We start from the raw sequence: 57,154 nt of genomic DNA on the forward strand, positions 1-57,154 counted from the left end.
CGTGATGCAGGATGCCGACGATCGCGTGGGCGAGGGCGATCGCCAGCAGGGCGTGGCCGAAGAACTCGTGCATCTCGCCGACGGTCCCGGCGAAGGGCTGCTTCGTCGTCCAGGGCGAGGCGATCTCGAAGAGGCCGAAGAAGGGCACCGAGCGGCCGTTGGCGAAGCTCGTCACGGTGCCGCCGATCGGCACCAGGATCATCAGCAGATAGAGGATGCCGTGGCCGGCCTTGGCGGCGAGGCCGGCGAGCGGCTCCCACGGGGTCTTCTCGGTCTCCGGCGCGGCGTGGGTCAGGCGCCACAGGATGCGCACGAGGACGAGCGCGAAGACCAGCACGCCGATCGACTTGTGCGCCATCATCAACTTCGTGGCGATCTCGCGCGGCTGATCCTCGCGCAGCACGGCGAGGACCCAGGCGGCCGGGATGAGCAGCGCCATGGTCCAGTGAATGGCCTTGAGGCCGCCATCCCAGTTGCGGGGCGCGGCGGAGGCGGGAAGCGCGGACATGGAAATTCTCCGATGAAAAGAACGGGGAGGAACCCGCGAAGGTCTGCCACGTCCGCGGGATGCCGTCAGCTTAAACTCCGTTCATGAAACGAATGCGGCCCGCGTCGAGGGCGCGGGCCGCAGGAATTCGGTGTCGGCGGTCGTCTCAGATCAGGCCTACGCAGAGGCCGGAGACGAACAGGAACGCTGCCGCGAACATGATCAAGTCGAAGGGACGGGTCCGGTTCATGGGCTCCTCCTGACGATTCCGATCGGGGATATCGCTCCATCAACCGTTCTGCGACGGCTTTGTTCCAATCTACCCCCTGCACCGACCACGCGGAAGGCGAATTCGTTGCTGCGATGCGGTGGCGGAGGGAAGGATTTTCCACGCGATCGCGAAATCGGGCGCCGTCACCAGGGCAGGACGCCGCCGTCCCAGACGTGGAAGACCGGTGCGCGCGACAGGCTCATGCGATCGACGATGCGGGTGATGCCGGTGGCGCTCATCTCGGCCGAGATGTCGGCATCCGAGCCGCCCATGTCGGTCTTGACCCAGCCGGGGTGGCAGACGGCGACGACGATGCCGTCGCCGGCGAGGTCGGTGGCGAGGCACTGCATCACCTTGTTCACCGCGGCCTTGGACGAGCGATAGGCGACCGAATCCGACTTCTGCTGTGACATCGAGCCCATGCCGGAGGAGATGGTCAGCACCTTGGCGTGTTCGACGAGGCGCAGGTTGGGCAACAGCGCCTGGGTCACGGCGAGCGGCGCCATCGTGTTGACCCGCAGCGTGTCGAGCCAGCCGTCGAAGTCCATGTCGAGGGTCGACTGGCGGGCGGGGCCGAGCACGCCGGCATTGTTGATCAGCACGTCGATCGGCCGACCGGCGAGCCTTGCGGCGAGGGCTGCGATCGAGGCGGGATCGGTCACCTCGAGGCGATGGACCTCGATGCGGCCGGGATGGCTCTCGATCACCGCGGCGAGTTCGTGCAGGCGCTCGGGGTCGCGCACGGTGGCGATGACGTCGTCGCCACGCTCGGCATAGGCCGTCACGAGGGCGAGGCCGATGCCGCGCGCCGCGCCGGTGATCAGGACCGTGGCCATGGGCACATCCTCCGTTCGGGGTGTCGGCCCGAGAATGCGTCGAATTTCACCGGCGCGAAAGAGCCGGGTGCGCCGGGCCGGTCAACGGGCCGTCGTGGTCGGGCGGGCGAGCGTCCGGCGCATGAAGATCTCGCTCTGGCCGTCGGCCACGAGGTCGGCGAGCGGCGCCACCTCGACGAAGCCGAGCGCGGCGTAGGCGGCACGCGCGCGCACGTTCCATTCGGTGACACAGAGCCAGAGCTCGCGTTCGCCGTCCTTCGCCGCCTCCGCCGCCATCCAGTCGATCACGGCGCGGGCGATGCCGAGGCCCTGCGCCTGCGGGAACACCGCGATGGTCTCGAGATAGGGGCCGCGCATGAAGGGATGGCGGATCGAGAGATAGCCGACGGCTGCTCCCTCGCGTTCCAGCACGAAGCGATGGCCGCCCGGCGTCGTCTTCGCCATCCGCGCCGCCCAGGCCTCGGGCGCGACGCCGATGCGTTTCCACGGGTCGAGTGCCGCGACGCGAACGGCGAGTGCCGGGATCGCCTCTTGCGTGAGCGGCACGAGGTCGACGGCACCGAGGGCATGGCGGCGGGGGGCGAAGGGCGTTTCGGTCACGGCGTCGCCCCGCGGATCGGGGCCGGGTTCACGGGCGCGGGCGTCGTCGCCGAGGCGGCGGCGGACGGTGTCGCGGCGGGCTTGGCCGGCGGGTGGAAGGGCAGGTGGTCGTAGCGGTCGGTGTCGCCGGGGCGGTTGTCGTAGCAGGTCGGGGTGACGACCGGCCGGCCCGAGGCGAGCAACTCGCCGACGGTGGCGAAGCGCAGGCCCTTGGCCTCGAGCGCGTCGATCAGCTTCGGCAGCGCCTCGGCGGTGTGAAAGCCGCGGCCGTTGGCATGCGCCAGCACGATCGAGCCGGGGCGGACGGTCGGCAGCGTGTTGGCGAGGATCGCTGCGGCACCCGTGCCGGGCGAGGGGTCGCCGGTCGAGACGTCCCACTGGATCGCCGCCATGCCGGCGCCGTTGACGGCGGACATCGCCCGGTCGTTGCAGGCGCCGAAGGGGTAGCGCATGAGCTTCGAGCGCGGCAGGCCGGCGACCTCGGCGAAGGTCGCCTCCGGCGCCAGCACCTCGCGGGCGAGGCGCTCGTCGTCGACGGTGCGCAGGTTGGCGTGGGTCCAGGTGTGGTTGGCGATCTCGAACAGCGGATCGCGGGCGAGTTCGCGGAAGCGCTCGGGGTGGGTCGCCGCCCAGTGGCCGCCGACGAAGAGCGTGGCGCGGACGCCGCGGCGGCGCAGCGTGTCGACGATGGCGCCGTCGTAGCCGGCGACCTCGTTCGCCGTCTCGCAGAGGTCGAAGGTCAGCGCCACGCGGCGGTCGCCGGCAGGCAGCTCGACGCGGCGGATCGACCCGGCGAGCGCGGGCGGCAGCGGCGTCGCGGCGGAGAGATGCGTCGTGTCGGGCACCGCGACCTGGGCCTCGGGCACGCGTTTGCGGATCGCCTTCTCGGCCGGGTTCCAGGGCTTGGGCGCGGCTGCGGTCACTGCGGCGGCAGGGGCGGGCGGGGGCGTCTCCTCGGCCACGGCGGCGAGGCCGGAGACGAGGAGGGCGGCGAGGGCGAGGGACGGACGGGCGATCACGGACGGGCTCACGGAGCAGGAGGTACGGCGACGGCCGCGCGACGGGAAGGGGCGATTCGGGACGCAGGGAAACCGCCGCGACATTAACGAAACCTTTCCGGATCGGCGCGTATTGTCGCGATCATGAAGCGTATCTTGTATCCTGCGTTCGTCTTCGTGCTCGCCGCCGGCGTCGGCGGCTGTTCGCTGTTCGGCTCCTGGGGTGGGCCGCGGCGTGCCGCTTGGCGCAGCCAGGCGGAGAGCCAATGTCTCTCGTCCGGCGCGGTCGTGCCGTCCGAAACCGTGCGCCCGATGGACGAGATCGACGGGCCCGGCGCCTGTGGCGCCGATCGTCCCTTCAAGGTCTCCACCATCGGCAAGGGTCCGAACAAGGTGGGCCTCAACGAAGCGACGGCGATGAACTGTCCGATGGTGGCCGCCGCCGACAACTGGTTCGAGCGCGTGGTCCAACCCGCGGCGGAAGCCTTCTTCGGCCAGCCGGTGGTCGGCGTCGAGCACATGGGCACCTATTCCTGCCGTCGCATCGCCGGCAGCCGCTACATGTCCGAGCACGCCTACATGAACGCGCTCGACGTCTCCGGCTTCAAGCTGGCGGACGGGCGCACCGTGCGGGTGAAGAGCGGCTGGCGTTCGGCCGACGCGTCGGAGGCGAACTTCCTGCGTCAGGTCGGTGGTTCGTCCTGCGACGACTTCACCACCGTCCTCGGCCCGTCCTCGGGCGCGGCGCATCAGGACCACCTCCACCTCGATCTCGCTCGCCATTCGCAGGGCCGGCACGTCTGCCGCGGCGGTGACGAGCCGGTGCCGGAGGGCGGCCGCCTGCTGTCGTTCTTCAAGGACGACTCGATCTTCCCCGAGGACAAGATCCGCACCGGATCGGTCCCCGGCGGCATCGGCGACGGCGAGGACGAGCCGATGGGCGATCCCGAATATCCGCAGGGCGACTGAGAGACCGTCTTCCCGTCGTCGTTCGATCGCGGCAGGATCGCCTTCCGCGGCGCACGGCCGCGCGACGAGACCATCCGAGGAGACGAGCATGAGGCGGTTCACCACCGGGCGCGAGGCGGCGCTGGCGCTGAGGCCCGACGAGCCGGTCTACTGCTTCCGGCCGCGCGTGCTGACGCGGGACGTGAAGACCTTCCTCGAGGCCTTTCCCGGCAAGACCGCCTATGCGGTGAAGACGAACGGCGAGCCCTTCGTGGTCGAGACCGTGGCGCAGGCCGGCGTCTCGTCCTTCGACGTCGCCTCCCGTCACGAGTTCGAGACGGTGAAGGCGGTCGCGCCGCGGGCCGAGCAGCTCTACATGCATCCGGTCAAGGCGGTGTCGGACATCCGCCGCGCCTTCGAGAGTTTCGGCATCCGCACCACGGTGGTCGACCATCCCGACGAGTTCGAGAAGATCCGTCTCGTCGTCCAGGCGCTCGATCTCGATCCCGCCTCGATCGGCCTCTTCGTCCGGCTCGCCACCAAGGGGCACGCCGCCTACGAGCTCTCCAAGAAGTTCGGCGCGGCGCCGGGCGAGGCGGTGGAACTGCTGCAACGGGTCGACCGCGCCGGTTTCCGCGCCGGGATCTGTTTCCACGTCGGCTCGCAGGTCGAGGACATCGCCACCTACGACGCCGCCCTCGGCCTCGCCGCTCAGGTGCGGCGGCAGGCCGGCGTGACGCTGCACGGGCTCGACATCGGCGGCGGCTTCCCGGCTCCCTACGGCCGCGATCCGCGCGGGCCCGACAAGTCGGTGCCGGACCCGGCGGCGCTGGTCGCCGACATCGGCCGCGACGTCGCCCGCCACGGCTTCGACGACGTCGAGCTGGTGGCGGAACCCGGCCGCGTCATGGTCGCGCGGTCGTTGTCGGTGATCGTCCGGGTGCTCCTGCGCGACGGCAAGCGCATCCACATCAACGACGGCATCTGGGGCTCGCTCTCCGACAGCTGGACCGGCAAGATCACGCTGCCCGCGCGTCTCATCCCCGACCCGGCGCGCCGTCGCCGCTCGGGCGATCCGAAGCGGCTCGACGACTTCCGCATCTGCGGCGTCACCTGCGATTCCGTCGACATCCTGTCGCGCCCGTTCTGGCTGCCCTCGACCGTCGACACCGGCGACTTCATCGAGATCGGCCACATCGGCGCCTATTCGCTGTCGCTCAGGACGCGGTTCAACGGCTTCTATCCCGACACGTTCGTCGAGGTGGAGCACGCCTTCGAGGACGATCCCGACGGGCTCGAGGGCTTCGCCACGGTCGAGACCTGGGGCGAACAGCCGCGCGAGGTGGTGGCCGGCGAGGGGGCCTGAGGCCCACACGAGGCCGAATTCTCCCGATACGAGAACGCGCTTGCCGCGCGTCGTCGCGGCGCATCGGTGCGTCGCGCGGCCTGCGGGTTCAGCCGGCGGCCGACTTCGGCTAAGTTGCCGGCGACGAAGAGGAGCGTTCCCGTGACGACGAAGGAAAGAGGCGAGATCGCCGAAGTGATCGACGACGCGGTCGAGACGGCGAATGCCGCCGGCTCGCGGCTGTGGTCGACGATCGGCCGGATCGCCGATTTCGTCGGCGATCTGACCGGCGTCGGCCCCTTCCTCGAGACCGTGTCGCGGCGCTTCTCCGATTGGCTCGCCGGCAGCGGCGAGGTCGCCTTCACCGTGGCGCTGATCTCGCTCTCGGCCAAGATGGCGGCGGCCGACGGTGTCGTCACCGCCGACGAGATCGACACCTTCCGCTGGGTGATCGAGGTGCCGGAGGGCGAGGAGAAGAACGTCGAGCGCCTGTTCGACCTCGCCCGGCGCGACGTCGCCGGTTACGAGGCGCATGCGGCGCGGATCGCCACGGTGTCGGGCAACGACCCGGTCTTCCTCGCCGACGTGCTGACCGGGCTCTTCCACATCGCGGCGGCGGATTCCTACGTCCACGAGGCCGAGATGGCCTTCCTCGAACGGGTCGGCGAGATCTTCGGTCTCGACGAGGTGGCCTTCGAGCGCATCGCGAGCGGCTTCGTGCGGCGGCGCGGGCCGGACCCCTATCGGGTGCTCGGGGTCTCGTCGGACGCGAGCGATCAGGAACTCAAGAAGGCGTGGCGGCAGGCGGTGGCGGAGTGCCATCCCGATCGCCACTTCGCCCACGGCCTGCCGCGCGAGGCGATGGCGATCCTCAACGACCGGCTGGCGGCGATCAACGGCGCCTGGGAACGCATCCGCGTCGAGCGGGGGCTGACATGAGCGACGGTGGCATGACCGACGGCGGCATGACCGATCCCGCCGCGCCCTTCGCGCCCGATTGCCGGCTTGCCGCCGCGGTCCGTCCCTCGCCCAACCACGGCGAGCGGCGCGGACGCTGGGCGGAGAGCGGGCCGGATCTCCTCCTGCTGCACTATACCGGCATGCCGGCGGGGCGCGGTCTGACGACGGCGGAACGGGCAATGCGCTGGCTCGAGAACCCGGCCGCCCAGGTCTCGGCCCATTACGTCGTCGCCGAGGACGGAGCGATCACCCAGATGGTGCCGGAGGCGCGGCGCGCCTGGCATGCGGGGACATCGTCCTGGGCCGGCGAGGACGACGTCAACTCCGCCTCGATCGGCATCGAGATCGCCCATCCCGGCCACTGGTGGGATCTCGCCGCCGCGCCGGATCGCGATCCGGCCGCCGATCCCGAGATCCATCCGGGCTACGCCGCCTTCGCCCCCCGCCAGATCGCGGCGGTGATCGCGCTTTCCCGCGACATCGTCGACCGCCACGGCATTCCGGCCGGCCGCGTGCTCGCCCATTCCGACGTGGCGCCGGGGCGCAAGCGCGATCCGGGCGAGAAGTTCCCGTGGGACGCGCTCGCCGCCGCCGGCATCGGCATCGACGTGACGGGCACTCCCGAGGGGACGGTCGGGCGCGTCCTCTCTCTGGGCGAGCGCTCGCCGCCGGTCGCAGCTCTCCAGACGATGCTCGCCTCCGTCGGCTACGGCATCGCCGTCACCGGCTGTTTCGACACGGCGACGGTCGACGTCGTCGAGGCCTTCCAGCGTCACTGGCGGCGCGAGAAGGTCGACGGCATGGCCGATCCGACCACGCTCTTCCGGCTGCGCTACGTGATCGAGGCGCTCGGCCGGGACCGTATCGCATGAGAGGGCCGGCCCGGCACCCGACCCGCGCGGATGTCCTCGCGCGCGGGCGACGGCGTGCGGCGGTCGTCGCCTTCGGCCTCGTCGTGGTCGCGCATCTGCCGGCCGCGGCCGACGAGGCGGGCGTCGAGGAGCGCATCGACGGGGCCTTCTCGAACTTCGACGGCGGACGTCCGGTGCCGCCGACGCCACCCCTGCCGCCGGCGGTGCCGCCGCGACCGGCGAGCGAGCCCGAGGTCGCGCCGCCGCCGCCGCCGATCGAACCGGTCCGGCCGGTGGTGCCTCTGCCCGAACTGCGCGAGACGCTGCCGCCGCTCGCCGTGCCGCTGCCTGCGACGCCGCCGGGCGGCTTCGTGCCCCTGCCGCCGCGGTCGGATGGCTTCGTGCCCGTGCCGCCGGCGGGTGGCTTCGTTCTTCCTCCGGCGGGCGGTTTCGTGGCTCCGCAGGCACCGGGTGGCTTCGTGCCGCCGCCTCCGCAGGGCGTCGTCGTGCCTTCGCCGCCGACGCCGGCGCCTGTCGTCGCCAAGCCGGTCAAGGTGCCGTGGCCGCGTCCGCGGCCCGCGCCGCCGATCGCCCCCCTGTCGCCGGCCGAGGCCGCCCGCCCGGCGGTCGTCGCGCCGGACGAGGTGCCGCCCGGCGTCGACGTCGAAGGCGAGATGCCCGAACCCACGCCGGCGGGCGAGGCCGCGCCGGGGCCGCGCGAGGGGAAGCCCCAGGCGAGCCTCTCCGGCGAACCGCGCAAGGTGCCGAAGGAGGCGCTGCCCTACATGGCGATCCTCCGGCGCGAGGCGGCGGCGAACAGGGTGCCGCTGTGGCTCGCGGTCGGCGTCGGCTGGGTCGAGAGCAAGTACAACCCGAAGCTCCGCGGCGCGCACGGGGTCGTCGGCATCATGCAGGTGATGCCCTCGACGGCGCGCCACATGGGCTTTGCCGGCCCGAACGAGAAGCTGCTCGAGCCCGAGGCCAACATCGTCTGGGGCCTCAAGGAACTCGGCATGGCCCTTGCCTCGGCCAAGGGCGACCCCTGCCTCGCCATCGCCAAGTATCAGGGCGGCATCACGCGGACGACGGTGCCGAAATATTCCCGCGAATACTGCGCCCGGGCGAAGGCGGCGACGGGGATGGAGTGAGCGGGTGGGCGCTTCGCCCTTGACCCCACTCCCTTAATCGACCATTGCTGCCGCGCCAGTCGGCCGGGCGGCCGCTCCGGACGCCTTCCTTCTCCTCGCGGGTCGAGGGGAGCGACGGCGTCCGGGGAGGAAAGTCCGGGCTCCACGGAAAGACGGTGCCGGTCAACAACCGGCGAGGGCGACCTCAGGGAAAGTGCCACAGAAAACAAACCGCCCGGATCGCGATCCGGGCAAGGGTGAAAAGGTGGGGTAAGAGCCCACCGCGGACCCGGCAACGGGGACGGCACGGCAAACCCCACCGGGAGCAAGACCGAATAGGGGCGACGTGGCATCCGAAAGGATGCCGGTCTTTTCCGGACCAGTCGCCCGGGTTGGTCGCGAGAGGCGTTCGGCGACGGACGTCCCAGAGGAATGGCCGCCACGCAGGGCGCAAGCCCGGCCATACAGAACCCGGCTTACAGGCCGACTGGCACCTTCACCCCTTCGTCGCCGCGTCAGGCGAGGCGATCGAGGCGCGGCTCGCGCAGCGACCGCAGCACGGCGTCCCAGTAGCGGGTGTCGAAGTCGTTCGCGCGCAGGCTCGCCAGCCGGTGCTTCACCAGCGCGCGGATCAGCCGCAGCGGCCGGAAGAAGGGCACCCCGTGCTTGGCGTAGACGTAACGCTTGGCGCGGTTCTCCTGGTAGACCTTGAACATGAAGCCGGCGATCCAGTCGCCCGACGACGACTTGCCCATCAGGTGGTCGACGACCGCGTCGTGGACGTAGAGGATCTTCGCCCCCGACTCGAGGATGCGGGCGGAGAGGTCGTCGTCCTCGTAGAAGAGGAAGATCGTCTCGTCGAAGCCGCCGAACTCCCGGAAGTCGCTGCGGCGCATGGCGAGGGCCGCGCCGTAGGCGAAGAAGATCTCGCGGTCTTCGGTCGGGACGGGGAAGCGGAAGAGATAGGGCCGGCGGATCAGCCGGGTGCGGCGGCGGAAGAACTGCCGGCCGTCGGGCTCGTGGAAGCGCGGGTTGAAGGCCTTGCAGTCGGGCCGCGCGGCGATCGCCGCCTCGAGGAGGTCGAGCGCCCCGTCGCGCAGGCGCGCGTCCGGGTTCAGGAACATCAGATTGTCCATCGTCGCCACGGCGGCGCCGATGTTGCAGGCGCGGCCGAAGCCGAGGTTCTCGGCGTTGCGGACGACCCTGGCGCCGGCGGCCTCGGCGATCGCCGCGCCGTCGTCGGCACTGGCGTTGTCGACGACGATGACCTCGTGGCCGGCCGGCACCGAGGCGATCGCATCGGCCAGCACGTGGCCGGAGTTGTAGGCGACGAAGATGACGGAGAACATGTCGGTCGGGGTGTCCGGTCGCGGGCTCCGGGTCGGGCGGTGCCCGCCGGATCGCCCGCGGTTGTCGCCGATCGCCCGGCCCGATGCAAGGCGGGGCAAGGGCGTATGTCGCCTCACACGGTCTCCCAGCCGTCGCGCTCGGCGGCGCGGTAGATCGCGTCGATCATCCGCTGGTTGGCGCGGGAGGATTCCAACGTGAAGACCGGCGCGTGGCCGCCGGTCGCGGCGTCGGCGAAGGCCTCGACCTCGCGGCGGTACTGGCGCGAATCCTGGAAGCGGAAGATCCGCGAGGCGGCGTGGTCGCGGGTCGAGAGTTCCAGCTCTTCGGCGCCCCAGCGGTCGGCGTTGAAGGGCGAACGCACCTCGATCATGCCGTCGTCGCCGTGGAAGACCATCGACTGGCGCGCCGCCATCTGGGTGGCGACGTAGAAGCTCAGCTCGAAGTCGCCGAAGTCGGCCACGACCGACGACCACACGTCGGTGCCGAAGTCGGGGTCGCGGGAAAGCCGCGCGCGGATGCGCCTGGGCTCGCAGCCGGTGGCGAAGCGGGTCGTCACCGTCGGGTAGACGCCGATGTCGGGCAGCGCGCCGCCGCCGAGGTCGGGGCGGTTGCGCATGTTGTCGGGGTCGCGGTTGAAATAGGCGAAGGCGCCCTGCACCTGGCGCAGACGGCCGATGGCCCCTCCGGCGATCAGGTCGCGCACCTTCGCCCAGACCGGCGAATAGGTGACCATGAAGGCTTCCGAGATCAGCACGCCGTGGGTGTCGCGCGCGGCGATCAGCGCGTCGATCTCGGCGGCGCCGAGCGCGATCGGCTTCTCGCACAGCACGTGCTTGCCCGCAGCCGCGGCCTTCAGCGTCCATTCGACGTGCTGCGACGTCGGCAGCGGAATGTAGACGCCGTCGATCTCGGAGGATGCGAGCATCGCCTCGTAGGAGCCGAAGACCAGGGGGGCACCGAAGCGGGCGGCCATGGCGCGGGCGCGGGTCTCGTCGCGGCTGGCGATGCCGGCGAGCACGCCGTTCTCGGCATCGAGGATGGCGGGCACGACCAGCTCTCGGCCGATCAGGGCGGTCGACAGAATTCCCCAACGAAACATGGTGATGCCTCCTTCGTGGGCGGGATGAGATCATCGCCCGGGGGCTGCGACAACCCACGATCTCGGCATGTCGGAAACGGCGGATCGTCAACGATTTCTTCATCGTAAACGCCCGATTAACCGGCGCGGTGTCCAATGGTGGGAAGTGTCGGAACGGGTCGGCGTTCCGATGATGGCGCAACCGGACCGCGAGAGCGGTCGGGCCTGGATGATCGTCCGATGTCGCTCGCTCTTCGCCTTCGCGCCCTTTCGCCGGTTCGCCCCGACGGAAGCGTCGCCGGGCCGGCGGGCGGGTGCGGACGGGGAAACGAGACGTCGGAGGGCGCGGAGGTCGCGCCCGGTCGAACGGAGGTCGTGCGATGAGCGAGGCGAGCGGGGCGGACGTTGCCCGGCCGCATCTGCCGGTGATGCTCGCGGAGGTCATGGCGCGTCTGGCGCCGGCCGCCGGCGAGACCCATGTCGACGGGACCTTCGGGGCCGGCGGCTACACCCTCGCGATCCTCGAGACCGGTGCCTCGGTCGTCGCCATCGACCGCGACCCGACGGCGATCGAGGCCGGGCAGGCGCTGGTCGCCGCCTCGGGCGGACGGCTCCGGCTGGTGCCCGGCGTCTTCGGCGAACTCGACGAACACGTCGCCGCGCTCGGGCTCGAGGCGGTCGACGGCGTGGTGCTCGACATCGGCGTGTCGTCGATGCAGCTCGACCGCGCCGAACGCGGGTTCTCCTTCCGTTTCGACGGGCCGCTCGACATGCGCATGGCCTGCGACGGGCTCACGGCCGCCGACATCGTCAACGGCGCCGACCAGGCCACGCTGCACCGCATCTTCTGGGCCTACGGCGAGGAGAAGCGTGCGGCACAGGTGGCGCGGGCGATCCTCGAGGCGCGCAAGACCGCGCCCTTCGAGACGACGAGACAGCTGGTCAAGGTGGTGGAGAGCGTCATCCGCTCGAAGCCCGGCGACATCCATCCGGCGACCCGCGTCTTCCAGGCGCTGCGCATCGCCGTCAACGACGAGCTCGGCGAACTGGTCCGCGCGCTCGCCGCCGCCGAACGGGCGCTTCGCCCCGGCGGGCGGCTGGTCGTGGTGACCTTCCATTCGCTCGAGGACCGCATCGTCAAGCGCTTCTTCGCCGACCGCAGCCGCCTGGAGGCGGGCGGATCGCGCCATGCGCCGCGCGACCGGGTCGAGCCGGCCACCTTCACGCTCCCCGCCCGCGGTGCCGACGAGGCCGGCGCGGCGGAGATCGCACTCAATCCGCGCGCCCGGTCGGCCAAGCTCCGGGCGGGCGTGCGTACCGGCGCGGATCCGCGCCCGATCGACGCGGCGGCGCTGGGTCTGCCCGAGGTCGTTCTTTCCGGGAAGGGGGGTCGGCGATGACCCGCATGATCAACTTCGTCCTCATCGCGCTCATGCTGCTCGGCGCGGGCGTCGTCTACGACTTCAAGTACGAGGCGGAACGCGCGGCGGCGAAGGTCGCCAAGATCAACCGCAAGATCGACGCCGAGCGCGACGCCATCGCCACGCTGAAGGCCGAGTGGAGCCTGCTCAACCAGCCCAGGCGCCTGCAGGAGCTGGCCGAGCGCCATCGCGGCTTCCTCGAGCTCGATCCGCTCGACCCGACCCAGATCGGCGCGATCGACGACATCCCGTTCAAGCCGGCGGTGCCGGCGACGCCCACGACGCCGGACAAGCCGGCGACGAGCGGCATCGCCTCGGCCTCGGGCGTCGTGTCGGTGCCGACGCCGGCCGTCGCCGCGCCGATGCCGCGGCCGATCACCAAGGCCTCGGTCAAGCTCGCCCAGCCGGAGAAGGCGGTCGAACACACCGGGTCGATCGGCAAGTTCCTCGATCGCCTGCCGCAGACGGCGGGCAAGCCGCCGGTGCCGACCACGACGGGGTCGATCGCCAAGCCCGGTCCCGGTGCTCAGCCGATGATGCTCGCCCCGCCGCCGCTCGCCGCCCGGCCGGTGCAGAAGCCCCTCGAACCGACCAAGGTGCCCCGGTGAGCGACGACATCCGCCTTCCCGAGAGCGACATCGTCGATCATGCCGCCGCGCTCGGCGTCGAACCGTCGACGGACGAAACCGCGCCGACCGCCAGGCCCGACGCGACGGCCGATCCGGCGGCGAGCGAGAACCCGGCGCTGCGCCAGACGAAGGCCTCGCGCAAGCGCATCGTGCTCGCCGGTCTCGGCTTCGCCGCGGTCTACGTGGCGGTGGGGCTCCGGCTCTTCTCGCTCGGCTCGGCGGCGGAGGAGCACACCGAGGCACTGGCGTCGGGCCGCAACCAGGTCTCGACGGCGCGCCCCGACATTCTCGACCGCAACGGCGAGGTGTTGGCGACCGACGTGAAGTCGTCGTCGCTCTATGCCGAGCCCAAGCGCATTCTCGACGTCGACGAGGCGATGGAGGCGCTCGGCTCGGTCATCCCGGACATGCGCAACGACGAGGCGGTGCGCCGCAAGCTCGCCTCCAAGGCCGGCTTCGTCTGGCTGCGCCGCGAGCTGACCTCGGAGCAGAAGCGGAAGATCTTTCGCCTCGGCCTGCCGGGCATCGGCTTCATGGACGAGAACCGCCGCTTCTATCCGGGCGGGGCGCTCGCCGGTCACGTCGTCGGCACGGTCGACGTCGACAACCGCGGCATCCTCGGCATGGAGCGGGCGATCGACCGCGACATGGGCCTCGACGCGCTGCATGCGGCGGGCTTCGCCGGCGAGCGCGAGTTGAAGCCGAAGCGCCTGTCGCTCGACATCCGCGTCCAGCACGTGGTGCGCGACGAGATGGTGTCGGCGATCCAGCGCTTCCATGCGGTCGCCGGCGTCGGCATCGTGCTCGATGCCCGCACCATGGAAGTGCTCGCCATGGTGTCGCTGCCCGACTTCGACCCCAACAAGCGCGAGGAGGCCTTCCTCAAGGACCATCTCAATCGCGCCACGCTCGGCGTCTACGAGATGGGTTCGGTGTTCAAGGTGTTCAATTCGGCCTTCACGCTGGATTCCGGCAAGGTCACGCTGAACGACGTCTACGACACCACGCCGATGCAGTTCGGTTCGCAGCGGATCGGCGAATTCCATTCCAAGGGGCGGGCGCTGACGGTGCCGGAGATCTTCCTCTATTCGTCGAACAACGGTTCGGCCCGAATGGCGCTGAAGGTCGGCTCGGAGGCGCAGCGGACCTTCTTCGAGAAGGTGGGCATGCATCGCCGCCTCGACACCGAACTGCCCGACGTCGCCACGCCGCTCTTCCCCAAGCGCCTCTCCGACGTCTCCACCGCCACCATGTCCTTCGGCCACGGCATCTCCGTCACGCCGATGCACACGGCAACGGCCGGTGCGGCGGTGATCAACGGCGGCTGGTTCGCCGACCCGACCTTCTATCCGCGTACCATCGAGGAGACGCGATTCAAGGCGACGCAGGTGCTCCGGCCCGAGACCTCGGACAAGATGCGCTACCTCTTCCTCCTCAACGCCACCTCGGGTTCGGGCGGCTCCGGTTCGCGCGCCGCCGTCCCCGGTTACCGCGTCGGCGGCAAGACCGGCACGGCGGAAAAGATCGACCACGGAAAATACTCGGGGAACAAGCGGTTCAATTCGTTCCTGGCGGCTTTCCCGATGGACGATCCGCAGTATCTGGTTCTGACCGTTCTCGACGAGCCCAAGGCGGAAGCCGGCGGCGAGGGACCGGCGACGGCCGGCCTCAACGCGGGTGCCGCCGCCGGCGACATCATTCGTCGCATCGCGCCGCTGCTCGGCGTGATGCCGAAATACGACGTGCCCAAGGGCAGCGTCGCCTCCAACTGACGCCGTCTCGGCGGCACGACAGGGACCTGGCCCCATGCGTCTCGGCGAACTGATCCGCGGTACGATCGAAGCGACCCTCTCCGCCGATCCGGAGGTCTCCGGCGTCACCGCCGACAGCCGCAAGGTCGAGCCGGGCTTCGTCTTCGCCGCCCTCGCCGGCACCAAGGCCGACGGCGCCCGCTACGCCGCCCAGGCGGTCGAGAAGGGCGCGGTCGCGGTGGTGGCGGGCGAGGGGGCCGACGTCGGCGCGCTTCCCGTGCCGGTCCTGCGCGTCGCCGAGCCGCGTCGGGCGTTGGCGGTGCTCGCCGCGCGGTTCCACGGCGCCCAGCCCGGCACGATCGTCGCCGTCACCGGCACTTCGGGCAAGACCTCGGTCGCCGCCTTCACCCGCCAGATATGGGCGCATCTGGGTGCCGCCGCCGCCTCGATCGGCACGATCGGCATCGTCGCGCCCGACGGCGCCGCCTACGGCTCGCTGACGACGCCCGATCCGGTCGATCTCGCCCGCGATCTCGCGCGTCTGGCGGCGAACGGCGTCACCCACGTGGCGCTCGAGGCGTCCTCGCACGGGCTCGACCAGCACCGGCTCGACGGCGTCTCGGTCGCGGCCGGCGCCTTCACCAACCTGTCGCGCGACCATCTCGACTATCACCCGTCGGTCGCCGCCTATTTCGACGCCAAGATGGCGCTGTTCGAGCGGCTGCTGCCGAAGGCGGCGCCGGCGGTGATCGACGTCGACAGCGACGAGGGGCTGAAGGCGGCCGAACGGGCGAAGGTTGCGGGCTGCCGCGTCTTCACCGTCGGTCGGGCGGGCGAGGGGCTCCGCCTCGCGGACGTCGCGACGCAGGCCGGTCTGCAGCGGCTGACGATCGAAGCGGAAGGCGCGACCCACATGGTCGACCTGCCGCTGCTCGGTACGTTCCAGGTCTCCAACGCGCTGGTCGCCGCGGGGCTCGCGATCGTCACCGGCACGCCCGTCGCGGACGCGCTCGGCGCGCTCGCCCATCTCATCGGTGCCCCCGGCCGTCTCGACCGGGTCGGGGCGACGCCGGAGGGTGCGCCGGTCTTCGTCGACTATGCCCACAAGCCGGGCGCGCTCGAGAAGGTGCTCGAGGCCGTCCGGCCCTATGCCGAGGGCCGCCTCTTCGTGGTGGTCGGCTGCGGCGGCGACCGCGATCCCGGCAAGCGCCCGATGATGGGCGAGATCGCCGTCCGCATGGCCGACGTCGCGATCGTCACCGACGACAATCCGCGCTCCGAGGATCCGGCCGAGATCCGTCGCCAGATCATGGCCGCCGCCCCCGGCGCGATCGAGATCGGCGACCGTGGCCAGGCGATCGCGCGCGCCGTGTCGATGCTTCGGGCGGGAGATCTTCTCGTCGTCGCCGGCAAAGGCCACGAAACGGGCCAGATCGTCGGCAAGACCGTGCTGCCGTTCTCCGACCATGATTCCGTCCGCGCCGCCCTGGAGGCCCTCGTTCGATGACCGCGCCGCTCTGGACCCTCGCAGACTTCGCCGCCGGTTGCGGCGGCCGTATCGTCGGCCGGCCGGTCGAGCGGATCGAGGGGATTTCGATCGACAGCCGCACCATCGGCGCGGGTGACGCCTTCTTCGCCATCAAGGGTGACGCCCGCGACGGCCACGACTTCGTCGAGGGGGCGCTGAAGTATGACGCCGCCGTCTGCGTCGTCGCCGAGGATCGGCTGGCGAGCCTGCCGGCGAACGGGCGCTATGTCGTGGTCGCCGACGTGATGGCCGCGCTGATCTCGCTCGGTCTCGCGGCGCGGGCGCGGTCGAAGGCGCGGATCGCCGCCGTCACCGGTTCGGTCGGCAAGACCTCGACCAAGGAAGCGCTGCGCCACGTCCTGTCGGAACAGGGCAAGACCCATGCGTCGGTCGCCTCCTACAACAATCACTGGGGCGTGCCGCTGACGCTCGCCCGCATGCCGGCCGACGCGCGTTTCGCGATATTCGAGATCGGCATGTCGGCGCCGGGCGAGATCACGCCGCTCACCGCCATGGTGCGGCCGCACGTCGCCGTGGTGACGACGGTGGCCCCGGTCCATCTCGCCCAGTTCCGCGACGTCGACCAGATCGCCGAGGCCAAGGCCGAGATCTTCTCGGGCCTCCTTCCCGACGGCGCCGCGGTGATCGACGCCGACATTCCGCAGACCGGCTTCCTCGCCGAGGTCGCACGCAGGGCCGGCGCCCGCATCGTCCGCTTCGGCGAGGCGGAGGATGCCGAGGCGCGGCTCGTCTCGGTGATCCTCGAGGCCGACGGCTCGTCGGTGGTCGCCGACGTGCTCGGCCGCTCGGTCGGCTACCGGATCGGCGCGCCGGGGCGGCACGTCGTCAAGAATTCGCTCGCCGTCCTGGCGACGGTGGAACTGCTCGGTGCCGACCTCTCCAAGGCCGCCGCCGCGCTCGCCACCGCGACGCCGCCCAAGGGCCGCGGCCAGCGCACCACGCTCGGTCTCGCGGACGGCGAGGCGACGCTCCTCGACGAGAGCTACAACGCCAATCCGGCCTCGATGCGCGCGGCGATCGCGCTGCTCGGCCAGACCCCGGTCGGCCCCGGCGGCCGCCGGATCGCGACGATCGGCGACATGCTGGAACTGGGCCCCAGGGGCGAGGCGCTGCACGTCGAACTGGCGCCCGTGCTCGAAGCCGCCGGCGTCGATCTCGTCTTCTGCGCCGGACCGTTGTCGCAGGCACTGTTCGAAGCCCTTCCGGCGCGGATGCGCGGGGCGGCGGCCGCGGTGTCGAAGGACATCGAGGCGGCGCTCGGCGATGCGCTCCGGCCCGGCGACGCGGTCATGATCAAGGGGTCGAACGGCAGCCGCATGGGGCCGCTGGTCGAGGCACTCTCCACGCGCTTTCCGGCGGCCCGCGCCGGCGGCGAGCAGAACTGACGGGGACGACGTTCGATGCTCTACATCCTGGGGGAACTCTCGGACAGGTTCATCCTCTTCAACCTGTTCCGCTACCAGAGCTTCCGCACCGGCGGCGCGATCCTGACGGCGCTCCTCTTCGTCTTCCTGTTCGGGCCGGCGATCATCGCCACGCTCAAGGTGAAGCAGGGCAAGGGCCAGCCGATCCGTGAGGACGGCCCGGCCTCGCACCTGCTGACCAAGAAGGGCACGCCCACCATGGGCGGGCTGATGATCCTCTCGGGTCTCCTGGTCTCGACGCTGCTGTGGGCCAATCTCTCCAACGTCTACGTGCTGGCGGTGACCGCGGTGACGCTGGGCTTCGGCGCCATCGGCTTCTGGGACGACTATCTCAAGGTCACCAAGCAGAGCCACAAGGGTTTCTCGGGCAAGCAGCGGTTGGCGCTCGAGTTCCTCATCGCCGGCGTCGCGGTGATCGTGATGGTGTGGTGGAGCCGGTCGGCCCATGCGACCGCCATCGCCTTCCCCTTCTTCAAGGACCTGTTCCTCGATCTCGGCTGGTTCTTCGTGGTGTTCGGCGCGGTCGTCATCGTCGGCGCCGGCAATTCGGTGAACCTCACCGACGGTCTCGACGGTCTGGCCATCGTGCCGGTGATGATCGCGGCGGCGACCTTCGCGGCGATCGCCTATCTCACCGGCCGCGTCGACTACTCGGCCTATCTCGGCATCAACCACATCCAGGGCGCCGGCGAGCTGGCGGTCGTCTTGGGGGCGGTGGTGGGGGCCGGTCTCGGCTTCCTGTGGTTCAACGCCCCGCCGGCGGCGATCTTCATGGGCGACACCGGATCGCTGGCGCTGGGCGGTCTGCTCGGTTCTGTGGCGGTGGCGGTCAAGCACGAGATCGTGCTCGGCATCGTCGGCGGCCTCTTCGTGCTCGAGGCGCTCTCGGTCATCATCCAGGTGACGAGCTTCAAGCTCACCGGCAAGCGCGTCTTCAAGATGGCGCCGATCCACCATCACTTCGAACAGTTGGGCTGGAAAGAGCCGCAGGTGGTGATCCGCTTCTGGATCATCTCGGTCGTGCTGGCGCTGATCGGTCTGGCCACGCTGAAGCTGAGGTGAGTGCGATGATCGCGGTGGAAAGCCTTCGCGGCCACACGGTCGCGCTGTTCGGGCTCGGCGGATCGGGTCTGGTCACGGCCGAGGCGCTGGTCGCCGGCGGCGCCCGCGTCGTCGCCTGGGACGATGCCGAGGCGAGCCGGGCCAAGGCGGCGGCGCTTCCCGGCGTCGAGGTCGCCTCGCTCGCCGAGATCGACTGGCGCGCCGTCTCGGCGCTGATCCTCGCCCCCGGCGTGCCGCTGACCCATCCCGAGCCGCACTGGACGGTGAAGGCGGCGAAGGCGGCGCACGTGCCGGTGATCGGCGACGTCGAGCTCTTCGCCCGCGAACGCCGCTTCCGCATGCCGGCCGCCCCCTTCGTGGCGATCACCGGCACCAACGGCAAGTCGACCACCACGGCGCTGATCGACCACATCCTGCTGAGCGCCGGTCGCGACAGCCAGATGGGCGGCAACATCGGCCGCGCCGTGCTGTCGCTCGATCCGCTCGCGCCGACGCGGACCTACGTGGTCGAATGCTCGTCGTTCCAGATCGACCTCGCCCCGTCGATCGATCCGAGCGTCGGCATCCTGACCAACCTCTCCGAGGACCACATCGACCGTCACGGCACGATGGAGGCCTATGCCGCCATCAAGGAACGGATGGTCGAGGCGGCGCAGACCGCGATCGTCGGCGTCGACGATGCGATGAGCGCCGCCGTCGCCGACCTGATCGCGTCGGAGGGCCACAAGGTGGTGCGCATTTCCGCCGCGCATCGGCTGAACGACGGGGTCTTCGCCGACGCCGGCACGATCTTCGTCGCGGTCGACGGCGAGGCCGAGGCCTTTGCCGAACTCGCCGGCATCGGGTCCCTGCGCGGCCGTCACAACGCCCAGAACGCCTGTGCCGCGGTCGCCGCCTGTCGGGCGCTGGGGCTGACGCGCGAGGCGATCGTCGCCGGTCTCGCGTCGTTCCCCGGCCTCGCGCACCGCATGGAGCAGGTCGGGCGCATCGACCGCGTGCTCTTCGTCAACGACAGCAAGGCGACCAACGCGGATTCGACCGCGCAGGCGCTGGCGAGCTTCGAGCGGATCTATTGGATCGCCGGCGGCAAGCCCAAGTCGGGCGGCATCTCGACCCTCGGTGACTTCTTCCCCAAGGTCGCCAAGGCCTATCTGGTCGGCGTCGCGACGGACGAGTTCGCCGCGACGCTCGACGGCCGTGTGCCCTACGAGCGCTCCGGCACGATCGACGCGGCGCTCGTCGCCGCCGCGCGCGACGCCGCCCTCGACGGCGCGGCCGAGCCGGTGGTGCTCCTGTCGCCCGCCTGCGCTTCCTACGACCAGTTCAGGAACTTCGAGGTGCGCGGCGACCACTTCCGCGATCTCGTTCGGGCGCTGCCCGGCCTCGTGCCGCCGGGAGGGGGAGGGGCATGAACCGCACCGATCGTTCGATCTTCGCCGAGTGGTGGTGGACCGTCGACCGCACGCTGATCGCTGCGGCGCTGGCCCTGCTGGCGGGGGGGCTGGTGCTCTCCTTCGCGGCCTCCCCGGCGGTGGCCGAACGCATCGGTGCCTCCGACAGCTTCTACTTCATCAAGCGCCACGCGGTGTTCTTCGTGCTGGCGCTGCCGATCCTGTTCGGCGTGTCGCTGGCGAGCCCGCGTGATGTCCGGCGCATGGGGCTCCTCGTCTTCGTCGGATCACTGGTGCTGCTCGTCGCCGTGCTGGTCTTCGGCCAGGAGGTGAAGGGCGCGCGGCGTTGGATCAACGTGCTCGGCTTCTCGGTCCAGCCGTCGGAATTCGTCAAGCCGGCCTTCATCATCGTCACGGCATGGCTCTTCGCCTCGCGCGAGAAGAAGCCGGACATGCCGGCGACGATCTTCGCCGTCGGTCTCTTCATGCTGGTCGACGGCCTCCTGATCGCCCAGCCCGACATCGGCCAGACGCTGCTGACTTCGGCGGCCTGGGGCGCGGTGTTCTTCGTCGCCGGCATGTCGATGTGGTGGATCCTCGGCTTCGGCGGCGTCGGTGTCTTCGGCGTCTGGGCGGCCTACACCTTCGTCCCCCACGTCCATGCCCGCATCAACCGCTTCCTCGACAAGGCCAACGGCGCCGGCGGCAAGAAGCTGATGACCGCCGACGGCTATCAGGCGCAGCAGGCCCACGACAGTTTCCTCAACGGCGGCTGGTTCGGTCGCGGCCCGGGCGAGGGCACGGTCAAGCGCATGCTGCCGGACGCGCACACCGACTACGTCTTCGCTGTGGTCGGCGAGGAGTTCGGCCTGATCGCCTGCGCGGTGATCGTCGGCATCTTCGCCTGGATCGTCTTCCGCGGCCTCGGCCACGCGGCGCGCGAGGAGGACGGCTTCATCCGTTACGCCGTCGTCGGCCTCGTCGTGCTGATCGGCGTGCAGTCGGGCATCAACATGGCGGTGAACCTGCAGCTGATGCCGGCCAAGGGCATGACGCTGCCCTTCATTTCCTACGGCGGTTCGTCGCTGATGGCGGTGGCCTTCGAGATGGGGGCGCTGATCGCGCTGACCCGTCGTCGGCCGCAGACGACGCGCTTCGCACCGCCCGTCCACATCGAGCGGCACGATGCGAGCGCGTCCGACGCCTCGTGAGCCGCCGTCGATCCGGAGAAGACCCCATGGGCGACACCATCCTGCTCGCGGCCGGCGGAACCGGCGGCCACCTCTTCCCCGCCGAGGCGCTGGCCGCCGAACTCGGCCGGCGCGGCCACGTCGTCGAGCTGGCGACGGACGAGCGCGCCGACAGGTACGGCCGCGCCTTCCCGGCGCGCGCCGTCAACATCGTCTCCTCGGCGACCTTCAAGGGCCGCGATCCGGTGTCGCTGGCCAAGACGGCGTTCCGGCTGGCGCGCGGCATCGTCCAGGCCTGGGGGTTGATGGGGCGCATCCGGCCGAAGGTGGTGGTCGGCTTCGGCGGCTACCCGACCTTCCCGCCGATGATCGCGGCGCAGATGCGCGGCATCCCGACCGTGCTGCACGAGCAGAACGCGGTGATGGGCCGCGCCAACCGGGCGCTCGCCGACCGGGTGACGCGGATCGCCCTGTCGTTTCCCGCCGTGAGCCTGATCGGCGACTTCGCGAAGAAGGCGGTCGAGACCGGCAATCCGGTGCGCGACATGGTGATCTCGGCGGCGCGCGTGCCCTACGACGCGCCGACCACCGAGAGCACCTTCCGCCTGCTGGTCTTCGGCGGCAGCCAGGGCGCGCGCTTCTTCTCCGAGGCGGTTCCGCCGGCGATCGCGGCGATGGCGCCGGAACTCCGGGCGCGGCTGGCGATCGTGCAGCAGGCGCGGCCGGAGGATCTCGACGCCGTGCGCGCCACCTATGCCGGCCTCGGCGTCGCGGCCGAGGTCGAGCCCTTCTTCATCGACCTGCCGGCGCGGATCGCCGCGTCGCATCTGGTGATCTGCCGGTCGGGCGCGTCGAGCGTCACCGAACTGGCGGTGATCGGCCGTCCGTCGATCCTGGTGCCGCTGCCCGGCGCCCTCGATCAGGATCAGGCCGCCAACGCCGCCCATCTGTCGAAGGCCGGCGGCGCCTGGACGATCCGTCAGGACGAGCTGTCGCCCGAGCGGCTCGCCGAGGAGATCTCCAAGGCGATGACCTGCCCCGAGCAGCTCGCCGAGGCGGCCGAAGCGGCGCGCGCGGCGGGCAAGCCGGACGCGGTGGCGCGGTTGGCGGACCTCGTCGAAGAAGTCGCGGCGCGTCGGCGGTGAGGGTGCGGCGCGCGCCGCGCGCCGACCAACTCGTCACACGGTTGCAACCGTTCGACTTTCCGGGAAAAGCTGGTTAGACACGTGCGAATCACCGTCGCCGCGCGCGCGGGAACGCAGCCATCCGAAGGAACACCCCCATGAAGATGCCCTCCACCATCGGTCCCGTTCACTTCGTGGGGATCGGCGGCATCGGCATGAGCGGCATCGCCGAGGTGCTGCACACGCTCGGCTTCAAGGTCCAGGGCTCGGACGCCGCCGACAACGCCAACGTCCAGCGTCTGCGCGAGAAGGGCATCGCCGTCTTCGTCGGCCAGAAGGCCGAGAACCTCGGCGAGGCCCGCGTCGTCGTCGTCTCCTCCGCCATCAAGGCCGACAATCCGGAGCTGATGGAGGCGCGCGCCCGCTTCCTCCCCGTGGTGCGCCGCGCCGAGATGCTGGCCGAGCTGATGCGCTTCAAGTCGGCGATCGCCGTCGGCGGCACCCACGGCAAGACCACGACGACCTCGATGGTCGCCGCTCTGCTCGACGCCGGCGGGCTCGATCCGACCGTCATCAACGGCGGCATCATCAACGCCTACGGCACCAACGCCCGTCTCGGCGGCGGCCAGTGGATGGTCGTCGAGAGCGACGAGAGCGACGGCTCCTTCGTCAAGCTGCCGGCCGACATCGCGGTGGTCACCAACATCGATCCCGAGCACCTCGACCACTACGTCACCTTCGACAAGGTCAAGGACGCCTTCCGCCACTTCGTCGAGAACGTGCCCTTCTACGGCTTCGCCGTGATGTGCCTCGACCACCCCGAGGTGCAGGCGCTGATCGGCAAGATCGAGGATCGCCGCATCGTCACCTACGGCACCAACCCGCAGGCCGACGTGCGCTACGAGCAGATCTCGGCCGCCGGCCAGCAGTCGCGCTTCCGCGTGACGATCCGCGACCGCATCGCCGGCACCGAACGGGTGATCGACGATCTCGTCGTCAACATGCCGGGCATCCACAACGTCTCCAACGCGACGGCGGCGGTGGCGGTGGCCGATCAGCTCGGCATCGCGGCGGAGGCGATCCGCAAGGGCCTCGCCGACTTCACCGGGGTCAAGCGCCGCTTCACCCCGACCGGCACCTGGAACGGCGTCTCGGTCTTCGACGACTACGGCCATCACCCGGTCGAGATCATGGCGGTGCTCAAGGCGGCGCGCGCCGCCGTCACCGGCGAGGGCAAGGGCGGTCGCGTCTTCGCGGTGATGCAGCCGCATCGCTATTCGCGCCTCGCCTCGCTGTTCGAGGAGTTCTGCCAGGCCTTCAACGACGCCGACAGCGTGCTCGTCGCCGACGTCTATGCCGCCGGCGAGCAGCCGATCCCCGGCGCCTCGCGCGACGCGCTGGTCGGCGGCCTGCGCGGCCGTGGCCATCGCAACGTCGTGCCGCTCGAAGGGCCGGAGCAGATCGCGCAGATCGTCCGGACGCAGGCCAAGGACGGCGACTACGTCGTCTTCCTCGGCGCCGGCAACATCACCCAGTGGGCCTACGCGCTGCCCAAGCAGCTCGCCGAAGGCTGAGCCGCATCCTCCAGGACCGAAGTCAGCCATGTCGACCGATCTTCTCGCCCGTCTCGAAACCAGCGACATCCGCGGCGCCCTCATTCCGGGCTTCGCCCTCGGCGACACGTCGTGGTTCCGAGTCGGCGGCGCGGCGGAACTCTACTACCAGCCCGCCGATGCCGAGGACCTCTCGACCTTCCTGAAGCGGCTGCCGGCCGACGTGCCGATCACCGTGGTCGGTCTCGGCTCCAACCTGCTGATCCGCGAGGGCGGCGTCGACGGCGTCGTCATCCGGCTCTCGCAGAAGGGCTTCGGCGGGGTGAAGCCGGTCTCCGACACGCGGCTGGAGGTCGGCGCGGCGATCGCCGACAAGCAGGTGGCACGGGTGGCGCTCGACCTCGGGCTCGACGGCTTCGCCTTCTACTTCGGCATTCCCGGCGGCATCGGCGGGGCGTTGCGCATGAACGCCGGGGCCAACGGCGGCGAGACGCGTGCCCGCGTCGTCACCGTCACCGCGATGAACCGTGCCGGCGAGATCCTGACGCTTTCCAACGACGACATGGGCTATTCCTATCGCCACTGCTCGGCGCCCGACGACCTGATCTTCCTGTCGACGATCATGGAAGGGACGCCCGGCGACAAGGACGCCATCAAGGCGCAGATGGACGCCGTCACCGAGCATCGCGAGACGGTGCAGCCGATCCGCTCCAAGACCGGCGGCTCGACCTTCAAGAACCCGCCGGGTCATTCCGCCTGGAAGCTGGTGGACGACGCCGGCTGCCGCGGTCTGGTGGTCGGCGGGGCGCACGTCTCGCAGATGCACTGCAACTTCCTGATCAACGACGGCGACGCGACCGCCCACGACATCGAACTGCTCGGCGAGACGGTTCGCTCGCGGGTGTTGCAGACCTCGGGCGTTCGTCTCGAATGGGAGATCAAGCGCCTCGGCCGATTCGCCGAGGGTCGCGAAGTGGTGCCCTTCCTCGGTCTGTGAGGCCGAGGGCGGCGAGGCAATGACCGGGGCCGCGTCGGGCGGCTCCCCGGCGGCGGTCGATCCGTCCCGTGGCGCGCGTATCGCGCGATGACTTCCGAGTGGCACCGCGCGTTTCATCGGTGCCGATTTCCAGTGGCGTAGAGCGTCTCGCGTTCCGGGAGCCTTCCCGGGCGACGGGACGAATCCGATTCGCGGGCCCCGCGAATCGCCGATCGAGGACAAGTCGAATGTCGAAACATGTCGCGGTGTTGATGGGCGGGTGGGACAGCGAGCGCCAGGTGAGCCTGTGGTCGGGTGAGGCCTGCGCCGGCGCCCTCGAGCGGTCGGGCTACAGGGTGAGCCGCCTCGACGTCGGCAAGGACGTCTGGGCCCGTCTGGAGGCGCTCCGGCCCGATGCCGCCTTCAACGCGCTGCACGGCCCCTGGGGCGAGGGCGGGGCGATCCAGGGCATGCTGGAGACGCTGCGCATCCCCTACACCCACTCGGGCATCCTCGCCTCGGCGCTGGCGATGAACAAGGCCAAGGCCAAGATGGTCTTCGCCCAGGCCGGCATCCCGACGGCGACCGGAATCGTGACGAGCCGCTTCGAGGCGGCGCGCGAACACCCGATGGCGCCGCCCTACGTGGTGAAGCCGGTGGCGGAGGGTTCGTCCTTCGGCGTGATCATCGTGACGGCCGACCGGACCCACCCGCCGCAGGAGCTGATGCGCGACGATTGGCCCTACGGCGACACGGTTCTGGTGGAAAAATTCGTCGCCGGACGCGAGCTCACCTGCGCCGTCATGGGGGCTCCCGGAGAGGAGCGGGCGCTCGGAATCATCGAGATCCTGCCGGAGGGGCAGGTGTTCTACGACTTCGATGCCAAGTACCGGAAAGGGGGGTCTCGTCACGTCCTTCCGGCGCAAATTTTACCGAATATTTACCAAGAGGTCCAAATGCTGGCGGTCGAGGCTCATCGGGCTCTCGGTTGTCGCGGTGTCTCGCGGGCCGACTTCCGATTGGACGACGGCGGTACCGGGGAACTGGTCTGCCTCGAAGTGAACACGCAGCCGGGGATGACGTCGACGTCGCTCGCCCCGGAAATGGCGGCGCATTCGGGCATTTCGTTCGAAGCGCTGGTGACTTGGCTGGTGGAGGACGCGAGTTGCGACCGGTGAGGGGACGAGAGCGGGAACCGCGCTACCCTTACGCCCGTGAAATGCCGCAGGACGCGGGATTTCACTGGCGCAGGGCCGTGCGTTTCGTGCGTCGTTGCTCCCGCGCGGTCGAGGATCGTCTGACCTCCGTCCGCCCGATGCAGGGCACCTTCGCCGCTCTCGCCTTCCTCGGCGCCTGGGGCGTCTACGGCATGGTCCTGTCGGGCGCCTGGCGCACGACGGTCGACGCGCTGACCGCCGGCATGGGCTTCTCGGTCGCCTCGATCGAGATCCACGGTCTGCAGGAAGCCGATTCGACCGAAATTTCGGATCGAATCGACGTCACCCAGACGTCGTCTCTGCTGATGGTCGACGTCGAGCGGGCGCGGGCGCGGATCGCCGAGATCCCGTGGATCGCCGACGTCGTCGTCAAGAAGCTCTATCCCAACCGCATCGTCGTGAACCTGACCGAGCGGCGCCCCTTCGCGCTGTGGCAGGACGACGGCAAGGTGCGGGTGGTCGACCGCAACGGCGCGGTGATGAGCGACGTGCTCGAGACCCGCAACGCGGGTCTTCCGCTCGTCGTGGGGACCGGTGCCAACGGCCGCGTCGGCGAGGCGGTCGCGCTGATGGGTTCGGCGCCGTCGCTGCGTCCGCGCATCCGCGCCGCGGTGCTGGTCGCCGAGCGGCGCTGGAACCTGATCACCACCGACGGCGTCGAGATCCTCCTGCCCGAGGACGAGCCGGCCGCCGCGCTCGCCCGCGTCGCGGCGCTGCAGGACGGCAAGAAGCTCCTCGACCGCGATCTGGTCGTGGTCGACATGCGCGTGCCCGATCGTCTCTTCGTCCGCCTGTCCGACGCCGCCGCCGCGGCGCGGCGCGACCAGATGAAGGCGAAGCTCGGCGCCAAGAAGGAGGCGCGGGGATGATGCAGCCTCCGATCCAGCATACCGTTCCGCGCATGCGGCCGCTGTCGACCCGCCGGGCCACCGTCGTCTCGGTGCTCGACGTCGGCTCGACCAAGGTCACCTGCCTGATCGCCAAGCTGACCCCGCGGGCGCACGACAAGGTGCTGCCGGGCCGCACCCACGACATGACCGTGCTCGGCTACGGCATGCAACGGTCGCGCGGCATGAAGTCGGGCATGGTGATCGATCTCGACGCGGCCGAGCAGTCGATCCGCCTCGCCGTCGACGCGGCCGAGCGCATGGCCGGGCTGACGATCGAATCGCTGATCCTCAACATCACCGCCGGGCGGCTGCGCTCCGAGGTCTATCGCGCCAACGTCGACGTCGCGACCGACGCGGTCGACGAGGCCGACATCCAGCGGGTTCTCGCCGCCGGCGCGTCGCATTCGCTGACCGACGACCGCACGCTCATTCATTCGCTGCCGATCGGCTACGCCCTCGACGGCGCCCGCGGCATCAAGGACCCGGTCGGCATGTTGGGCGAGAAGCTCGCGGTCGACATGCACGTGGTCGACACCGACTGCGCGCCGGTGCGCAATCTCGAACTGGCGGTCAACCGCTGCCATCTCGAGGTCGAGACGATCGTCGCCACGCCCTATGCCTCGGGTCTCGCGACCCTGGTCGACGACGAGGCCGATCTCGGCGTCGCCTGCGTCGACATGGGCGGCGGCACCACTTCGATGGCGGTCTTCGCCGACGGCGCCTTCTGCCACGTCGACGCGATCGCGATCGGCGGCCACCACGTGACGATGGACATCGCGCAGGGCCTTTCGACCCGCGTCGCCGACGCCGAGCGCATCAAGACACTGCACGGTTCGGCGCTCGCCACCTCGTCGGACGACCACGAGGTGATCGGCGTGTCGTCGGTCGGCGCCGAGCGCCACGACGTCGTCAACGTGCCGCGCGGCGCGCTGACCCGGATCATCCGCCCGCGGGTGGAGGAAATTCTCGAGCTGGTGCGCGACCGCCTGGCCCATTCCGGCTTCGCCGGTCGGGTCGGCAAGCGGGTCGTGCTGACCGGTGGGGCGAGCCAGCTGACCGGCGTGGTCGAGGTGGCGCGACGCATTCTCGGACGCAACGTGCGTCTCGGACGGCCGCTCGGCATCGCCGGGCTGCCGCAGGCGGCCAAGGGCGCGGCCTTCGCCGCCGCCGTCGGCCTGTTGATCTATCCGCAGGTGGCCCAGATCGAACAGTTCGATCTGCGCGACCAGCGTCGGCCGACGGCCGCCACCGGGGGACGTTATCTCGCCCGGGTCGGCCAGTGGCTGAGAGAGAGTTGGTGACGTGAGGGTTCGTCGCGCCAGAGCGCGGCGAGCGGTTGGGGACGAATACCCGCCGGAGCTCGGGGCGGGAGCAGCGAGGATGCCATGACGCTCAATCTGAAGATGCCCGACATTCGGGAACTGAAGCCGCGGATCACCGTGTTCGGTGTGGGTGGAGCCGGCGGCAACGCCGTCAACAACATGATCCAGGCCGGCCTCAAGGGCGTGGATTTCGTCGTGGCCAACACCGACGCGCAGGCTCTCACCCTGTCGAAGTCCGAACGCATCATCCAGATGGGCGTCGCCGTCACCGAGGGTCTCGGCGCCGGCTCGATGCCGGAAGTCGGCCGCGCCGCGGCGGACGAGGTGCTCGACGAGATCAACGACCACCTGACCGGCGCCCACATGGTGTTCATCACCGCCGGCATGGGCGGCGGCACCGGCACCGGCGCCGCGCCGGTCATCGCCAAGGCGGCGCGCGAGATGGGCATCCTCACCGTCGGCGTCGTCACCAAGCCGTTCCAGTTCGAAGGCGCGCGCCGCATGCGCATCGCCGACAGCGGCATCACCGAGCTGCAGAAGAGCGTCGACACGCTGATCGTCATCCCGAACCAGAACCTCTTCCGCGTCGCCAACGAGCGCACCACCTTCGCCGACGCCTTCGCGATGGCCGACCAGGTGCTCTACTCGGGCGTCGCCTGCATCACCGACCTGATGGTGAAGGAGGGTCTCATCAACCTCGACTTCGCCGACGTCCGCTCGATCATGCGCGGCATGGGCAAGGCGATGATGGGCACCGGCGAGTCGTCGGGCGACAAGCGCGCGCTGCAGGCGGCCGAGGCGGCGATCGCCAATCCGCTGCTCGACGAGACCTCGATGAAGGGCTCGAAGGGCGTGCTGATCTCGATCTCGGGCGGCAAGGACCTGACCCTGTTCGAGGTCGACGAGGCCGCCACCCGCATCCGCGAGGAAGTCGATCCGGATGCCAACATCATCCTCGGCGCCACCTTCGACGACAGCCTCGAGGGCGTGGTCCGCGTGTCGGTGGTCGCCACCGGCATCGACCAGGAGCTGATGAAGGGTGCGGATTCGGCGAGCTCGCAGGAAGCCCGCATGGCCGATCTCGCCAACCGTCTGCGCGCCGCCGGCCGTCCGGTTCCCGCCGCGCTCGAGCCGCATCGCGTCGCCGCCGCCGCTCCGGCGCCGGTCGCCCCGATCGCCGTGCACGCGGCTCCGGTCGCCGCCCCGGCCCCGGTCGCTCCGGCGCCCGCGCCGATGCGCACCGAGGACATGGTCCGCGACGCGCTCGCCGCCCAGATCGAACTCGAGATCAAGTCCGAGCCGGTCGCTCCGATGGCCGAGCCGGTCATGGCCCGTCCGACGGCGTCCGACCCGGCGGTGACGATCCAGCGCTACGAGCCGGCCCAGCCGACCTTCGCGCACAAGGATCCGATCCAGGAGCTCGAGCAGCCGATGGCTCGTCCCGAGCCGACCATCGACCGCAACCCCTACATCCCGCCGACCGCCGAGCGTCCGACGGCGCAGACCCGCGTGCCGCGCATCGACGAGTTCCCGCCGATCGCCCAGCGTCAGGCGGCCCCGGCCGAAGACCTCGACACCGACGAAGCCCGCCCGCGCGGCCTGCTGCGTCGCCTCGCCCAGGGCCTCGGCCGTCGCGAGGAGGCCGAGGATCACGCGCCGCAGATGCGTGAGCCGAGCTTCCGCGAGCCGGTCGCCCCGCGCGCCGACGCCTATCGCCCGGCCGGTCACGACGAGTTCGCCAAGCGGCCGCTCGCCCGTGCCCCCGAGGCGCCGCGCTCGGCCGCCGGCAACCTCGACGCCCACGGCCGCCAGCCGGTGGTGACGCGGTCGCTCGACGAGGACAACCTCGAGATCCCGGCCTTCCTGCGTCGTCAGACCAACTGACGAATCCAGGCATCCGGACAATCACGGAGGGCTCCGTCACACATGTGACGGAGCCCTTGCCGCATTCTCGCCACAGGTGTTTCAATTTATTGAAATTAAAGAGCTTATCGAATTTTGCAGATGGTAACATTGTGTAATCAAGCGTGATTTCGCACGAGACGTCGGGAACGGTAGTGTGCAGGTGTGGTTCCGGATCGGAGCCGCGACGGCATGCCGAGGGGACGGTGTGCGGCGCGGGTTCGGGAACCTCCGAATTCCAGGGGACGAGTTCTCCGCACGGTCCGCAGGGACAGGGGAGAGCAACGGGTGAAGACGATGGCTCGCAACGCGACGACTTTCCAGACCACGATCGGCGATACCGTTCGGATCGTGGGTATCGGTGTCCATTCCGGCGCTCGCGTCCATCTCGCCCTCCATCCCGCCGATGCCGACACCGGCATCACCTTCGTCCGCACCGGCATGAACGGTGGCGACGTCGAGATCCCCGCCGTATGGAAACACGTCGCGGCGACCGACCTCTGCACCATGGTCGGCGATCCCAAGGGCGCGTCCATCGCCACCATCGAGCATCTGATGGCGGCGCTGCGCGCTCTCGGCATCGACAATCTGGTGGTCGAGATCGACGGCGGCGAAGTCCCGGTGATGGACGGCTCGTCGGAGGCCTTCGTCGAGGCGATCGATCAGGTCGGCCTCGTGCGCCAGACCGCGCCGCGCCGCGTGCTGAAGATCCTCAAGCCGATTCGCGTCGAGCACGGCGCCGCCTGGGCCGAGCTGCGTCCGCACGACGGCGCCCGCTACGAGGTGACGATCGACTTCACCAACCCGGTGATCGGCCGTCAGGCGATCGGCATCGACCTCACCGCCGACGTCTTCCGCAACCAGGTCGCCCGCGCCCGCACCTTCGGCTTCGTCTCGGACCTCGAGAAGCTCCTGCCGATGGGCCTGTGCCGCGGTTCCAGCCTCGAGAACTCGGTCGCCATCAAGGACGACCGCATCCTCAATCCGGAAGGCCTGCGCTTCGTCGACGAGTTCGTCCGTCACAAGCTGCTCGACGCGATCGGCGACCTCGCCCTGTCGGGCGCCCCGATCCAGGGCCTCTATCGCTCCTACAAGGGCGGTCATCGCCTCAACTTCATGACGCTGCAGGCCCTCTTCGCCGATCCGACCGCCTGGGCGCTGGTCGAGGCGTCGAGCCGTCCGTCCTCCCCGGCGGCGGAACTCGGTCTCGGCATGGTGGCGCCGGCCTTCCGCGCCGAAGTCGCCTGATCGCCGATTTCGGCCGTCTCGCCACAAATTCGAACCAATGCCTACCCACGAAGATGACGGCGGCTCTCCGACGCGCTAGAACGCGGATCGCAGGGCTCGGCCGTCGTCCGTCTTTCGGGGGCGGGGCGAGGACGAACCAATTCGGCGCGACGACGCGCGTGTGAGGGATGGCGAAGTGATGGGCATGGGTTATTCGGCGGATCCCGTCGCGGCGCTCCGGCGCACCGGGTCGCGTCTTCGCTTGGCTGCCGCGGTCGCCGTGGCGCTGACGGTAGGCGCCTGCGCCTCGACCAAGGACGAAGTCGACAACACGGCGTCCGCCGACCAGCTCTACAACGAGGGTCTGGTGCAGCTGCAGGCCGGCAAGAAGGCCGACGCGGTGAAGAAGTTCGACGACGTCGACCGGCTCCACCCCTATTCGCAGCTCTCCAAGCAGGCACTGCTGATGCAGGCCTACACCCAGTTCGAGCGCAACGCCTTCACCGACGCGATCTCGGCCGGCCAGCGCTTCGTGACGCTCTATCCGTCCAGCCCCGACGCGGCCTATGCCCAGTACATCGTCGCGGAGAGCCTGTTCCAGCAGATCCCCGACGTCAGCCGCGACCAGGCCCAGACGGCCAAGGCGCTCGCCGCCTACGGCGAACTGATCGAGAAGTATCCGAACTCGCCCTATGCCGAGGACGGCCGCAAGAAGGTCCTCACGGTGCGCGACCAGCTCGCCGGCAAGGAGATGGACATCGGCCGCTTCTATCTCAAGAAGCACCAGTATCTCGGCGCGATCAACCGCTTCAAGCTGGTGATCTCGCAGTATCAGACCACCCGCCACGTCGAAGAGGCGCTGGCCCGTCTGGTCGAATGCTACTACGCCATGGGCGTGATCAACGAGGCGCAGACCGCCGCGGCGATCCTCGGGCACAACTTCCCCGACAGCCAGTGGTACAAGGACAGCTACACGCTCCTCCAGAACGGCGGTTACGAGCCGAGCGAGGACAAGTCGAGCTGGATCTCCAAGTCGATCACCCAGCCGCTGAAGTCCGTGAAGATTCTCTGATCGATCGGCGACGGGGACGAGACGGGGGTTCCGTTTTGTTCTCGTCGCGGCTATCGTTCCGATCGGGTTTTCGCAGAATCACGGACGTCTCATGCTCTCGGCACTGTCGATTCGAGACATCGTTCTGATCGAACGGCTCGAGATCGACTTCTCGCGCGGACTGACGGTGCTGACCGGCGAGACCGGTGCCGGCAAGTCGATCCTGCTCGACAGTCTGGCGCTGGCCCTCGGCGGGCGCGGCGATGCCGGCCTCGTGCGCCACGGCGCGACACAGGGGCAGGTGACGGCCGTCTTCGATCTCGCCGAGGATCACCCGGCCCGCCGGCTGCTCGCCGACAACGACATCGAGGCCTCGGGCGAGTTGATCGTCCGCCGCGTCCAGAGCGCCGACGGCCGCACCCGCGCCTTCCTCAACGACAGTCCGGTCTCGGCGACGCTGCTGCGCGACTTCGGCGAGCGGCTGGTGGAGATCCACGGCCAGCACGACGACCGCGCGCTGGTCGACGAGCGCGAGCATCGCCGCCTGCTCGACGCCTTCGGTGGGCTGGAGCCGCAGGTCACGGCGGTCGGTGCCGCCTGGGGCGCGTGGCGGCGGGCGGTCAAGGATCGCGACGGCCACCGCGCCCGCATCGACGCGGCGCGGCGGGAGGCGGACTATCTGCGCGCCAGCCTCGAGGAACTCGATCAGCTGAAGCCGGAGGTCGGCGAGGAGACCGAACTCGCGACCAAGCGTCACCGCATGATGCAGGTGGAGAAGGTCGCCGGCGATCTCGCCGAGGCGGTGGAGACCTTCGACGGGCCGCATTCGCCGGTGCCGACCATCGCCACGCTGATGCGGACGCTGGAGCGCAAGGCGGGCTCGCTGCCGGGCCTCTCGGAGAGCGCGCTGAAGCCGATGGGAGAGGCGATCGATCTTCTGGAGAGCGCGCGCACGGCGCTGGAAGCGGCGCTGCGCGAGGCGGACTTCGACCCGCGCGATCTCGAGCGCACCGAGGAGCGGCTCTTCGCGCTGCGCGCCGCGGCACGCAAGCACAGTTGCACGGTCGACGCGCTGGCGCCGCTGCGCGCCAAGTTCGCCGCCGATCTCGCCGATCTCGACCACGGCGAGGAGAAGCTCGCCGGCCTCGAGGCGGCGGTGGGCGCGGCAGAGGCCGACTATGCCGCCAAGGCGCGGGCGCTCTCGACGGCGCGCGCCGCGACGGCCGAGGCGCTCGAGGCGGCGGTGGCGGCGGAACTGCCGGCCTTGAAGCTCGAGCGGGCGCGGTTCATCGTCGACCGCAGCGAGGGCGAGCCGGGCGGCGAGGGCATCGACCGGGTCGAGTTCCACGTCCAGACCAATCCCGGCACCCGTCCGGGGCCGATGATGAAGGTGGCCTCGGGCGGCGAGCTGTCGCGCTTCCTGCTGGCGCTCAAGGTCTCCCTCGCCGACAAGGGTTCGGCGCCGACGCTGATCTTCGACGAGATCGACACCGGCGTCGGCGGCGCGGTGGCGGGCGCCATCGGCCAGCGGCTGGCGCGGCTCGCCGAGAAAGTCCAGGTGATGAGCGTCACCCATGCGCCGCAGGTGGCGGCGCGGGCGGACACGCATTTCCTGATCACCAAGGAACCGGTTCCCGGCGGCGAGGACCGCGTCGCGACCCGCGTCGTCGAACTCGACATGCCGGCCCGGCGCGAGGAGATCGCCCGCATGCTCTCGGGCGAGACGATCTCGCCGGAGGCCCGCGCGGCGGCGGAGAGCCTGCTGGCGGGGTGAGGGGTCGGCGGCGCCGAGTGTCCGGTACCGTGCGCGATGCTTCGAGACGGATCGCCTTCGGCGACCCTCCTCAGCATGAGGCGCTTTTCATATTCGATACGAGCACATACGCCTCATGCTGAGGAGCGCCGAAGGCGCGTCTCGAAGCATCGCGCAGGGCCTCACGGCACAGCGCGTGGTCCTCACAGCCACACCTCCCGCCCTCCGCGATGGCAGTCGGCCGATGCGACGGGTAATGTCGCCGAGATGAATCGTCCGCCCTCCGAGGTCCGCATGTCCGTCACCGACACCCCCGTCGACGCCCTCTCGCCGCTCGAAGCCGTGGCCGAGATCGCGCGCGTCTCCGCTCTGATCGAGGCGGCGGATCGCGCCTATTACCAGGACGACGCGCCGACGCTGACGGATGCCGCCTACGACGCGCTGCGCCTCAGGCTGATCGCGCTCGAGGCGGCGTTTCCCGATCTGAAGCGGGCCGACAGCCCGACCGCACGGGTCGGTGCCGGGCCTTCGGAGCGGTTCGAGAAGATCCGCCACGCGGTGGCGATGCTCAGCCTCGACAACGCCTTCTCCGACGAGGACGTCGGCGAGTTCGTCGCCCGCGTCCACAAGTTCCTCGCCACGCATGGTCAGGCGGTCGCCTTTACCGCCGAGCCGAAGATCGACGGATTGTCGCTGTCGATCCGCTATGTGAACGGCCGGCTCGTCCACGCCGCCACTCGCGGGGATGGAATGGAGGGCGAGAACGTCACGGCGAACGTGCTGACCATCGCCGAGATCCCGCGCGATCTGCCGGCCGGCGTTCCGGACGTGCTCGAGGTGCGCGGCGAGGTCTACATGAGCCATGCCGATTTCGCCGCGATCAACGCCAATGCCGAGGCGATGGGCGGCAAGGTCTTCGCCAATCCGCGCAACGCGGCGGCGGGCAGCCTTCGCCAGCTCGATGCGAGGATCACCGCGGCGCGACCGCTGAAGTTCTTCGCCTATGCCTGGGGCGAGATCTCGGACTGGGACGTCGACACCCAATACGACCGGGTTCAGGCCTTCGGTCGCTGGGGCTTTCCGATCAATCCGCGGATGGTGCGGTGCTCTTCGGTCGAGGAGCTGCTTGCGGTCCATCGCGGGCTCGAGGCGGATCGGGCGAGCCTCGGCTACGACATCGACGGCGTCGTCTACAAGGTCGATCGGATCGATCTCCAGACCCGCCTCGGCTTCGTCTCGCGATCGCCCCGCTGGGCGATCGCCCACAAGTTCCCGGCCGAGAAGGCGCGGACGATCCTCGAAGGCATCGACATACAGGTCGGCCGCACGGGGGCGCACACGCCGGTGGCGCGGCTCGCACCGGTGACGGTCGGCGGCGTCGTCGTCACCAACGCGACGCTGCACAATGCCGACGAGATCGCGCGCCTCGACGCGCGCATCGGCGACACGGTGGTGGTCCAGCGCGCCGGCGACGTCATTCCGCAGATCGTCGAGGTGGTGAAGGACGCGGCCCACGAGGCGCGCGCCGCCTTCGACTTCCCCCATCTCTGCCTCTGCGACCTGAAGACCGCACTGGTGCGCGAGGAGACCGCGACCGGCGAGGAGGGCAAGATCCGCCGCTGCTCCGGCGAGTTCGCCTGTCCCTTCCAGCGGCAGGAGCACCTGCGCCACTTCGTGTCGCGCCGCGCCTTCGACATCGAGGGGCTGGGCGAGAAGCAGATCGCGTTCTTCTTCGACGATCCCGACTTCCCGGTGAAGGAGCCGGGCGACATCTTCACGCTGGCGGCGCGCAACGCCGAGAGCCCGATCAAGAAACTCGAGAACAAGGAGGGTTTCGGCGCCGTCTCGGTCGCCAAGCTCTTTGAGGCGATCGAGGCGCGGCGGACGATCGCGCTCGAGCGCTTCGTCTTCGCCCTCGGCATCCGCAACGTCGGCGAGACGACGGCGCGGCAGCTGGCGCGCGCCTACGGCTCGTGGGGGGCGCTGCACGAGGCGGCGGAGAAGATCGTCGCCGAGGATGCGGTGGCGCGCGAGGAGATGGATGCGATCGACCAGATCGGCGAGACGGTGATCGACAGTATCGCCGCCTATTTCCGCGAGCCGCACAATCGCGCCGTGGTCGAGCGGCTCGTCGCCCATCTGACGATCGTCGACGCCGAGAAGCCCAAGGCCGACACCGCGGTCGCCGGCAAGACGGTGGTCTTCACCGGCTCTCTCGAGAAGATGACACGCGACGAGGCCAAGGCCCAGGCGGAGCGGCTGGGGGCGAAGGTCGCCGGCTCGGTCTCGGCCAAGACGCACATCGTCGTGGCGGGGCCGGGGGCGGGGTCGAAACTCGCCAAGGCGCGCGATCTCGGCGTCACCGTCATGACCGAAGAGGAATGGCTGGCGATGATCGGCGAGGCGTGAGGGGACGCCTTCGCGATGGTGCGCGATGCTTCGAGACGGGCGACCCGCGGTCGCCCTCCTCGGCATGAGGTGTCTGTTTTTGTTTGATGAATCCCAAAGTGCCTCATGCTGAGGAGGCGCGCGCAGCGCGCCGTCTCGAAGCACCGCGCACCTGTTCGATCGAACTGCACGGCGTCACCCATCCGCCGGCAAAACCTCCCGCACTGCCGAAGCCTGATCCTGCGCTGCCGAAGCGTTTCTCCTGCGTTGCCGCGTAAGCCTGCACGAAATTGCATGACGGACATGAGTTGCCATGCGTGTCCCTGTATCGCCATATTTCCGTGAGACCTTGGTCGTACGAAAAATGACGGATCGCGCATGGCGTGATCCGCGGACTACAGGCGGGGAAGCGGCACCGGGCGGGTTGAACCCGAACCATCGGAGCACGCCATGAGCCGCATCATCTCGATTTTCGAACGTATCCTCGGCGCCGACGTCGCCGGCAATCGCTCGGCCTGGGCCGAGACCCCCTGCGAGGCTTCCGCCCGCATCGACCTCGAGCTCTCCGACCGCGACGAAATGCGTGCGCGCTCGCGTCGCGACTACGGCTTCACCGCCTGGTGCTGATCGTCTCGAACGCGCCGGCCGAGGCGGCCGGCGCTTCGCGCTTCCTCAGGTGACGACGTTCGGGCCTTCGCGCCCGGTGCGCGCCCTGATCCCCGCCACCGCATCGGCGGCGGCGAGCACATCGGCCAGAGCCGCCTGCGGATCCAGATCGTGGCGGGCGGGATCGGCCTCGAAACGCTCCACGTAGAGACGCAGCGTCGCCCCCTCGGTGCCCGTGCCCGAGAGGCGGAAGATCGCGCGGCTGCCGTCGGAAAACCCGATCCTGACACCCTGCTTCGTCGAAACCGAACCGTCGGTCGGGTCGGTATAGGCGAAGTCGTCGGCCGAGACGATCGCGAGACCGCCGACCGTCCTGCCCGGCAGGCCCGGAAGACTCGCGCGCAGATCGGCGAAGAGCGCGTCGGCGAGGTCGGAGGGCAGCGCCTCGTAGTCGTGACGCGAATAGTAGTCGCGGCCGTAGGTCTTCCAGTGGTCGTGGACGATCTCGGCGATCGACTGGCGGCGCGTCGCCACGATGTCGAGCCAGATCAGCACCGCCCACAGACCGTCCTTCTCGCGGACATGGTCGGAGCCGGTGCCGGCGCTCTCCTCGCCGCAGATCGTCGCCATGCCGGCATCCAGCAGATTGCCGAAGAACTTCCACCCCGTGGGCGTCTCGTAGAGGCCGACACCGAGCTTCTCGGCGACGCGGTCGGCGGCGCGGCTGGTCGGCATCGAACGGGCGATGCCCTTCACCCCGGCCGTATAGCCCTTGGCGAGATGCAGATTGGCGGCGAGCAGCGCCAGACTGTCGGACGGCGCCACCGAGATGCCGCGGCCGAGCACGATGTTGCGGTCGCCGTCGCCGTCGGACGCCGCGCCCATGTCCGGCGCGTTCGGCCCGAACATGATGTCGAACAGTTCCTTGGCATGGACCGGGTTCGGATCGGGATGGTGGTGGCCGAAGTCGGGCAGCGGCGTGCCGTTGACGACGGTGCCGGCCGGGGCGCCGAGCTCGCCCTCGAGGATCGCGTGGGCGTAGGGACCGGTCACGGCGCTCATGGCGTCGAAACGCAGGGTGAAGCCCGAGGCGAAGAGGGCGCGGATACGGTCGAAGTCGACGAGATTGCGCATCATCGCGACGTAGTCGGCGACCGGATCGACGATCTCGACCACCATGCCGGCGAGGTCGAAGATGCCGAGCGTCGCGATCGACGGGGCTTCCTCTTCGACGATGCGCCATTCGGCGATGTCCTTGGTGCGGGCGAAGATCGCGTCGGTGACCGGCTCGGGTGCCGGGCCGCCGTTCGCGACGTTGAACTTCAGGCCGAAGTCCTCGTCCGGGCCGCCGGGATTGTGCGAGGCCGAGAGGACGAAGCCGCCGTAGGCCTTGCGCACGCGGATCAGGTTCGAGGCGGCGGGCGTCGACAGGATGCCGTCCTTGCCGACGATCGCGCGTTTCGCGCCGTTCGCCGCCAGCATGCGCAGGATGACGCCGATCGCGGTGTCGTTGAAGTAGCGGCCGTCGCCGCCGACGACGATCTCGCGATCCTTCACGCCGCCGACGCCCTCGATGATCGCCTGGACGTAGTTCTCGAGATAACCCGGCCCCATGAAGATCCGGGTCTTCTTGCGAAGGCCCGAGGTGCCCGGCTTCTGGCCGGCGATGGGGCTGGTCGAGACGATCTTCACGGCCATGGCGGGCTCCTCCGTGCGACGCGCGTTGCCCCATGGGTAGCCGGTTCGGTGGCGGAGCGCCATACGCTCGAGACCGAAGCCGCCCCCTCGCGGTCATGCGCGGCAGGCGGGGATGCCATGCGATCTACGACCTTGGTCTAATGCATGACTTCAGGCATCGTCGTTCGAACGCGACGGTGTGGGGCGCCGGACGCGATCGGCCGATCAACGAGCCGAAAGAGGAGACGTCGAGCGGAGGCGCAAGCCCACGCGACACGACGGAGAAGACCCCATGTTTCGTTTCCTCAGCGCCGCCCGTTCGGCCATGCGCCGCTCGCTGATCCGCTTCGACGAAGGCATCGATCGCGGCATGCGCGAATCGAGCACCTTCACCGCGCTGCGTCATCACTGGATCGACCCGCTCGAGCGTCGCTGACGCCGCCGAGCCGGACGTCTCCGCCCTCCGTCTTCGGAGCGCCTTGCCGCGTCGACGAGGGCGACGGATCGTGCCAATGTTCCTCCCGTGTGCGTCGCAGCATTCGCGCGATGCCGGGAGAACGATGCGATGTCCGAGCTTCCTCCGTCCACGCCGCCGGTGATCCGCACCATCGCCATGCCGGGCGACACCAACCCGGCGGGCGACATCTTCGGCGGCTGGCTGATGGCCCACATGGACCTCGCCGCCGGCAACGTCGCGACGCGCCGGGCGCGTGGACGTGCCGCCACCATCGCGGTCGAGGGCATGGCCTTCCTGAAGCCGGTTCTGGTCGGCGACGAGGTGAGCTTCTACGGCACCATCGTCGGCTCCGGCCGCACCTCCATGAAGATCCTGATCGAAGCCTGGCGCCGTCCGCGCGAGGGCGACGAGATGACCAAGGTGACCAGCGCCGTCTTCACCTTCGTGGCGATCGGCGAGGACCGGCGTCCGAGGCCGCTGCCGGAGGCGTGAGGCGGCTCACGTCCAGGCGAGGGTCGCGGCCGCGAGGACGAGGTAGCGACCGAACTTGGCGATCGTCACCAGGACGACGAAGGTCGGCAGCGGCTCGCGCAGAACACCGGCGAGGACGGTCAGCGGATCGCCGACGATCGGCAGCCAGCTGGCGAGCAGGGACCACTTGCCCCAACGGCGATACCAGCCGGCGGCGCGATCGAGATCGGCGTCCTTCACCGGAAACCAGCGGCGGTCGCGCAGCCGTTCGATCCCGCGCCCGAGGAACCAGTTCACGATCGAGCCGAGGACGTTGCCGATGCCGGCGCAGACGATCAGCGCCCAGGCGGGCTGATGACCGGTCAGCAGCGCACCGACCAGCAGGGCCTCCGACTGCATCGGCAGGATGGTCGCCGCGAGGAAGGCGGCGAAGAAGAGGCCGGCATAGACGGCGAGATCGATCACGACGGCTCCGTCGATCCGGGGTGTGGGTGTCGCGGCGGGCTCTTTTCCTCAGCGTCGGCCGAAGTTGAAGAACCACGCGACGGCGCCGATCTGCAGCACGACGCCCAGCGCCACCAGCTTGGCCATCCACCACAGGAGCGCCGCGCGGTCGGCGTCCTCGAAGAAGGCGCGGCCGCCGGGGATGCCGGCGGCGAGCACGATCAGCTGGCCGATCGCGAGAAGGGCCAGCATCGTCATGTGGGCATTCGGCGAGAAGCCGCCCGAGGCGTTGGCCATCAGCCCGCCGGGGAGGCTCAGGACCGCCCAGACGAGGCAGAGGACGGTCCACAGAACCATGATCGCGACACCGAGGACCGTCATGCGGCAGGCCCCCGCGGCATGAGCTCGTAGGGGTGCTTCCAGCCCGGCATCTCGGAGATGCGCTGGCGCCAGGCGTCGATCGCCGGGAACATCTCCCAGCGGTCGAGGCCGACCTCCTCGTCGTAGAAGACGTAGCCGGCGAGCGAGAAGTCGGCGATGGTCGGGCGGTTGCCGACCAGCCAGTCGGTCACGTTGAGCTGCTTCTCCACCACCTTGTAGGCGTCGATCACCCGGCTGCGCAGGAACTCCGTCGCGGCGGTCTCCGGCATGCCCTTCAGCCCGACCATGAAGCGCAGGGTGGCGAAGTAGCTGGTGAACTTGTGATTGTCGAAGAGGATCCAGCGCCAGATCTCGCGCTTCTCGTCCTCGTCGCGGCCGCCGAACTTGCCCGTCTTCTCCGCCAGATAGTCGAGAATGACGCCCGACTGGGTCAGCACGCGGCTGCCGTGGACGAGGACCGGGGCCTCGCCCATCAGGTTCAGCCCCTCGCGCCATTCGGGCTTGCGCGTCGCACCCTCGAAGAAGGGCACGAAGATCGGGTCCCAGCTGCTGCCGGAGAGCGCCAGCATCAGCGCCGCCTTGTAGGAATTGCCGCTCTCGCCGAAGCAGTGGAGCCGATAGTCACCCATGCGCGAACCTCCTCCTCGCCCGCGTCGGGCGGTCTCGTTCCTCAGCCGCCGAGCGGCGCGGTGGCCTGCTCGAGCCAGGCGCGCGTCGCCGGATCGAGCAACGGGCCGATCTCGGCGGCGACTCGTGCGTGATAGGCGTCGAGCCGGGCGATCTCGCCGGCATCGAGCAGCGCGACGTCGACGGCGCGTCGGTCGATCGGCACCAGCGTCAGCGTCTCGAAGCCGAGCATCGGCCGCTCGCCGCCGGGGACGTGCTCGGCCGGGGTGACGAGTTCGAGGTTTTCGATGCGGATGCCGAAGGCGCCGGCGCGGTAGTGCCCGGGCTCGTTCGACACGATCATGCCGGGCTTCAGCTCGGCCGATCCGGTCTTGGCGATGCGCTGCGGCCCCTCGTGCACCGACAGGAACGAGCCGACGCCGTGGCCGGTGCCGTGGTCGTAGTCGAAGCCGGCCTTCCACAGCGCGATGCGGGCGAGCGTGTCGAGCGCCGCGCCGGTGGTGCCGACGGGGAAGCGGGCGCCGCCGATCGCCAGATGGCCCTTCAGCACCAGGGTGAAGGCACGCTTCATCTCGGGCGAAGGGGTGCCCACGGCGATGGTGCGGGTGACGTCGGTGGTGCCGTCGCGATACTGGCCGCCCGAATCGAGCAGGAAGAACGTGTCGCGATCGATCGGCCGGTTGGTCGCCCGCGTCGCGTGATAGTGGACGATGGCGCCGTTCGGCCCGGCGCCGGAGATGGTGCCGAAGGAGAGGTCGACCAGTTCGCCGGTCTCGGCGCGGAAGGCCTCGAGCCGCTCGCAGCAGGCGATCTCGTCGGTCGCATGGCCCTCGGCGTCGAACCAGGCGAGGAACTTCGCCATGGCGACGCCGTCGCGGACATGGGCCGCGCGGGCGCCCGCGACTTCCGCCGCGTTCTTGCAGGCCTTGGGTAGGATGACGGGATCGTCGGCCTCGACGATCAGGGCGCCCGCCGCCTCGAGCCGACGCGCCAGCACCTCGGGCGTCATCGCCGGATCGAGCGCCACGGTGGCCTTCTCCGCCGCCAGCCGGTCGAGGGCGGCGAGCAGCTCGGCGCGCGGGGCGACGTCGACATGGGGGGCGAGATGGGCGGCGACGGCGGCGTCGATCTTCTCCGGCTCGACGAAGAGGGTCGGACGGCCGACTTTCCGCAGCAGCGCGAAGGCGAGCGGCACCGGATTGTGGGCGACGTCGCGGCCGCGCAGGTTGAAGGCCCAGGCGATCGAATCGGGCTGGGTCAGCAGGAAGGCGTCGACCGTCAGCGCTTCCGCCAGCCGGGCGATCTTCGCCTCGATCGTCTCGCCGGCGAACTCGGTCGGCTGGACGAGGAAGGGCGCCGAGGGCGGGGCCGGGCGATCGGTCCAGATGCGGTCGACGAGGTTCTCGGCGACCGGGATCAGTTCGGCCCCCGCCTTCTCCAGCGCGCCGAGGAGGCGGCGGGTCTGGATGCGGGTGTGGAGCCAGGGGTCGAAGCCGATGCGGGCGCCCTTCGTCACCGCTTCGGCGAGCCAGGCGTGGATCGGGGTCGCGACGCCGTCGACCGGCTCGAAGACCGTGGTGTCGGTCTCGGCGCGGACCTGCAGCGTGTAGCGGCCGTCGGTCAGCACCGCGGCGCGCTCGGCGAGCACGGCGGCGATGCCGGCGGAGCCGGAGAAGCCGGTCAGCCAGTGCAGGCGCTCGGACGCGGGCGGCACGTATTCGCCCTGGAATTCGTCGGCGCGCGGCACGAGGAAGCCGTCGAGCCCCTCGATCTTCATCAGGGCGCGGAGGCGGGCGAGGCGGGGGGCGCCGAGCGAAGGGTCGGCGAGGGTGTCGAAGCTCTGGAACATCGCGCGAGTTTAGCCACCCGGACGGGCGACGCAAACGAAACGGCGCGGGTCAGCCCTCCGAAGACGACGAAACCGCGCCCCGGGGAAGGGGCGCGGTTCGGGAATTCGTTTCCGCAGTCGATCCGGCGCCACGCGAGGGGGAGGAGCGGGCGCCGGATGCCGAGGTCAGTTGGCCGCGAGCAGGATGGTCTCGATGTCGGCGATCGTGTGCCGGGTCAGATCCTTGTCGATCTCGGCACGGAGCCGCGAACGCGCCTCGCCGGAGAGATCTTCCCTCAGTTCGGCGAGAATGCGGGGCGGTGCCACCACGATCAGGTCGTCGTAACGGCCGTCGTGGGCAGCGGCGTTGAGATCGGCGGCGAGACTGGCGGCGAAGCGGCGTTCGGCCTCGTCGTGCCAGTCGGTTTCCTCCATCGCGGCGCGGCGTCCGCCGCCCATGGGCGCGAAAGCGCGGCCGGGCGCGTCGCTCCCCAGGTCGCGGGTCGCCGGCGTGCGGGTCTCGCGCGTGGCGATGCAGTGGAGATTCGGCGATTCGGCCAACCCGTCGTTGCGCAGGACCATTGCCCTGCGGCCGTCGCCGACCAGGATCCAGGTTCCGTTGGAGATCTTCATTCGAGCCATGTCGACCCTCCCGTCTCGTGCATCCCGTCGGGATCCGGTGTCGCACTCTCGGTCCCGATCTGACGGTCGTCATGTTCGTCTCAAGACAACGTCGGGTCAATAACGGCAAACACGGCCAAATCATCTTTTTCGATCATCTATTCGCGAGATGGCGTGAGTCTGACGACTTGAATTGGATACGATCTAAATTCGCGACGAACTCGAAATCGTTTTCAGGAAAATTCTCGAGACAGCTCGAGAAAGTGATTCGCTGCTGGCAGACTGCGGCGGTACTTCTCTTCTGTTGCGTAACCGGACACCGCTTCGCGGCAGCGGGGCCGCCGGATCCGCGGGCATGCGTCGGCCTTCGCGGCCGCCGGCGGGCGGTCGCGTCGTCGGCGCGGGGCGCACGCGAAGCGGGTGGTTCAGCGCTCGCCGGTCTCAAGCACCAGGGCGAGCCAGCCGTCGCGCTCGACCTCGAAGGCGAGGCGCAGGCCCTGCTTCGCCCAGGCGGCGAGAACGAGCTGGCGCTCGATGGTCCTCAGACCCGACAGGACCACGACCGAGCGGCGGGCGAGCGCGCTCGCCACCGGATAGGCGAGCCTGGTCAGCGGGCGAGCGAGGATGTTGGCGACGACGAGGTCGTAGGGCGCCTCTTCGGCGAGCAGCCGCGAGGTCATGCCGTCGGCGACGATGCAGCGGACCTCCGCGCCGACGCCGTTGAGGCGGGCGTTCTCGGCGGCGATCGCGACCGCCACGGGGTCGATGTCGGTGGCGATCACCGGCACGCGCAGCACGCGGGCGACGGCGATGGCGAGCACGGCGGTGCCGGTGCCGAGGTCGAGCGGGCGGGCGAAGCGGCGCGCCTTCAGCAGCCGGTCGAGGGCGACGAGGCAGCACCAGGTGGTGGCGTGGTGGCCGGTGCCGAAGGCCATCTCGGCATCGATCTCGATGGAGACGCCCGACGGCGGGCGGCGATGGCGATCGTGGCTGCCGTGGACGAAGAACCGCCCGGCGACGACCGGGTGGCGGATCTCCTCGCTCATGGCGATCCAGTTGGCGTCGAGATCGAGCACGGTCGTGGTCAGCTCGAAGGCATCGTCGCCGAGCGCCTCGCGCACGAGGTCTGCGGCCTCGTCCTCGCTCTCGGCATCGAAGACGAGCGTGTCGACCGACCAGATCTCGGAGTAGGGCACCGTCTCCTCGCGGGTGACGGGATAGCCCTCGATCTCGAAGGCCTCACCGAGCAGCCGCTCGATGCGTTCGGATTCGGGGCCTTCGGCGACGAGGCGGACCTGGACGGCGGGCATGGGCAACTCCTGGCGGGCTCAGGGCTTCTGGAACGTGAGCGAGGCCCATTCCTTGATCGATCGACGGGAGACGAGGCGCAGGCCCCGGGCACGGTAGGCGGCGACGAGGCGCGCCTGTTCGCCGATCCGGAGACCGGCGACGACGAGGAAGCCACCCGGCGCCATCAGCGCCGCGAGCGGACCGGCGAGCCGACACAGCGGATCGGGCAGGATGTTGGCGAGCACCAGATCGAAGGGCGCGCGCGCGACGATGCGGACGTCGTCGAGCCCGTCGGCGAGAAGGGCGCGGAAGCTCCGGTCGACGCCGTTGATGCGGCGATTGCGCTCGGCGGTCGCCACCGCGTGCGGCGCGATGTCGGTGGCGGTGACCGGTGTGGTCGGCGCGAGGCGGGCGAAGGCGAGGCCGAGGATGCCGGTGCCGGTGCCGAGATCGAGCACGTTGCGGGGCCGGGCGTGTTTCAGGATCTCGTCGAGGCCGGCGAGCGACAGCTGGGTCGAGGCGTGATCGCCCGAGCCGAAGGCGGAGGACGCCTCGATCAGCACGTCCTCGCGGCGGAAGGTCTCGGGCCGATTGTGCTCGCCGAAGACGCGGAAGCGGCCGGCGGCGATCGGCGGCAGACCGCCGACGCCGGTCTCGACCCATTCGGCGGCGCTGAGCGGCTTCAAGGTGGCGCGCGCCAGCGTCTCCAGCACGGCGTCGCGGGGGGCGATGCCGTCGGCGTCGATCAGATCGGCGAGGGCTTCGGCCAGATCGGTCTCGTCGAGCGCTTCGGGGAACCACGCCTCGACGCCCCACGAGCCGTCGCCGTGGTCGAAGGCGCCGGCGGCATCGGCGAAGGCGGTGACGAGCTCGCCGTCGGCGAGGGCATCGGCGACGCGGGTCGCGATCGAGCGGGTGGTGGTCAGGCGATAGACGTGGGTCGGCATGGGCCGCGACATAGCACGGGATGCGCGGCCTGTCGCCTGCGCGGGGGCGGAGAGGGGCCGTGCGCCGCCGTCGGGGATTCCCCCGTGAGGATTTGCCCCGGTCGGCCTGTTCATACTTTCTTCACATTGTTGGTGTCTATTGCGACCAAGGCGATCGGAACCGCAAAGCAGCGGCGAGATCGCCGGTAAGCCCTGCCCCCCTTCGGGTCGACCACGGATGTACTGGCGGACGATGTGAGTGGCGGAGGCGATCCGCAGGAAGCCCCGGTCGGAGGTATACGCCTCCCCGCCGGGGTTTTTTGCGTCTGGGCCCCGGATTCCCGCCGCGCGGCGATCCGTCGCCGCCTCGGCGATGTCGGCCGGCCCGAATTGCGACACGATCCTCACCTCAGTTTCCCAGCATCGCCGAAGGTCTCGGCGAGGACACGCGCGAGGGACGATCGGACATGGTGGGATCGAACGACAAGACCGGGCTCGGGATCGCGGTGCTCTACGGCGGGCGGTCCTCCGAACACGACGTCTCGGTGATGTCGGCGACCAACGTGGTCCGCGCGCTCGATCCTGCGAAATACGACGTCCTGCCGATCTTCGTCACGCGAGCCGGTCGCTGGTTCGTCGGCGGCTTCGCCGAAGGACGGCTCGATCGGCCGGAGGCGGGCACCGAGATCGTGCCGGTGCCGGGCGGCAACGGGCGGACGATCGCCGTCTCCCCCGAGGGGACGATGGGCGAGGGGCCGCGGATCGATCTCCTCTTCCCCGTTCTGCACGGGCTCGACGGCGAGGACGGCTCGGTGCAGGGGCTCGCGGCGGTCGCCGGCGTGCCGCTGGTCGGCTGCGGCATCCTCGGTTCGGCGGCGGCGCTCGACAAGGACGTCGCCAAACGGCTGCTGACCCAGGCGGGGCTCGCCAACGCACGCTCGCTGACGCTTCGCCCCGGCGCGGTGCCGGGCTTCGTCGAGGCGGTCGCCGCCCTCGGCCTGCCGCTCTTCATCAAGCCGGCGCGCCAGGGCTCGTCGGTCGGCGTCTCCAAGGTCTCGACGCCCGCCGACTGGGACGCCGCGATCGAAGAAGGCTTCCGCTACGACACCAAGCTTCTGGTCGAGGAATTCGTCGCCGGTCGCGAGATCGAATGCGCCGTGCTCGAGGCGCCGGCCGGCAGCCTCTTCGTGTCGCGCCCGGGCGAGATCGCCCCGGCCGCTGCGCACGGCTTCTACACCTACGACGCGAAGTACGTCGACGCCGACGGCGCGGCGCTGGCGGTGCCGGCCGACCTGCCGGAGGACGTCGAGGCGGCGGTGCGCGCCGTGGCGGCGGACGCCTTCCGCGCGGTCGGTTGCGACGGCATGGCGCGGGTCGACGTCTTCGTGACGGCCGAGATGCGCATCCTCGTCAACGAGGTCAACACCATCCCCGGCTTCACCGACATCTCGATGTACCCCAAGGCGATGGCGGCGAGCGGCGTCGAAACCCGCGATCTGCTCGACCGGCTGGTGACGCATGCGCTGGCGCGCGTCGGCCGGGTGGGGTGAAGAGGGAGGTTGGACTTCCCAGTTCGGCTTCATGTTGAGGTGCCCGACCGCAGGTCGGGCCTCGAAGTGCGAAGCCACGACGGGCCTTGCCACTCGGCCCTTCGTGGCTCACGAGGCTCGGCTACGCCGAGCACCTCAGCATGAAGGGCCTCTGCACGGCGTCGGATGATCGGGATCGCCTCGGGGCATTTCAGCCCGCCCCCGTCACCCCACGATCGTCACGAACCCGTCCAGCACCCGCTTCTGCCCGGCGCGGTCGAAGTCGATCGTCAGCTTCTCGCCCTCGACGTCGGCCACCGTGCCGTTGCCGAACTTCTGGTGGAAGACCCGATCGCCGATCGAGAACTTCGACGGCGTCGCCGTCACCGACTTGGCGATCAGCGAGCCCTCGATCACCTTGACGTGCTTGTCGCGGATCGGGTTGCCCCAGCGGTCGCGCGCCGGCGAGCGCTCGAAGCGCTCCGGCCCCGACTGCCAGCGGGAACCGCGCTCCTCGAAGCCCTGCGGCCCGTTGCGGCCCTCGGCCTCACCGAAGCGGCCGCGACCGGCGCCGGCCCAGCCGCGATCGGTCGAACCGCGATCCTCGTCGGCGTGGTCGGCGTGGTCGGCGCCGTAGCCGCGCACCATGCGGCCCTGTTTCTGCGCCTGCGCCCGCTGCCAGCCGGGCGTCGCATAGGTCGAGCCGAAGGGCTCCACCTGATCGAAGCGCGAGCGGCCGTAGCCGCCGTAGTTCGATCCGCCCTCGCGCACCTCGACATGCGGCTCGGGCAGCTCGTCGAGGAAGCGGGAGGGCAGCGACGAGTTCCACGAACCGTGGATGCGGCGGTTCGAGGCGAACCAGATCCACGCCTTCTTCTTCGCCCGCGTGATGCCGACATAGGCCAGCCGCCGTTCCTCCTCGAGGCCGGAGCGGCCGCCCTCGTCGAGCGCGCGCTGGTGGGGGAAGAGGCCTTCCTCCCAGCCGGGCAGGAAGACGTGGTCGAACTCGAGGCCCTTGGCCGAGTGCAGCGTCATCAGGTTCACCGCCTCGACCGACTGGTCGTTGTCGGTGTCCATGACCAGGGCGACGTGCTCGAGGAAGGCGGGGAGGGACTCGTAGTCCTCCATCGCCTTGATCAGTTCCTTGAGGTTCTCGAGCCGGCCCGGCGCTTCCGCCGACTTGTCGTTCTGCCACATCTCGGTGTAGCCGGCCTCGTCGAGGATCAGGCCGGCGAGTTCGCCGTGGGGCAGGGCGTCGAGCTGGTCGCGCCAGCGGGCGAAGTTCTGGACGAGGCCCTTCAGCGTGCCGCGGACCTTGGGCTTCAGCTCCTCGGTCTCGACGATGCGGGCGGCGGCCTCGAGCAGCGGCACGCCCTGGGCGCGGGCGAGCGCGTGGACCTGTTGCAGGGTGGCGTCGCCCAGGCCGCGCTTGGGCGTGTTGACGATGCGCTCGAAGGCGAGATCGTCGGCCGGCTGCACCGTGACCCGGAAATAGGCCATGGCGTCGCGGATCTCCATGCGCTCGTAGAAGCGCGGGCCGCCGACGACGCGGTAGGGCAGCCCCAGCGTGACGAAACGATCTTCGAACTCGCGCATCTGGAACGAGGCGCGCACCAGAATGGCGATCTCGTCGAGGCGGGTGCCTTTTCTCTGCAGAGATTCGATCTCGTCGCCGATCGAGCGGGCCTCTTCTTCCGAATCCCAGGAATTGGCGACGAGGAGCTTCTCGGCGTCGGGGTCGTCCTTCTCGGTGAAGAGCGTCTTGCCGAGCCGGCCCTCGTTGTGGGCGATGAGATGCGACGCGGACGCGAGAATATGCGTCGTCGAGCGATAGTTGCGCTCGAGCCGCACGACGAGGGCGCCGGGGAAGTCGTGTTCGAAGCGCAGGATGTTGTCGACCTCGGCGCCGCGCCAGCCGTAGATCGACTGGTCGTCGTCGCCGACGCAGCAGACGTTCTTCGTCCCGACCGCGAGCAGCCGCAGCCAGAGATACTGGCAGACGTTGGTGTCCTGATACTCGTCGACGAGGATGTAGCGGAAGCGGCGCTGCCAGTCGGCGAGCACGTCCGGCCGATCGCGCCAGATGCGGATGACGTGGAGCAGCAGATCGCCGAAGTCGCAGGCGTTGAGCGTCAGCAGGCGGTTCTGATAGGCGCGGTAGAGCTCGCCGCCCTTGCCGTTGCCGAAGGCGCGGGCCTCCAGCGGCGGCACCTGATCGGGCGTCAGGCCCTTGTTCTTCCAGCCGTCCATGAAGGTGGCGAACTGGCGCGCCGGCCAGCGCTTCTCGTCGATGCCTTCGGCCTGGATCACCTGTTTGATCAGCCGCAGCTGGTCGTCCATGTCGAGGATGGTGAAGTCGGAGCGCAGCCCCACCAGTTCGGCGTGACGGCGCAGGATGCGCGTGCCGATGGCGTGGAACGTGCCGAGCCAGGGCATGCCCTCGACCCGCTCGCCGACGAGGGCGCCGATGCGCTCCTTCATCTCGCGCGCCGCCTTGTTGGTGAAGGTGACGGCGAGGATCTCGGAGGGACGCGCCCGGCCGGAGGCGAGGATATGGGCGATGCGGGTGGTGAGCACCCGCGTCTTGCCGGTGCCGGCGCCGGCGAGCACCAAGACGGGGCCTTCGGTCGCCTCGATCGCCGAGCGCTGTTCCGGATTGAGCCCGGCGAAGAAGGATTCCTCGCGCGGGGCGAAGTTGGCGGCAGCCGCGCGGGCGGCGATGCCGCCGGGTCTCGGAGAAGGCGCGTCCACGGGCGCGCGGCCGGAGGAGGGCGCACGGTCGGTTGCCCGCGCGGGCGCGCCGGGCATGGGGATCGGGCAGTCGTCGTCGTCCGCGGCGGCGGGGTGGGCGGCGCGCGGGTTCGGTCGCGGCGTCCAGCCGGGCGAGAAGGGATCGTCGTCGCGGTCGAAACCGTTGGTCATGCGTCTCGGCGTCTCGGCGTGATGGGCGGAAACGGGGCGAACGCGCCCTCGACCGCGACCATGATTCTCTGTTCGTTCACCCGCCACCATAGCACGGATATGGGCACGAGGAGGGCGGCGGCGAGGGGGAGAGCCGGGAGAAGGGTACGTGTCGCGACATGCTTGCGCCGGCACGAGGACTCGCGCGAGGATCGCAGGCATGAGCGACGACGCGATGCAGCCGAGAGACGGGATGACGGGGGACGAGGCCGAGGCGGAGGTGCCTGAGCCGGTCTACGATCAGGCGTTTTTTCTGAAGCTGGCGCGGCCGCGCGAGGACACCGACGAAGCACGGACGGAAGCGCGCGAGCGCTGGAACAAATGGCGGCGTGGTCCGGCGAATGCGGGCCGGGCGGTAACGTTCGAGGGGGTGGACTTTCGGACGGAGGAGAACCGGGGGATTTCGTTCGAAGGGTTCGAGTTCGGAGCGAGGGCGTGCTTCATTGGTGCGGTTTTCGGCAGTGGGGCACGGTTTGCAGGTGCGACGTTCGCCCGTGAGTCACGGTTCGACGGCGCAAGGTTCGGCGACAGTGCTTCGTTCGACGATGCGAAATTTGGGGATCGCACAATCTTCCGGAACGCCATTTTCGGCGACAAAGCCGCATTCCGGCGGTCGCGCTTCGGCATATGGGCGCGATTCGGGGCCGTCGTGTTCGGCGACGATGCTGATTTTTCGAAGGCTCAGTTCGGCTCCTTGCCGCAGTTCGGAGGGGCGTTATTTGGCTTTGCAGCAAGCTTCACTGATGCGGTGTTTCTAGATGAGGCGTGGTTCCAGGGGGCGGTTTTTGGTCCTGAAACTCGGTTCAAGGGTGCAGTTTTTCTCGGTGAAGCCAATTTCTCAGGTAGTGATGCGCGGCGAGACGTTGCTCTCTATGTCAGTACACTTGGGTTATTGACGAAGACGCAGCGGCACCTTAAGGGCGAGGCATACAAGGAATACGCGAACGAGAAGGGCTTCGGCCCGGGGAAGTTCTCAGGCGTATCATTTTCCGGGGCCCATTTTCGCGGCGCCGTTTCCTTCGCCAGACGCTCGTTCGAGCGCACTGCGGACTTCACTGATGTCCGCTTTGACGAACCACCGGATTTCGATGGCGCGACCAACCTCCAGCGCATCGATTTCACCGGCGCGCGGGCAGGGTTCGCATCGGCCGATCAGCCGTGGTCGAAGCCCGACTGGACGACCGAAAGCTCCGTTGCCGTCCGCCTCCGCGCCCTGCGCTCACAGATCGAGGCGACCAAGAACCACGACTTCGAGCGCGATCTCTACATCGAGGAACGCAAGGCGGAGCGGGGGATCTACTTCGCGCGCTATCGCCGCGAGAAGCGCTGGGGGGCGCTTGCCGCTCACTGCGCCTGGATCGTCGTCATGAGCGGCTACTGGTTGCTCTCCGACTACGGTCGTTCGTGGCTGCGCCCGGCTGCTTGGCTCGTCGCGAGTGTATTCGCCTTCGATCTTCGCTATTCCGCTCTTCTCGCCGACCGACAGGAGACGGCCGTCGAGGCCGCGCGCGAGGGCGTGACCCGGTCGCTCGAGAACGCGGATGCGCTCGCCGTGGTGAAGGGATGGCAGACGGCGGAGGCGCGCGTCCGCTCCGATTATGACGCGGTCGTCGGGCAACTGGCGCTCTCCAACGCCGTGCCCTTCGTCGGACCGCTCACCGTCGATGCCGACGCCAAGAAGTTCCTCTTCTGCGGCGCCTGGCCGGCGGCGAAGGCGGAAATGGGGGCGGGGACGCTCGTCGAACCCTGCCGACCGATCCCGCCGCCGTATTTTCAGTTCGCGATGATCTCGCAGAACCTCCTCTCCATTCTCCTCGTCTTCTTCATCGGTCTGGCGTGGCGCAACTATTTCCGGCTGAAGTGACGCTCGCGCCCTCGGCTCTGCCGCCGCCCGGTCTCCCTCCATCGCGGCCGGCGACCGTGGCGGGTCCCGTCGTCCCGCCGCCCCGCGATCCACCCGCCCACCGCGGCTGTCGGGCCACCGCTCCGCCGCCCGAGCGCCGCGATCCGCCGCGGGCGGGCCTTGCGGTATGGGGGTGATCATTCGTCGCAGCGATCGGATACCGTCGCAACTTACGTCGAATTTTACTGAGTGACGTTACGTAATTGATTCTGATTTGGGCATCTGCCGATGTATTCGGCGCCTGCGCTCGGAAATCTCGAAAGAAATCGGTTCGCCCCCGGGATTCGATTAACCGCCGATAAACCCGTTGGGCGTGTCATGTGGGCACCCAACAATGCTTCCCGGGGTCCGTCATGGCATTGCGTTTTTCCGATCTGCGGATCGGCTTTCAGGTTGCGTCGATCACGGTCGTGGCCGTCGCGGCCTTCGTCGTCGTGGCGACCGTCCAGGTGACCGGCAACAACGAGCGCGACGCCGCGCTGGTCGAGGCCGAGGCCAATCGCGCGCTCGCCGACGAGGTCGTCGGACTGCAGACGACGCTGCTCCAGCTCAGGCGCGCCGAGAAGAACTTCCTGATGCGGCTCGACCAGAAGTCGCTCGAAGAACACGACGCCGATCGCAAGGCCGCGATGACGAACCTCGCGCGCCTCGGCGAGATGGCGAAGGAGGGCGAGCGCGCCCGCATCGCCGGGACGCTCACCGAGATCTCGACCGGCATCGCCAGCTATTTCGGCACCTTCGACAAGCTGGTCGCGGCCAAGAAGAAGCTCGGTCTGAAGCCCGACAGCGGCTATCAGGGCGATCTGCGCCGCGCCGCCCACGAGACCGAGGCGGTGATCGCCGGCCTCGGCGCCGGTGCCGATCTCGAGACCATCCTCCTCAAGGCGCGTCGCCACGAGAAGGACTACATGATGCGCGGCGACGCCAAGTATCTCGAGGGTTTCGATCGCCAGCTGACCCTCATCGTCGACCGCGCTCAGTCGCTCGACCTGCCGCCGGCGGAGCGCGACGATCTGGTGCGTCTGGCGACGATCTATCGCTCCGGCTTCAACGCCTGGGTCGTCGGCGCGAAGCGCGTGAACGACGCCGAGAGCCAGATGGCGCAGGTCCATCGCGGCATCGAGCCGAAGATGACGGAGATCGAGACCGCCGCCACCGCCCTGCGCAAGGCCTCCGAGACTCGGGCCGCGGCCATCGCCGATCAGGTCGAACGCCAGATGCAGTTCACCCTGCTCGGCGCGGTCCTGGTGCTGGTCGGCCTGTCCTTCGTCATCGGGCGGGCGATCTCCAAGCCGATTTCCGGCATGACCGATGCCATGGGGCGTCTCGCCGGCGGCGACCTCGAGGTCGTCGTGCCCGGCCGCGACGCCGGCAACGAGATCGGCAGCATGGCCAAGGCGGTCGAGGTGTTCCGCGACAATGCCCGCGAGCGTCTGGTGCTCGAGGCGGCGCAGCGCGAGGCCGAAGCCCGCACCGCGGCCGAGCGGCACGCGGCGATGCTGGCGCTGGCCGATCGCTTCGAGGCCCGCGTCGGCGGCATCGTGACGACCGTGTCGTCGGCGGCGACCGAACTCGAGGCGGCGGCGAGCACGCTGTCGTCGTCGGCCGAAGAGGTCTCCGCCCAGTCGGTGGCGGTCGCCGCGGCGGCCGAAGAGGCCACCGCCAACGTCCAGAACGTGGCGGCGGCGACCGAGGAATTCTCGGCGACCGTGGCCGAGGTCGGCCGTCAGGTCGAGCGTTCGGCCGCGACCGCGTCGGCGGCGCTCTCCCAGGCCGAGGCGTCGACCGAACAGGTGCGCAGCCTCGCGGCGGCGGCCGACCAGATCGGCACCATCGTCCAGCTGATCTCCGACATCGCGGCGCAGACCAATCTCCTCGCCCTCAACGCCACGATCGAGGCGGCGCGCGCCGGCGAGGCCGGTCGCGGCTTCGCCGTGGTGGCGCAGGAGGTCAAGGGGCTCGCCGAACAGACCGCCAAGGCGACCGGCGAGATCGGCCGGCAGGTCTCCACCATCCAGACCTCGACCCATCGCGCGGCCGACGCGATCGAGGCGATCGGCGCCACCATCAACACGATGAACGGCATCGCCGGATCGATCGCCGCGGCGGTCGAGGAGCAGGGTGCGACCACGGTCGAGATCTCGCGCAGCGTCCAGGAAGCGGCGCACGGCGCCTCCGACGTCAGCGCCAACATCAGCGGTGTCAGCACCGCCGCCTCGTCGTCGAGCGCCGCCTCGACGCAGGTCCTGTCGTCGGCGGGCGAGCTCGCCCGCGAGGCGGAGGGGCTGCGGGCGGCGGTCGAGACCTTCCTCGCCGAAGTGCGCGCCGCCTGAGGCGTTCACGCCGCCGTCGCCGACGGGTCCATCCTCTCCCGCGAAGGGCGGGAGAGGCCATGGGCGGGGCGGCGGACGGCGATCGGCAGGCACGACCGAAGGGTCGGGTGGGCGAGGTCTTCCTCGCCTTCCTGCGTCTGGGGCTGACGGCCTTCGGCGGGCCGATCGCCCATCTCGGCCCTTTCCGCGAGGAGTTCGTCGTGCGTCGGCGCCGGCACGACGACGCCACCCCCGCCGATCTCGTCGCGCTCTGCCCGTTTCTCCCGGGGCCCGCCTCGTTGCGGGTCGGCTTGGCGATCGGCCTCCTGCGGGCCGGCCGGATGGGTGCGCTCGCCGCCTTCGTCGGTTTCACCCCGCCGTCTGCCCTGATCATGCTCGCGGCGGGGGCGGCGATCGGTGTCGTCCGGGCGCGCGCGTGAGGCTCAGGCGGCCTCGGGGGCGAAACGGGTGATCAGCGTCGCCAGTTCGGGCTCTTCGACGAGGAGGCTCGCGTCGGCGGCGGTGAACCAGCGCACCTCGCGTTCGCCCTTCTCCTTCCAGTCCTCGAGCGTCTTCGTCGCCTTGAGCGCATAGACCTCGACCCGCAGCAGCTCGAAGCGATCCACGAGGCGCTTGAAATAGTCGTAGGTGCCGATCGGTGCCTTGGTCGGCTTGCCGGTGACGCCGGCTTCCTGCTCGGCTTCCAGGCGGGCGGCGTCGCGGTCGGTGCGGTTGCGCATCGGCCAGCCCTTGGGGATGGTCCAGCGGCGGGTCTCGCGGGTCGTCACCAGACAGACCTCGAGGCGACCGTCGACGATCCGCCAGGGCAGGGCGGCGATCTGTCGGCGCGGAACGGTGGGTTCGGCCGACGGTTTCGCCATCAGAACAGCCCCACCAGCCACCAGGTGGCGGCCGAGATGGCGGCCGAGGCCGGGATCGTCACCACCCAGGCGACGACGATCGAGGAGGCGACGTTCCAGCGCACCGCCGAGGTGCGGCGCGCCGCGCCGACGCCGACGATCGAGCCGGTGATGGTGTGGGTGGTCGACACCGGGATGCCGAGCCAGGTGGCGAAGAACAGCGTCATGGCACCGCCGGTCTCGGCGCAGAAGCCCTGCATCGGGGTGAGGCGGGTGATCTTCGAGCCCATCGTGTGGACGATGCGCCAGCCGCCGAAGAGCGTGCCCATGCCCATCGCCGCCTGACACGAGATCACCACCCAGAAGGGAACGTGGAACTCGCCGCCGAGATAGCCCTGCGAGTAGAGCAGCACGGCGATGATGCCCATGGTCTTCTGCGCGTCGTTGCCGCCGTGACCGAGCGAATAGAGCGAGGCGGAGAGGAACTGCAGCGAGCGGAAGGACCGGTCGACGGCGAAGGGCGTGAAGGGTCGGCAGATCCAGCTGACCAGGGCCACCAGCAGCAGGGCCAGGAGGAAGCCGAACAGCGGCGACAGCACGATCGCCGCGGTGGTCTTGAGGAAGCCCGACATGACGACGGCGGCGATGCCGGCCTTGGCGGTGCCGGCGCCGATCAGGCCGCCGACGAGGGCGTGCGACGACGACGACGGGATGCCGAGGAGCCAGGTGACGACGTTCCAGACGATCGCCCCGGTCAGCGCGCCGAAGACGACGCGCGGGTCGATCACCGAGGCCTCGACGATGCCCTTGCCCAGCGTCTGGGCGACGTGCAGGCCGAAGAACATGAAGGCGATGAAGTTGAAGAACGCCGCCCAGGCGACGGCATACTGCGGCGACAGCACGCGGGTCGAGACGATCGTGGCGATCGAGTTCGCCGCGTCGTGCAGGCCGTTCAGGAAGTCGAAGGCGAGCGCGACCGCGATCAGGCCGACGAGGAGGGGCAGGGCCAGCGTGGCGTCCATGGGACTCTCTTCGGGGACGGCAGGTCGATCAGACGTGCTCGATGACGATGCCGGAGATCTCGTTGGCCACGTCCTCGAACCGGTCGGCGACGCGCTCGAGGTGGCTGTAGATCTCGGCACCGATCGTATAGGCCATCGGGTCGGAATTGCGATGGGCGACGAAGAGTTCCTTCAGGCCGCGATCGTGCAGCTTGTCGGCGCGGCCTTCGAGCTCGGTGATCTTGACCGCGTAGGCGTTGAGTTCGGCGACGTTGGCACCGATCTTCCGCAGCAGCGGGATCGCCTGGACGGTCAGCTCGGCCGCCTCGACGGCGATCGCCGCCATCTCGCGCATCGGCTCGGTGAACGCCGTCACCTCGAAGAGAAGGATCGCCTTGGAGGTCTGGTGCATCTGGTCGATGGCGTCGTCCATCGACTCGATCAGATCCTTGATGTCGACCCGGTCGAAGGGCGTGATGAAGGAACGGCGCACCGCCAGCAGGACCTCGGCCGTGATGTCGTCGGCGGCGTTCTCGTGGCGCTTCACCTCCGCCGCGGCGGCGGCGATGTCGGGCGCGCCGGCGAGCAG

Annotated in this window: 48 protein-coding genes, 1 other RNA gene and 1 pseudogene (2 of these 50 running past the window's edge); 32 read left to right on the forward strand and 18 right to left on the reverse strand. The window is 69.8% G+C overall.

Going from position 1 to position 57,154, the window contains the following annotated elements:
- The 4 genes from ACT541_RS14195 to ACT541_RS14210 form a co-directional block, all read right to left on the reverse strand.
- On the reverse strand, nt 1-508 hold the 5' portion of the coding sequence (locus tag ACT541_RS14195; RefSeq protein WP_476137740.1) for a cytochrome b. Its footprint begins 53 nt before the window's first position; 508 of the gene's 561 nt are visible here — the first part of the coding sequence; its start codon is at nt 506-508; its stop codon lies beyond the left edge, outside the window.
- Between the two features lie 393 nt (nt 509-901).
- On the reverse strand, nt 902-1,594 hold the full coding sequence (locus ACT541_RS14200; RefSeq protein ID WP_476137741.1) for an SDR family oxidoreductase: 693 nt from the start codon (nt 1,592-1,594) through the stop codon (nt 902-904).
- Between the two features lie 81 nt (nt 1,595-1,675).
- Nucleotides 1,676-2,194, reverse strand: coding sequence for a GNAT family N-acetyltransferase (locus ACT541_RS14205; protein ID WP_476137742.1), 519 nt, complete (start codon nt 2,192-2,194; stop codon nt 1,676-1,678).
- Nucleotides 2,191-3,213, reverse strand: coding sequence for a polysaccharide deacetylase family protein (locus ACT541_RS14210; RefSeq protein ID WP_476137743.1), 1,023 nt, complete (start codon nt 3,211-3,213; stop codon nt 2,191-2,193). The genes ACT541_RS14205 and ACT541_RS14210 overlap by 4 nt, the downstream gene beginning before the upstream one ends.
- 135 nt (nt 3,214-3,348) lie before the next feature.
- Here ACT541_RS14210 and ACT541_RS14215 point away from each other — a divergent pair, with 135 nt between their 5' ends.
- From ACT541_RS14215 to rnpB, 6 genes are all read left to right on the forward strand, one after another.
- Nucleotides 3,349-4,161 (forward strand): extensin-like domain-containing protein, encoded by an 813-nt coding sequence (locus ACT541_RS14215; protein WP_476137744.1) that lies wholly within the window; start codon nt 3,349-3,351, stop codon nt 4,159-4,161.
- Between the two features lie 88 nt (nt 4,162-4,249).
- On the forward strand, nt 4,250-5,506 hold the full coding sequence (locus ACT541_RS14220) for a type III PLP-dependent enzyme domain-containing protein (RefSeq protein WP_476137745.1): 1,257 nt from the start codon (nt 4,250-4,252) through the stop codon (nt 5,504-5,506).
- Nucleotides 5,507-5,647: 141 nt separating this feature from the next.
- Complete coding sequence (locus tag ACT541_RS14225; RefSeq protein WP_476137746.1) at nt 5,648-6,424, forward strand: TerB family tellurite resistance protein; 777 nt, start codon at nt 5,648-5,650, stop codon at nt 6,422-6,424.
- Complete coding sequence (locus ACT541_RS14230) at nt 6,421-7,317, forward strand: N-acetylmuramoyl-L-alanine amidase (protein WP_476137747.1); 897 nt, start codon at nt 6,421-6,423, stop codon at nt 7,315-7,317. The genes ACT541_RS14225 and ACT541_RS14230 overlap by 4 nt, the downstream gene beginning before the upstream one ends.
- The gene (locus ACT541_RS14235) at nt 7,314-8,444 is read left to right on the forward strand and encodes a lytic transglycosylase domain-containing protein (protein WP_476137748.1); all 1,131 of its coding nucleotides are present in this window, start codon (nt 7,314-7,316) and stop codon (nt 8,442-8,444) included. The genes ACT541_RS14230 and ACT541_RS14235 overlap by 4 nt, the downstream gene beginning before the upstream one ends.
- A gap of 55 nt (nt 8,445-8,499) precedes the next feature.
- Nucleotides 8,500-8,918, forward strand: an RNA gene (rnpB, locus tag ACT541_RS14240) — RNase P RNA component class A.
- A 20-nt stretch (nt 8,919-8,938) separates the two neighbouring features.
- Here rnpB and ACT541_RS14245 read toward each other — a convergent pair.
- Together ACT541_RS14245 and ACT541_RS14250 are read right to left on the reverse strand one after the other, a co-directional pair.
- Nucleotides 8,939-9,772 (reverse strand): glycosyltransferase family 2 protein, encoded by an 834-nt coding sequence (locus ACT541_RS14245; protein ID WP_476137749.1) that lies wholly within the window; start codon nt 9,770-9,772, stop codon nt 8,939-8,941.
- 113 nt (nt 9,773-9,885) lie between these two features.
- On the reverse strand, nt 9,886-10,872 hold the full coding sequence (locus ACT541_RS14250; protein WP_476137750.1) for a Gfo/Idh/MocA family protein: 987 nt from the start codon (nt 10,870-10,872) through the stop codon (nt 9,886-9,888).
- A gap of 359 nt (nt 10,873-11,231) precedes the next feature.
- Here ACT541_RS14250 and rsmH point away from each other — a divergent pair, with 359 nt between their 5' ends.
- The 20 genes from rsmH to ACT541_RS14350 all read left to right on the forward strand — a co-directional run bounded on the left by rsmH (nt 11,232) and on the right by ACT541_RS14350 (nt 37,298).
- Nucleotides 11,232-12,251: a 16S rRNA (cytosine(1402)-N(4))-methyltransferase RsmH gene (rsmH, locus tag ACT541_RS14255; protein WP_476137751.1), complete on the forward strand. Its 1,020-nt coding sequence runs from the start codon at nt 11,232-11,234 to the stop codon at nt 12,249-12,251.
- Complete coding sequence (ftsL, locus tag ACT541_RS14260; RefSeq protein ID WP_476137752.1) at nt 12,248-12,880, forward strand: cell division protein FtsL; 633 nt, start codon at nt 12,248-12,250, stop codon at nt 12,878-12,880. The genes rsmH and ftsL overlap by 4 nt, the downstream gene beginning before the upstream one ends.
- On the forward strand, nt 12,877-14,673 hold the full coding sequence (locus ACT541_RS14265) for a peptidoglycan D,D-transpeptidase FtsI family protein (RefSeq protein ID WP_476137753.1): 1,797 nt from the start codon (nt 12,877-12,879) through the stop codon (nt 14,671-14,673). The genes ftsL and ACT541_RS14265 overlap by 4 nt, the downstream gene beginning before the upstream one ends.
- A gap of 34 nt (nt 14,674-14,707) precedes the next feature.
- Complete coding sequence (locus ACT541_RS14270; RefSeq protein WP_476137754.1) at nt 14,708-16,159, forward strand: UDP-N-acetylmuramoyl-L-alanyl-D-glutamate--2,6-diaminopimelate ligase; 1,452 nt, start codon at nt 14,708-14,710, stop codon at nt 16,157-16,159.
- Nucleotides 16,156-17,586, forward strand: a complete 1,431-nt coding sequence (locus ACT541_RS14275) for a UDP-N-acetylmuramoylalanyl-D-glutamyl-2,6-diaminopimelate--D-alanyl-D-alanine ligase (RefSeq protein ID WP_476137755.1) — start codon at nt 16,156-16,158, stop codon at nt 17,584-17,586. The genes ACT541_RS14270 and ACT541_RS14275 overlap by 4 nt, the downstream gene beginning before the upstream one ends.
- Nucleotides 17,587-17,601: 15 nt before the next feature.
- Complete coding sequence (gene mraY, locus ACT541_RS14280; protein WP_476137756.1) at nt 17,602-18,687, forward strand: phospho-N-acetylmuramoyl-pentapeptide-transferase; 1,086 nt, start codon at nt 17,602-17,604, stop codon at nt 18,685-18,687.
- Nucleotides 18,688-18,692: 5 nt separating this feature from the next.
- A complete protein-coding gene (murD, locus tag ACT541_RS14285; protein WP_476137757.1) occupies nt 18,693-20,099 on the forward strand; it encodes a UDP-N-acetylmuramoyl-L-alanine--D-glutamate ligase in 1,407 nt (468 codons plus the stop codon).
- On the forward strand, nt 20,096-21,289 hold the full coding sequence (gene ftsW, locus ACT541_RS14290; RefSeq protein WP_476137758.1) for a putative lipid II flippase FtsW: 1,194 nt from the start codon (nt 20,096-20,098) through the stop codon (nt 21,287-21,289). Before murD ends, ftsW begins: the two co-directional genes overlap by 4 nt.
- Before the next feature lie 26 nt (nt 21,290-21,315).
- Nucleotides 21,316-22,413, forward strand: coding sequence for an undecaprenyldiphospho-muramoylpentapeptide beta-N-acetylglucosaminyltransferase (gene murG / locus ACT541_RS14295; protein WP_476137759.1), 1,098 nt, complete (start codon nt 21,316-21,318; stop codon nt 22,411-22,413).
- 137 nt (nt 22,414-22,550) lie between these two features.
- Nucleotides 22,551-23,966: a UDP-N-acetylmuramate--L-alanine ligase gene (murC, locus tag ACT541_RS14300; protein WP_476137760.1), complete on the forward strand. Its 1,416-nt coding sequence runs from the start codon at nt 22,551-22,553 to the stop codon at nt 23,964-23,966.
- Between the two features lie 28 nt (nt 23,967-23,994).
- The gene (murB, locus tag ACT541_RS14305; protein ID WP_476137761.1) at nt 23,995-24,942 is read left to right on the forward strand and encodes a UDP-N-acetylmuramate dehydrogenase; all 948 of its coding nucleotides are present in this window, start codon (nt 23,995-23,997) and stop codon (nt 24,940-24,942) included.
- Nucleotides 24,943-25,169: 227 nt separating this feature from the next.
- On the forward strand, nt 25,170-26,099 hold the full coding sequence (locus tag ACT541_RS14310; protein ID WP_476137762.1) for a D-alanine--D-alanine ligase: 930 nt from the start codon (nt 25,170-25,172) through the stop codon (nt 26,097-26,099).
- Between the two features lie 86 nt (nt 26,100-26,185).
- Nucleotides 26,186-27,007: a cell division protein FtsQ/DivIB gene (locus tag ACT541_RS14315; protein WP_476137763.1), complete on the forward strand. Its 822-nt coding sequence runs from the start codon at nt 26,186-26,188 to the stop codon at nt 27,005-27,007.
- A gap of 32 nt (nt 27,008-27,039) precedes the next feature.
- Nucleotides 27,040-28,329: a cell division protein FtsA gene (gene ftsA / locus ACT541_RS14320; protein ID WP_476137991.1), complete on the forward strand. Its 1,290-nt coding sequence runs from the start codon at nt 27,040-27,042 to the stop codon at nt 28,327-28,329.
- Between the two features lie 84 nt (nt 28,330-28,413).
- Nucleotides 28,414-30,234, forward strand: a complete 1,821-nt coding sequence (gene ftsZ / locus ACT541_RS14325; protein ID WP_476137764.1) for a cell division protein FtsZ — start codon at nt 28,414-28,416, stop codon at nt 30,232-30,234.
- Between the two features lie 315 nt (nt 30,235-30,549).
- On the forward strand, nt 30,550-31,500 hold the full coding sequence (lpxC, locus tag ACT541_RS14330) for a UDP-3-O-acyl-N-acetylglucosamine deacetylase (protein WP_476137992.1): 951 nt from the start codon (nt 30,550-30,552) through the stop codon (nt 31,498-31,500).
- Nucleotides 31,501-31,678: 178 nt separating this feature from the next.
- A complete protein-coding gene (locus tag ACT541_RS14335; protein WP_476137765.1) occupies nt 31,679-32,551 on the forward strand; it encodes an outer membrane protein assembly factor BamD in 873 nt (290 codons plus the stop codon).
- A 91-nt stretch (nt 32,552-32,642) separates the two neighbouring features.
- Nucleotides 32,643-34,304 (forward strand): DNA repair protein RecN, encoded by a 1,662-nt coding sequence (recN, locus tag ACT541_RS14340; RefSeq protein WP_476137766.1) that lies wholly within the window; start codon nt 32,643-32,645, stop codon nt 34,302-34,304.
- A gap of 273 nt (nt 34,305-34,577) precedes the next feature.
- Complete coding sequence (gene ligA / locus ACT541_RS14345; protein ID WP_476137767.1) at nt 34,578-36,692, forward strand: NAD-dependent DNA ligase LigA; 2,115 nt, start codon at nt 34,578-34,580, stop codon at nt 36,690-36,692.
- A gap of 429 nt (nt 36,693-37,121) precedes the next feature.
- Complete coding sequence (locus ACT541_RS14350; protein WP_476137768.1) at nt 37,122-37,298, forward strand: hypothetical protein; 177 nt, start codon at nt 37,122-37,124, stop codon at nt 37,296-37,298.
- Between the two features lie 45 nt (nt 37,299-37,343).
- Here the strand turns inward: ACT541_RS14350 and ACT541_RS14355 are convergent, their stop codons facing one another.
- The gene (locus tag ACT541_RS14355) at nt 37,344-38,975 is read right to left on the reverse strand and encodes an alpha-D-glucose phosphate-specific phosphoglucomutase (RefSeq protein WP_476137769.1); all 1,632 of its coding nucleotides are present in this window, start codon (nt 38,973-38,975) and stop codon (nt 37,344-37,346) included.
- A gap of 271 nt (nt 38,976-39,246) precedes the next feature.
- On the opposite strand from ACT541_RS14355, the gene ACT541_RS14360 reads away from it, so the two are divergent.
- Both ACT541_RS14360 and ACT541_RS14365 read left to right on the forward strand, forming a co-directional pair.
- Complete coding sequence (locus ACT541_RS14360; protein ID WP_476137770.1) at nt 39,247-39,390, forward strand: hypothetical protein; 144 nt, start codon at nt 39,247-39,249, stop codon at nt 39,388-39,390.
- A 129-nt stretch (nt 39,391-39,519) separates the two neighbouring features.
- On the forward strand, nt 39,520-39,903 hold the full coding sequence (locus ACT541_RS14365) for an acyl-CoA thioesterase (protein ID WP_476137771.1): 384 nt from the start codon (nt 39,520-39,522) through the stop codon (nt 39,901-39,903).
- A gap of 6 nt (nt 39,904-39,909) precedes the next feature.
- On the opposite strand, the gene ACT541_RS14370 is transcribed toward ACT541_RS14365, so the two are convergent.
- From ACT541_RS14370 to ACT541_RS14400, 7 genes are all read right to left on the reverse strand, one after another.
- Entirely contained in the window at nt 39,910-40,347 is a 438-nt protein-coding gene (locus ACT541_RS14370; protein WP_476137772.1) for a YqaA family protein, read from the reverse strand.
- Between the two features lie 48 nt (nt 40,348-40,395).
- Nucleotides 40,396-40,707 (reverse strand): hypothetical protein, encoded by a 312-nt coding sequence (locus tag ACT541_RS14375; RefSeq protein WP_476137773.1) that lies wholly within the window; start codon nt 40,705-40,707, stop codon nt 40,396-40,398.
- Nucleotides 40,704-41,336 (reverse strand): glutathione S-transferase family protein, encoded by a 633-nt coding sequence (locus ACT541_RS14380; protein WP_476137774.1) that lies wholly within the window; start codon nt 41,334-41,336, stop codon nt 40,704-40,706. The genes ACT541_RS14375 and ACT541_RS14380 overlap by 4 nt, the downstream gene beginning before the upstream one ends.
- Nucleotides 41,337-41,377: 41 nt before the next feature.
- Nucleotides 41,378-43,183, reverse strand: coding sequence for an aminopeptidase P family protein (locus ACT541_RS14385; protein WP_476137775.1), 1,806 nt, complete (start codon nt 43,181-43,183; stop codon nt 41,378-41,380).
- Nucleotides 43,184-43,348: 165 nt separating this feature from the next.
- Entirely contained in the window at nt 43,349-43,804 is a 456-nt protein-coding gene (locus tag ACT541_RS14390; protein ID WP_476137776.1) for a baeRF12 domain-containing protein, read from the reverse strand.
- A 404-nt stretch (nt 43,805-44,208) separates the two neighbouring features.
- A complete protein-coding gene (locus tag ACT541_RS14395; protein ID WP_476137777.1) occupies nt 44,209-45,093 on the reverse strand; it encodes a 50S ribosomal protein L11 methyltransferase in 885 nt (294 codons plus the stop codon).
- A gap of 18 nt (nt 45,094-45,111) precedes the next feature.
- On the reverse strand, nt 45,112-46,020 hold the full coding sequence (locus ACT541_RS14400; protein WP_476137778.1) for a 50S ribosomal protein L11 methyltransferase: 909 nt from the start codon (nt 46,018-46,020) through the stop codon (nt 45,112-45,114).
- A 446-nt stretch (nt 46,021-46,466) separates the two neighbouring features.
- Between ACT541_RS14400 and ACT541_RS14405 the strand changes: the two genes are divergently transcribed.
- Nucleotides 46,467-47,549, forward strand: coding sequence for a D-alanine--D-alanine ligase family protein (locus tag ACT541_RS14405; protein ID WP_476137779.1), 1,083 nt, complete (start codon nt 46,467-46,469; stop codon nt 47,547-47,549).
- A gap of 204 nt (nt 47,550-47,753) precedes the next feature.
- Here the strand turns inward: ACT541_RS14405 and ACT541_RS14410 are convergent, their stop codons facing one another.
- Nucleotides 47,754-50,336: an ATP-dependent helicase gene (locus ACT541_RS14410; protein ID WP_476137993.1), complete on the reverse strand. Its 2,583-nt coding sequence runs from the start codon at nt 50,334-50,336 to the stop codon at nt 47,754-47,756.
- A 313-nt stretch (nt 50,337-50,649) separates the two neighbouring features.
- Here ACT541_RS14410 and ACT541_RS14415 point away from each other — a divergent pair, with 313 nt between their 5' ends.
- The 3 genes and pseudogenes from ACT541_RS14415 to ACT541_RS14425 form a co-directional block, all read left to right on the forward strand.
- Complete coding sequence (locus tag ACT541_RS14415) at nt 50,650-52,353, forward strand: pentapeptide repeat-containing protein (protein ID WP_476137780.1); 1,704 nt, start codon at nt 50,650-50,652, stop codon at nt 52,351-52,353.
- Between the two features lie 392 nt (nt 52,354-52,745).
- Nucleotides 52,746-54,725, forward strand: a complete 1,980-nt coding sequence (locus tag ACT541_RS14420; protein ID WP_476137781.1) for a methyl-accepting chemotaxis protein — start codon at nt 52,746-52,748, stop codon at nt 54,723-54,725.
- Between the two features lie 59 nt (nt 54,726-54,784).
- Nucleotides 54,785-55,111: pseudogene (locus ACT541_RS14425) on the forward strand (chromate transporter); the annotation flags it as partial.
- 36 nt (nt 55,112-55,147) lie between these two features.
- On the opposite strand, the gene ACT541_RS14430 reads toward ACT541_RS14425, so the two are convergent.
- The 3 genes in view from ACT541_RS14430 to ACT541_RS14440 are tightly spaced (at most 28 nt apart) and all read right to left on the reverse strand, a layout consistent with a single transcriptional unit that may run on beyond the window.
- Entirely contained in the window at nt 55,148-55,585 is a 438-nt protein-coding gene (locus ACT541_RS14430) for an NUDIX hydrolase (protein ID WP_476137782.1), read from the reverse strand.
- Nucleotides 55,585-56,586 (reverse strand): inorganic phosphate transporter, encoded by a 1,002-nt coding sequence (locus tag ACT541_RS14435; RefSeq protein ID WP_476137783.1) that lies wholly within the window; start codon nt 56,584-56,586, stop codon nt 55,585-55,587. Before ACT541_RS14435 ends, ACT541_RS14430 begins: the two co-directional genes overlap by 1 nt.
- A gap of 28 nt (nt 56,587-56,614) precedes the next feature.
- Nucleotides 56,615-57,154, reverse strand: the 3' portion of a protein-coding gene (locus tag ACT541_RS14440) for a DUF47 domain-containing protein (RefSeq protein WP_476137784.1). It continues 105 nt past the right edge of the window; only the last 540 of its 645 coding nucleotides appear in the window; the start codon falls outside the window, past its right edge; the stop codon is at nt 56,615-56,617.

This window comes from Pinisolibacter sp. DMC100 (assembly GCF_056313705.1).

What these genes read in the sequence shown, in the direction of transcription:
- ACT541_RS14200 (WP_476137741.1), bottom strand. Translation starts at nt 1,594, where the DNA reads ATGGCCACGGTCCTGATCACCGGCGCGGCGCGCGGCATCGGCCTCGCC.
- ACT541_RS14220 (WP_476137745.1), top strand. Translation starts at nt 4,250, where the DNA reads ATGAGGCGGTTCACCACCGGGCGCGAGGCGGCGCTGGCGCTGAGGCCC.
- ACT541_RS14230 (WP_476137747.1), top strand. Translation starts at nt 6,421, where the DNA reads ATGAGCGACGGTGGCATGACCGACGGCGGCATGACCGATCCCGCCGCG.
- ACT541_RS14235 (WP_476137748.1), top strand. Translation starts at nt 7,314, where the DNA reads ATGAGAGGGCCGGCCCGGCACCCGACCCGCGCGGATGTCCTCGCGCGC.
- ACT541_RS14245 (WP_476137749.1), bottom strand. Translation starts at nt 9,772, where the DNA reads ATGTTCTCCGTCATCTTCGTCGCCTACAACTCCGGCCACGTGCTGGCC.
- ACT541_RS14250 (WP_476137750.1), bottom strand. Translation starts at nt 10,872, where the DNA reads ATGTTTCGTTGGGGAATTCTGTCGACCGCCCTGATCGGCCGAGAGCTG.
- rsmH (WP_476137751.1), top strand. Translation starts at nt 11,232, where the DNA reads ATGAGCGAGGCGAGCGGGGCGGACGTTGCCCGGCCGCATCTGCCGGTG.
- ftsL (WP_476137752.1), top strand. Translation starts at nt 12,248, where the DNA reads ATGACCCGCATGATCAACTTCGTCCTCATCGCGCTCATGCTGCTCGGC.
- ACT541_RS14270 (WP_476137754.1), top strand. Translation starts at nt 14,708, where the DNA reads ATGCGTCTCGGCGAACTGATCCGCGGTACGATCGAAGCGACCCTCTCC.
- ACT541_RS14275 (WP_476137755.1), top strand. Translation starts at nt 16,156, where the DNA reads ATGACCGCGCCGCTCTGGACCCTCGCAGACTTCGCCGCCGGTTGCGGC.
- mraY (WP_476137756.1), top strand. Translation starts at nt 17,602, where the DNA reads ATGCTCTACATCCTGGGGGAACTCTCGGACAGGTTCATCCTCTTCAAC.
- murD (WP_476137757.1), top strand. Translation starts at nt 18,693, where the DNA reads ATGATCGCGGTGGAAAGCCTTCGCGGCCACACGGTCGCGCTGTTCGGG.
- ftsW (WP_476137758.1), top strand. Translation starts at nt 20,096, where the DNA reads ATGAACCGCACCGATCGTTCGATCTTCGCCGAGTGGTGGTGGACCGTC.
- murG (WP_476137759.1), top strand. Translation starts at nt 21,316, where the DNA reads ATGGGCGACACCATCCTGCTCGCGGCCGGCGGAACCGGCGGCCACCTC.
- murC (WP_476137760.1), top strand. Translation starts at nt 22,551, where the DNA reads ATGAAGATGCCCTCCACCATCGGTCCCGTTCACTTCGTGGGGATCGGC.
- murB (WP_476137761.1), top strand. Translation starts at nt 23,995, where the DNA reads ATGTCGACCGATCTTCTCGCCCGTCTCGAAACCAGCGACATCCGCGGC.
- ACT541_RS14310 (WP_476137762.1), top strand. Translation starts at nt 25,170, where the DNA reads ATGTCGAAACATGTCGCGGTGTTGATGGGCGGGTGGGACAGCGAGCGC.
- ftsA (WP_476137991.1), top strand. Translation starts at nt 27,040, where the DNA reads ATGCGGCCGCTGTCGACCCGCCGGGCCACCGTCGTCTCGGTGCTCGAC.
- ftsZ (WP_476137764.1), top strand. Translation starts at nt 28,414, where the DNA reads ATGACGCTCAATCTGAAGATGCCCGACATTCGGGAACTGAAGCCGCGG.
- lpxC (WP_476137992.1), top strand. Translation starts at nt 30,550, where the DNA reads ATGGCTCGCAACGCGACGACTTTCCAGACCACGATCGGCGATACCGTT.
- ACT541_RS14335 (WP_476137765.1), top strand. Translation starts at nt 31,679, where the DNA reads ATGGGCATGGGTTATTCGGCGGATCCCGTCGCGGCGCTCCGGCGCACC.
- recN (WP_476137766.1), top strand. Translation starts at nt 32,643, where the DNA reads ATGCTCTCGGCACTGTCGATTCGAGACATCGTTCTGATCGAACGGCTC.
- ligA (WP_476137767.1), top strand. Translation starts at nt 34,578, where the DNA reads ATGTCCGTCACCGACACCCCCGTCGACGCCCTCTCGCCGCTCGAAGCC.
- ACT541_RS14350 (WP_476137768.1), top strand. Translation starts at nt 37,122, where the DNA reads ATGAGCCGCATCATCTCGATTTTCGAACGTATCCTCGGCGCCGACGTC.
- ACT541_RS14355 (WP_476137769.1), bottom strand. Translation starts at nt 38,975, where the DNA reads ATGGCCGTGAAGATCGTCTCGACCAGCCCCATCGCCGGCCAGAAGCCG.
- ACT541_RS14360 (WP_476137770.1), top strand. Translation starts at nt 39,247, where the DNA reads ATGTTTCGTTTCCTCAGCGCCGCCCGTTCGGCCATGCGCCGCTCGCTG.
- ACT541_RS14365 (WP_476137771.1), top strand. Translation starts at nt 39,520, where the DNA reads ATGTCCGAGCTTCCTCCGTCCACGCCGCCGGTGATCCGCACCATCGCC.
- ACT541_RS14375 (WP_476137773.1), bottom strand. Translation starts at nt 40,707, where the DNA reads ATGACGGTCCTCGGTGTCGCGATCATGGTTCTGTGGACCGTCCTCTGC.
- ACT541_RS14380 (WP_476137774.1), bottom strand. Translation starts at nt 41,336, where the DNA reads ATGGGTGACTATCGGCTCCACTGCTTCGGCGAGAGCGGCAATTCCTAC.
- ACT541_RS14385 (WP_476137775.1), bottom strand. Translation starts at nt 43,183, where the DNA reads ATGTTCCAGAGCTTCGACACCCTCGCCGACCCTTCGCTCGGCGCCCCC.
- ACT541_RS14390 (WP_476137776.1), bottom strand. Translation starts at nt 43,804, where the DNA reads ATGGCTCGAATGAAGATCTCCAACGGAACCTGGATCCTGGTCGGCGAC.
- ACT541_RS14395 (WP_476137777.1), bottom strand. Translation starts at nt 45,093, where the DNA reads ATGCCCGCCGTCCAGGTCCGCCTCGTCGCCGAAGGCCCCGAATCCGAA.
- ACT541_RS14400 (WP_476137778.1), bottom strand. Translation starts at nt 46,020, where the DNA reads ATGCCGACCCACGTCTATCGCCTGACCACCACCCGCTCGATCGCGACC.
- ACT541_RS14405 (WP_476137779.1), top strand. Translation starts at nt 46,467, where the DNA reads ATGGTGGGATCGAACGACAAGACCGGGCTCGGGATCGCGGTGCTCTAC.
- ACT541_RS14410 (WP_476137993.1), bottom strand. Translation starts at nt 50,336, where the DNA reads ATGCCCGGCGCGCCCGCGCGGGCAACCGACCGTGCGCCCTCCTCCGGC.
- ACT541_RS14415 (WP_476137780.1), top strand. Translation starts at nt 50,650, where the DNA reads ATGAGCGACGACGCGATGCAGCCGAGAGACGGGATGACGGGGGACGAG.
- ACT541_RS14420 (WP_476137781.1), top strand. Translation starts at nt 52,746, where the DNA reads ATGGCATTGCGTTTTTCCGATCTGCGGATCGGCTTTCAGGTTGCGTCG.
- ACT541_RS14430 (WP_476137782.1), bottom strand. Translation starts at nt 55,585, where the DNA reads ATGGCGAAACCGTCGGCCGAACCCACCGTTCCGCGCCGACAGATCGCC.
- ACT541_RS14435 (WP_476137783.1), bottom strand. Translation starts at nt 56,586, where the DNA reads ATGGACGCCACGCTGGCCCTGCCCCTCCTCGTCGGCCTGATCGCGGTC.